56 protein-coding genes (1 of these 56 only partly in view) are annotated in these 57671 nt (G+C 39.0%); 5 read left to right on the top strand and 51 right to left on the bottom strand.

Features of this window, described 5'->3' with window-relative positions:
* Window positions 1-25 precede the first annotated feature (25 nt).
* A complete protein-coding gene (locus DEU42_RS14585) occupies window positions 26-3442 on the top strand; it encodes a hypothetical protein (RefSeq protein ID WP_114759045.1) in 3417 nt (1138 codons plus the stop codon).
* Here the strand turns inward: DEU42_RS14585 and DEU42_RS14580 are convergent.
* The 31 genes from DEU42_RS14580 to hutH all read right to left on the bottom strand — a co-directional run bounded on the left by DEU42_RS14580 (window position 3439) and on the right by hutH (window position 33364).
* Window positions 3439-4734, bottom strand: a complete 1296-nt coding sequence (locus DEU42_RS14580; protein WP_114759044.1) for a phenylacetate--CoA ligase family protein — start codon at window positions 4732-4734, stop codon at window positions 3439-3441. The genes DEU42_RS14585 and DEU42_RS14580 overlap by 4 nt on opposite strands.
* A 1-nt stretch (window position 4735) precedes the next feature.
* Window positions 4736-6403, bottom strand: a complete 1668-nt coding sequence (locus DEU42_RS14575; RefSeq protein WP_114759043.1) for a C45 family autoproteolytic acyltransferase/hydolase — start codon at window positions 6401-6403, stop codon at window positions 4736-4738.
* 1 nt (window position 6404) lies between these two features.
* Window positions 6405-7928 (bottom strand): phytoene desaturase family protein, encoded by a 1524-nt coding sequence (locus DEU42_RS14570; protein WP_114759042.1) that lies wholly within the window; start codon window positions 7926-7928, stop codon window positions 6405-6407.
* A 4-nt stretch (window positions 7929-7932) separates the two neighbouring features.
* Window positions 7933-11604 (bottom strand): MMPL family transporter, encoded by a 3672-nt coding sequence (locus tag DEU42_RS14565; protein ID WP_114759041.1) that lies wholly within the window; start codon window positions 11602-11604, stop codon window positions 7933-7935.
* The gene (locus DEU42_RS14560) at window positions 11597-12778 is read right to left on the bottom strand and encodes a DUF2062 domain-containing protein (protein ID WP_114759040.1); all 1182 of its coding nucleotides are present in this window, start codon (window positions 12776-12778) and stop codon (window positions 11597-11599) included. Before DEU42_RS14560 ends, DEU42_RS14565 begins: the two co-directional genes overlap by 8 nt.
* Before the next feature lie 84 nt (window positions 12779-12862).
* Window positions 12863-13348, bottom strand: coding sequence for a hypothetical protein (locus DEU42_RS14555; protein ID WP_114759039.1), 486 nt, complete (start codon window positions 13346-13348; stop codon window positions 12863-12865).
* A gap of 50 nt (window positions 13349-13398) precedes the next feature.
* Complete coding sequence (locus DEU42_RS14550) at window positions 13399-13770, bottom strand: 3-hydroxyacyl-ACP dehydratase (RefSeq protein ID WP_114759038.1); 372 nt, start codon at window positions 13768-13770, stop codon at window positions 13399-13401.
* A gap of 53 nt (window positions 13771-13823) precedes the next feature.
* Window positions 13824-14435, bottom strand: coding sequence for an outer membrane beta-barrel protein (locus DEU42_RS14545; protein WP_114759037.1), 612 nt, complete (start codon window positions 14433-14435; stop codon window positions 13824-13826).
* 7 nt (window positions 14436-14442) lie between these two features.
* Window positions 14443-15066, bottom strand: a complete 624-nt coding sequence (locus tag DEU42_RS14540; RefSeq protein WP_114759036.1) for a hypothetical protein — start codon at window positions 15064-15066, stop codon at window positions 14443-14445.
* Window positions 15032-15661, bottom strand: coding sequence for an outer membrane lipoprotein carrier protein LolA (locus DEU42_RS14535; protein ID WP_233506700.1), 630 nt, complete (start codon window positions 15659-15661; stop codon window positions 15032-15034). The genes DEU42_RS14540 and DEU42_RS14535 overlap by 35 nt, the downstream gene beginning before the upstream one ends.
* The gene (locus DEU42_RS14530) at window positions 15651-16421 is read right to left on the bottom strand and encodes a polysaccharide deacetylase family protein (protein ID WP_114759035.1); all 771 of its coding nucleotides are present in this window, start codon (window positions 16419-16421) and stop codon (window positions 15651-15653) included. The genes DEU42_RS14535 and DEU42_RS14530 overlap by 11 nt, the downstream gene beginning before the upstream one ends.
* Window positions 16415-17479, bottom strand: coding sequence for a beta-ketoacyl synthase N-terminal-like domain-containing protein (locus tag DEU42_RS14525; RefSeq protein ID WP_114759034.1), 1065 nt, complete (start codon window positions 17477-17479; stop codon window positions 16415-16417). Before DEU42_RS14525 ends, DEU42_RS14530 begins: the two co-directional genes overlap by 7 nt.
* Window positions 17479-18675, bottom strand: coding sequence for a beta-ketoacyl-[acyl-carrier-protein] synthase family protein (locus DEU42_RS14520; protein WP_199509101.1), 1197 nt, complete (start codon window positions 18673-18675; stop codon window positions 17479-17481). The genes DEU42_RS14525 and DEU42_RS14520 overlap by 1 nt, the downstream gene beginning before the upstream one ends.
* Window positions 18676-18677: 2 nt before the next feature.
* On the bottom strand, window positions 18678-18935 hold the full coding sequence (locus DEU42_RS14515; RefSeq protein WP_114759032.1) for a phosphopantetheine-binding protein: 258 nt from the start codon (window positions 18933-18935) through the stop codon (window positions 18678-18680).
* 1 nt (window position 18936) lies between these two features.
* The gene (locus DEU42_RS14510; RefSeq protein ID WP_114759031.1) at window positions 18937-19548 is read right to left on the bottom strand and encodes a 3-oxoacyl-ACP synthase; all 612 of its coding nucleotides are present in this window, start codon (window positions 19546-19548) and stop codon (window positions 18937-18939) included.
* On the bottom strand, window positions 19538-20683 hold the full coding sequence (locus DEU42_RS14505) for a beta-ketoacyl-[acyl-carrier-protein] synthase family protein (RefSeq protein WP_114759030.1): 1146 nt from the start codon (window positions 20681-20683) through the stop codon (window positions 19538-19540). Before DEU42_RS14505 ends, DEU42_RS14510 begins: the two co-directional genes overlap by 11 nt.
* The gene (locus tag DEU42_RS14500; RefSeq protein ID WP_114759029.1) at window positions 20683-21132 is read right to left on the bottom strand and encodes an acyl-CoA thioesterase; all 450 of its coding nucleotides are present in this window, start codon (window positions 21130-21132) and stop codon (window positions 20683-20685) included. The genes DEU42_RS14505 and DEU42_RS14500 overlap by 1 nt, the downstream gene beginning before the upstream one ends.
* Complete coding sequence (locus DEU42_RS14495; RefSeq protein WP_114759028.1) at window positions 21107-22387, bottom strand: ABC transporter permease; 1281 nt, start codon at window positions 22385-22387, stop codon at window positions 21107-21109. The genes DEU42_RS14500 and DEU42_RS14495 overlap by 26 nt, the downstream gene beginning before the upstream one ends.
* The gene (locus DEU42_RS14490) at window positions 22380-23132 is read right to left on the bottom strand and encodes an ABC transporter ATP-binding protein (RefSeq protein WP_114759027.1); all 753 of its coding nucleotides are present in this window, start codon (window positions 23130-23132) and stop codon (window positions 22380-22382) included. The genes DEU42_RS14495 and DEU42_RS14490 overlap by 8 nt, the downstream gene beginning before the upstream one ends.
* A 3-nt stretch (window positions 23133-23135) precedes the next feature.
* On the bottom strand, window positions 23136-24131 hold the full coding sequence (locus DEU42_RS14485; RefSeq protein ID WP_114759026.1) for a BtrH N-terminal domain-containing protein: 996 nt from the start codon (window positions 24129-24131) through the stop codon (window positions 23136-23138).
* A gap of 4 nt (window positions 24132-24135) precedes the next feature.
* Window positions 24136-24537 (bottom strand): hypothetical protein, encoded by a 402-nt coding sequence (locus DEU42_RS14480; protein ID WP_114759025.1) that lies wholly within the window; start codon window positions 24535-24537, stop codon window positions 24136-24138.
* Window positions 24534-24983: an ABC transporter permease gene (locus tag DEU42_RS14475; protein ID WP_114759024.1), complete on the bottom strand. Its 450-nt coding sequence runs from the start codon at window positions 24981-24983 to the stop codon at window positions 24534-24536. Before DEU42_RS14475 ends, DEU42_RS14480 begins: the two co-directional genes overlap by 4 nt.
* Window positions 24984-24987: 4 nt before the next feature.
* A complete protein-coding gene (locus tag DEU42_RS14470; RefSeq protein ID WP_114759023.1) occupies window positions 24988-25419 on the bottom strand; it encodes a hypothetical protein in 432 nt (143 codons plus the stop codon).
* A complete protein-coding gene (locus DEU42_RS14465) occupies window positions 25413-26546 on the bottom strand; it encodes a beta-ketoacyl-ACP synthase III (RefSeq protein WP_114759022.1) in 1134 nt (377 codons plus the stop codon). The genes DEU42_RS14470 and DEU42_RS14465 overlap by 7 nt, the downstream gene beginning before the upstream one ends.
* 17 nt (window positions 26547-26563) lie before the next feature.
* Window positions 26564-27475, bottom strand: coding sequence for a hypothetical protein (locus tag DEU42_RS14460; protein WP_114759021.1), 912 nt, complete (start codon window positions 27473-27475; stop codon window positions 26564-26566).
* Window positions 27476-27596: 121 nt separating this feature from the next.
* Entirely contained in the window at window positions 27597-28478 is an 882-nt protein-coding gene (locus DEU42_RS14455; protein WP_114759020.1) for a lipid A biosynthesis acyltransferase, read from the bottom strand.
* Between the two features lies 1 nt (window position 28479).
* Complete coding sequence (locus DEU42_RS14450) at window positions 28480-28731, bottom strand: acyl carrier protein (RefSeq protein WP_114759019.1); 252 nt, start codon at window positions 28729-28731, stop codon at window positions 28480-28482.
* A gap of 1 nt (window position 28732) precedes the next feature.
* The gene (locus tag DEU42_RS14445; RefSeq protein ID WP_114759018.1) at window positions 28733-29950 is read right to left on the bottom strand and encodes a beta-ketoacyl-[acyl-carrier-protein] synthase family protein; all 1218 of its coding nucleotides are present in this window, start codon (window positions 29948-29950) and stop codon (window positions 28733-28735) included.
* Between the two features lie 25 nt (window positions 29951-29975).
* Complete coding sequence (gene fabG / locus DEU42_RS14440; RefSeq protein ID WP_114759017.1) at window positions 29976-30707, bottom strand: 3-oxoacyl-ACP reductase FabG; 732 nt, start codon at window positions 30705-30707, stop codon at window positions 29976-29978.
* 12 nt (window positions 30708-30719) lie between these two features.
* Window positions 30720-31823: a WG repeat-containing protein gene (locus DEU42_RS14435; protein WP_114759016.1), complete on the bottom strand. Its 1104-nt coding sequence runs from the start codon at window positions 31821-31823 to the stop codon at window positions 30720-30722.
* 23 nt (window positions 31824-31846) lie between these two features.
* The gene (gene hutH, locus DEU42_RS14430) at window positions 31847-33364 is read right to left on the bottom strand and encodes a histidine ammonia-lyase (RefSeq protein WP_114759015.1); all 1518 of its coding nucleotides are present in this window, start codon (window positions 33362-33364) and stop codon (window positions 31847-31849) included.
* A 130-nt stretch (window positions 33365-33494) separates the two neighbouring features.
* Here hutH and DEU42_RS14425 point away from each other — a divergent pair, with 130 nt between their 5' ends.
* The gene (locus DEU42_RS14425) at window positions 33495-34736 is read left to right on the top strand and encodes an NAD(P)/FAD-dependent oxidoreductase (RefSeq protein WP_114759014.1); all 1242 of its coding nucleotides are present in this window, start codon (window positions 33495-33497) and stop codon (window positions 34734-34736) included.
* A 27-nt stretch (window positions 34737-34763) separates the two neighbouring features.
* On the opposite strand, the gene DEU42_RS14420 is transcribed toward DEU42_RS14425, so the two are convergent.
* From DEU42_RS14420 to DEU42_RS14375, 10 genes are all read right to left on the bottom strand, one after another.
* Window positions 34764-35369, bottom strand: coding sequence for a hypothetical protein (locus tag DEU42_RS14420; protein ID WP_114759068.1), 606 nt, complete (start codon window positions 35367-35369; stop codon window positions 34764-34766).
* A gap of 143 nt (window positions 35370-35512) precedes the next feature.
* Complete coding sequence (locus DEU42_RS14415; protein ID WP_114759013.1) at window positions 35513-37666, bottom strand: T9SS type A sorting domain-containing protein; 2154 nt, start codon at window positions 37664-37666, stop codon at window positions 35513-35515.
* Window positions 37667-37700: 34 nt separating this feature from the next.
* The gene (locus DEU42_RS14410; RefSeq protein WP_114759012.1) at window positions 37701-38219 is read right to left on the bottom strand and encodes an ankyrin repeat domain-containing protein; all 519 of its coding nucleotides are present in this window, start codon (window positions 38217-38219) and stop codon (window positions 37701-37703) included.
* Window positions 38220-38226: 7 nt separating this feature from the next.
* Window positions 38227-38778 carry a YceI family protein gene (locus DEU42_RS14405; RefSeq protein ID WP_114759011.1) on the bottom strand — a complete coding sequence of 184 codons (552 nt, stop codon included), beginning with the start codon at window positions 38776-38778 and terminating at the stop codon, window positions 38227-38229.
* A 12-nt stretch (window positions 38779-38790) separates the two neighbouring features.
* Window positions 38791-39153, bottom strand: coding sequence for a cytochrome c (locus tag DEU42_RS14400; RefSeq protein ID WP_114759010.1), 363 nt, complete (start codon window positions 39151-39153; stop codon window positions 38791-38793).
* Between the two features lies 1 nt (window position 39154).
* Complete coding sequence (locus DEU42_RS14395; protein ID WP_199509100.1) at window positions 39155-40000, bottom strand: DUF5777 family beta-barrel protein; 846 nt, start codon at window positions 39998-40000, stop codon at window positions 39155-39157.
* 7 nt (window positions 40001-40007) lie between these two features.
* A complete protein-coding gene (locus tag DEU42_RS14390) occupies window positions 40008-40403 on the bottom strand; it encodes an OB-fold protein (RefSeq protein ID WP_114759008.1) in 396 nt (131 codons plus the stop codon).
* Between the two features lie 266 nt (window positions 40404-40669).
* Entirely contained in the window at window positions 40670-41719 is a 1050-nt protein-coding gene (locus DEU42_RS14385; protein WP_114759007.1) for a phytase, read from the bottom strand.
* A gap of 20 nt (window positions 41720-41739) precedes the next feature.
* Window positions 41740-44547: a TonB-dependent receptor gene (locus tag DEU42_RS14380; RefSeq protein WP_114759006.1), complete on the bottom strand. Its 2808-nt coding sequence runs from the start codon at window positions 44545-44547 to the stop codon at window positions 41740-41742.
* 121 nt (window positions 44548-44668) lie between these two features.
* A complete protein-coding gene (locus DEU42_RS14375) occupies window positions 44669-45073 on the bottom strand; it encodes a hypothetical protein (protein WP_114759005.1) in 405 nt (134 codons plus the stop codon).
* A 189-nt stretch (window positions 45074-45262) separates the two neighbouring features.
* Between DEU42_RS14375 and DEU42_RS14370 the strand changes: the two genes are divergently transcribed.
* The 3 genes from DEU42_RS14370 to DEU42_RS14360 all read left to right on the top strand — a co-directional run bounded on the left by DEU42_RS14370 (window position 45263) and on the right by DEU42_RS14360 (window position 50526).
* A complete protein-coding gene (locus DEU42_RS14370) occupies window positions 45263-48874 on the top strand; it encodes a PAS domain S-box protein (RefSeq protein ID WP_114759004.1) in 3612 nt (1203 codons plus the stop codon).
* Between the two features lie 12 nt (window positions 48875-48886).
* Entirely contained in the window at window positions 48887-49591 is a 705-nt protein-coding gene (locus tag DEU42_RS14365) for an Hpt domain-containing protein (protein WP_114759003.1), read from the top strand.
* 113 nt (window positions 49592-49704) lie between these two features.
* Complete coding sequence (locus tag DEU42_RS14360) at window positions 49705-50526, top strand: DUF5995 family protein (protein ID WP_114759002.1); 822 nt, start codon at window positions 49705-49707, stop codon at window positions 50524-50526.
* 16 nt (window positions 50527-50542) lie between these two features.
* Here the strand turns inward: DEU42_RS14360 and DEU42_RS14355 are convergent, their stop codons facing one another.
* The 10 genes from DEU42_RS14355 to DEU42_RS14310 form a co-directional block, all read right to left on the bottom strand.
* Window positions 50543-51160, bottom strand: coding sequence for a hypothetical protein (locus tag DEU42_RS14355; protein ID WP_114759001.1), 618 nt, complete (start codon window positions 51158-51160; stop codon window positions 50543-50545).
* 98 nt (window positions 51161-51258) lie between these two features.
* Window positions 51259-51828, bottom strand: coding sequence for a DUF4256 domain-containing protein (locus DEU42_RS14350; RefSeq protein ID WP_114759000.1), 570 nt, complete (start codon window positions 51826-51828; stop codon window positions 51259-51261).
* Window positions 51829-51838: 10 nt separating this feature from the next.
* Window positions 51839-52219 carry a DoxX family protein gene (locus tag DEU42_RS14345; protein ID WP_114758999.1) on the bottom strand — a complete coding sequence of 127 codons (381 nt, stop codon included), beginning with the start codon at window positions 52217-52219 and terminating at the stop codon, window positions 51839-51841.
* 6 nt (window positions 52220-52225) lie between these two features.
* Window positions 52226-52693 carry an SRPBCC domain-containing protein gene (locus DEU42_RS14340; RefSeq protein WP_114758998.1) on the bottom strand — a complete coding sequence of 156 codons (468 nt, stop codon included), beginning with the start codon at window positions 52691-52693 and terminating at the stop codon, window positions 52226-52228.
* A gap of 5 nt (window positions 52694-52698) precedes the next feature.
* On the bottom strand, window positions 52699-53025 hold the full coding sequence (locus tag DEU42_RS14335; protein ID WP_114758997.1) for an ArsR/SmtB family transcription factor: 327 nt from the start codon (window positions 53023-53025) through the stop codon (window positions 52699-52701).
* A 123-nt stretch (window positions 53026-53148) separates the two neighbouring features.
* Window positions 53149-54036, bottom strand: coding sequence for an SDR family oxidoreductase (locus DEU42_RS14330; RefSeq protein WP_114758996.1), 888 nt, complete (start codon window positions 54034-54036; stop codon window positions 53149-53151).
* A gap of 73 nt (window positions 54037-54109) precedes the next feature.
* Window positions 54110-54688, bottom strand: a complete 579-nt coding sequence (locus DEU42_RS14325) for a Crp/Fnr family transcriptional regulator (protein ID WP_114758995.1) — start codon at window positions 54686-54688, stop codon at window positions 54110-54112.
* A gap of 19 nt (window positions 54689-54707) precedes the next feature.
* On the bottom strand, window positions 54708-55664 hold the full coding sequence (gene rlmF / locus DEU42_RS14320) for a 23S rRNA (adenine(1618)-N(6))-methyltransferase RlmF (protein WP_114758994.1): 957 nt from the start codon (window positions 55662-55664) through the stop codon (window positions 54708-54710).
* Window positions 55665-55829: 165 nt separating this feature from the next.
* Entirely contained in the window at window positions 55830-57545 is a 1716-nt protein-coding gene (locus tag DEU42_RS14315; protein WP_114758993.1) for an ATP-binding protein, read from the bottom strand.
* Window positions 57545-57671: the 3' portion of a sensor protein KdpD gene (locus DEU42_RS14310; RefSeq protein ID WP_114758992.1), read on the bottom strand. Its footprint extends 1001 nt past the window's final position; 127 of the gene's 1128 nt are visible here — the last part of the coding sequence; its start codon lies beyond the right edge, outside the window; the stop codon is at window positions 57545-57547. The genes DEU42_RS14315 and DEU42_RS14310 overlap by 1 nt, the downstream gene beginning before the upstream one ends.

Below are 57671 nucleotides of genomic sequence, written 5' to 3'. Positions count from 1 at the left end.
GCTTTTTTGGAGTTTATAGTGTACTATGCTGAAAAAAGGGCTTTTACTGTTGTTTTTATGTTGCTTTTCTGCACTTTACGGGCAGGAGATCACTACGCCCTATAAAAACCGCAAGATTGCCGTTGCACAGGATACCATAAAAATAGACAGCGTTAGTATCAACAAGGCCTTTTTTAAGCTTCAGGATGCTGCCGGAACTGACATTGACACATCTTTTTATAAAGTAGATTTTAAAAAAAGTACGCTGGTTTTCCGCAATGGTTTTACTTCTCAGGATAGCCTGACCCTGCGTTACCTGTCCTATCCTGAATACCTTACTAAAAAATACAGCATTTATGACAAGAACAGAGTTGTGAGCAACGATGCAGGTATTACAGATCTTTATAAAGTTACCCGTGACCCGCTTACCAGCTATAAGCCTTTTGACGGACTTACCACTTCCGGAAGCATTACCCGTGGCATTACTGTAGGAAACAACCAGAATGCGGTAGTGAACTCTAACCTTGATCTCCAGATTACAGGAAAGATATCCGATAAGGTAAGCCTTCGTGCTTCGATACAGGACACAAACATTCCGCTTCAGGAAGGGGGGTACTCACAAAAACTGGATGAATTCGATCAGATTTTCATAGAGATGTTCAGCGACAAATGGGCTGTGCGTGCCGGCGACCTTTTTCTTGAAAACCGTCAGTCCCGTTTTCTTAACTTCAATAAAAAAGTCCAGGGCTTGTCTACTACTTTCAATTTTGGGAAGGAAGGCAATAAAACATCTGTTTTCGCAGCTGCTGCGTTAGTCCGTGGCCAATATGCCAGAAGTACCTTTACCGGTCAGGAGGGCAATCAGGGACCCTATAAATTGCGCGGCCCTAATGATGAGCTTTATGTACTTGTAATATCGGGATCGGAAAGGGTTTTTGTAAACGGTATATTGCTGGAACGCGGTGAAAACAATGACTATATCATCGATTACAATGCCGGTGAGATCATTTTCACCTCACTGTTCCCCATCACATCGGAAATGCGTATCAACATAGAATACCAGTATTCCGAACGTAGTTATACCCGCTTTGTAACCTATGGAGGAGTAACGCACGAAGCTGAAGACTGGAGCATTGGAGGATTTGTGTATTCTGAGAATGACGTTAAAAATCAGCAACTGCAACAAAATCTTTCCGGTGAGCAGGTAGAAATACTAAAACAAGCCGGTGATGACCCTCAAAAAATGACGGCACCATCAGCCTATGTAGACAGTTACTCCGAGAATAAGATACTCTACAAAAAAGTAACTATTAATGGCGTAGAAGCCTTTGAATATTCAAACAATCAGGAAGATGAGCTATACAATGTGCGCTTTAGCCTTGTTGGCAATAATCTCGGAAATTATATTCTGGCTAATGCCGCGGCTGTTGGGCGCATCTATCAGTATGTTGAACCCATAAACGGCATACCTCAGGGAAATTACGAGCCTGTCATACGTCTTACCCCGCCTACAAAAATTCAGATAGCAACGGTTTTGGGTAAATACAACCCAAGCGAAAAAACACTTGTAGATTTTGAAGCAGGGATAAGCAATAATGACCTTAACCTTTTCTCTCCGTTAGATGATGACAACAACAACGGCGTAGCAGGAAAATTAAATGCAAAACAGCGGCTGTATACCGGAAACTGGGAGCTTGATGCTTTTGCCAATTACCAGCTTATCCAGAAAGATTTCAGGACCATTGAGCGCCTATTCAATATCGAATTCAGCCGCGACTGGAACCTTACCAACATTGTTACTACAGAAGGTAACCAAAGCTATCTGATTGCAGGAACTAACTTCAGGCTACCTAAAAAGGGAGAAGTAAATTATCAGATTGAAAAGCTTGATTTCTCCAGTGCATTTACCGGAACGCGCCATGTTGTTGACGGCAGGCTAACCTTTAATAAATTATTGATTCAGGACAGGGGAAGCATCCTAAACAGTAACAGTGACTATTCTAGCTCAACATTTGTGCGTAATGAGGCACTGGCAAAATATCATTTTGGTAAAAACTGGGTGGGTGGTACTTCCCGAATAGAAGACAATCAGGAAAAACTGAAACCCTCTAAAGAATTCACCTCACTAAGCCAGCGATTTAACGAATTCGGCGCTTTTGTTGGCCGTGGCGACAGCACCAAGGTTTATGTAGAGCTGGGTTACCTGCAACGAACTAACGACAGCCTTGTAAACGGACTGATAAAAAAAGTAAACACTTCGAGTTCATACTACATGAAATCCCGACTGCTGCAAACCGAAAAAAGTGACCTTACCCTGTTTGTAAATTACCGTAGGCTTAAATTTGAGGACCCCGCCTTTAAAGACGAACCTTCACTTAACTCAAGGTTATTATACAACGACCGTTACTGGGATCAGTTGGTGCAGGTTAACACTGCCTATGAAAATACTTCGGGTACCATTGCGCAGCAGGAGTTTACCTATCTTGAGGTTGAGCCGGGACAAGGTACCTATACCTGGAACGACTACAACGGAAACGGCATTCAGGAGTTGCAGGAGTTTGAGATAGCCCCATTTCCTGACAAGGCTACTTTTGTGAGGGTATTTTTGCCCAATCAGGTGTTCTTAAGAACGCATCAGAATAAATTCTCTCAGTCGGTAACGCTTAATCCTGTTCAGTGGCAAAACGCAACGGGCTTTAAAAAGCTGCTTTCTTACTTTTACGATCAGGCATCGTTTCTCATCGACAGGAAGATTGAGCGCGATACTGATAACTTTGACCTCAACCCATTCTCAAACAGTGAGAAAAACCTGCTGGGGCTAAGCTCTGCCATTCGAAACAGTTTATTTTACAACCGTGGCAAACAGGATCATTCGGTTACATATACCTATCTAAAAAACCGCGCAAGAACATTACTTACGGCAGGCTCCCAGGAAAACAGCAATAGCAGCCATCAGTTGCAATATGCCCATTTAGTGCAAAAAACATGGTTATTTGGCATTTTAGGACAAACTATTAACTCCGCATCGTCTTCGGAAAATTACGGCAGTAAGAACTTTAAAATTGAAGGTTTCGGACTTGCGCCAAAGGTGTCGTATATTTTTTCCCGCAATGCCAGCTGGGATATTTTTTATGAATACAGAAATAAAGAAAACCAGATCGGCGACATGGAAGCCCTGGATCAGCAGCGTTTGGGAACGTCTTTTAGTTATGCTTCCGAAAAACAGTTTACCGCCAACGGCGAATTCTCTTTTTACAACAATGCTTTTACAGGTAATGAGCTTTCCCCTGCAGCCTACCAGATGCTCGAAGGACTTCAGGCAGGACAAAACCTTACCTGGAGACTATTACTGCAAAAGAACCTAACACAGTTTCTCGATGTTAATGTAAGCTATCAGGGAAGAAAGAGTGAAACCAGTAAGGCAATACATACCGGCAGCGTTCAGTTAAGGGCTTATTTTTAACAACCTCTTTTATCAATAAAGTTTATCGGTTTACGGCTCATCGGATTAAACATTACGTTATTTACCTCCTCTGCCGATACAAAAACAATTTTAGGGGTAACTCTCAGCTTAGCCCTGAAATGATCTTTTATCTCTGTCAGTAACGCATCAGTAGGACTAGCTGCTACCGCTTTTATAAGTATTTCATCGGTACCAAGGTCGTTTGTGCTTATCTCAATGAGATGATTTTGTATTTCAGGGAAAGACCTCAGCAAATCGATCATTGCAGGAGGATATAATGTCGTACCCTTGTATTTTATCATTTGCTGTTTCCTGCCCACAACAGGCCCTATACGCATACTGTTTCTTCCGCATTGGCAGGGCTCCTGGTGCAGCTGAACAATATCACCGGTTTTAAAACGAACAAGTGGCATAGCTTCTATCCCTAGTGTAGTCACGACAAGCTCGCCGGCGCTGCCATCGGTAACCGGATTATCATTTTCATCAAGCACCTCAGCGATGATCAGATCCGGATGATGATGCCCACCACACGAATATTCACATTCGGCAAAGGCAGTACTCATCTCGGTAGAGGCATAGGTAGAAAATAATTTAATATCCCATTTATCCTTAATCTTTTTCGATAGGGTATTATTTGAAAAATCCTGATTTCTCAAAGGTTCACCAATACAAATGGCCCCTTTTATACCCAAATTCCTGTAATCTATATTATGAATTTCGGCATATTCTATAAGCTTAAGCAAAAAAGACGGTACCGTAATTAGGTAAGACGGATTATATTTAAGGATAGAATCCCATTGCAACTCAGGCACACCTGCCCCAACACGAATAACCCCGGCTTTTATTTTTCGAAGGCCTAAAAAATAAGCTAACCCAGCCATAAAACGCCTGTCTATCGTAGTCATAAGCTGTACGACGTCGCCTTCTTTAATTCCTGAACATATAAAAGATATTGCTTCATTATAAGCAAGCCTGTCGAGGTCTTTATCTGTCAACCCGAAAGTAACCGGTTTTCCCGATGTACCTGATGTTGTAGTGTAATCTATAATATGCGATTTGGGCACACATAAAAAATCGTCATTAAATTCCTGTAGCTGTTCCTTGGTGGTTACAGGAAGCTTTTGCAGGTCTTCAAGTGTGGTGATCCCTTTTATATCAATATTACCGCTATCAAAAAGCCTTTTATAATATGGCGAATTAGCTGCAACATATTGTAACGCTTCTATAAGCTTTTCTTCCTGATACGATTTGATTTCGGCCTTTGAAGCCATTTCTATAGAAGGGACGTTCATGCTAATTTAGTTTCTTACTTATTTTTTTAAGATATTCTTCCGTTTTCTCTTTATCCGGAAGGGTAGTAATTTCTTTTGTAAGGGCTTTTTCAAATTCCTTTTGGGCAGCGGTATAATAGCCTTTATTGTAAAAATATACCCCTGCTTTGTAATGCACCACCCAAAAATCAGGATTTAATGCCTGATATGCTCTCAATCGTGACGACTCAAGGTTAGTTTTATTCTTAATGGCTAAATCTACCTTATGGTCTTCTACCCTGTAAGCCTCATAATTTTTATATTCCTGCGAATTTACAAATTCATCCTGAGGTATTGCGAGGGAATCTATTCCAAGAGATATAATATTCCCGTTATGTTTTTGGCTAAATATTTCATCCAGATCATAAGCCACATACTCCCCTAACTGATAAGGATTAGCTGAAACCCACACCTGTCTTTCTTCCGGCCTGAATATAACAGAATGATGTGCCAGTAACTGATTTATCGCCTTTTCATTGCCATAACCCAAAATCATTTCGCTAAGCCCTTTTGTATTTCGCATAATTGCTGCAGCCTTTTCAGGGTTTATCTTATCCTGTTTCCCTAAAAGTTCAGTCATTCGTTCAAACCTGTATTCGGTATGGCTGTTTTTTATGGCATAATTATTTTTATGATCATCTTTATAAGCATCACTCTGAAAATGATTAGAACAAACCAGTTGCGATGTATTAGCTACTTCATAAACACCAAACTTATCGGGCGACACTTCTATCAAAGTGGTTTTATTATCATTGGCACTGCCTACCATAATGCTTTCCGAAACAAAAACTTCATGCTTTTTTGCAATAGCAATCGCTTCTTCAATGTTTTTAGCATACTGTAAAATCTGTCGGGTAAGCAATGATATGGGAGTTTTTGCCACCAAAGGCATATCAGACTTCCCGGAATTGATGGTAACCGTCAATCCCTCGGTATTCATCCCTGAGAGAACACCTATCATTCCTCCCCAACCTACCGACATAAAAGGATATCCCGTGGTTGGCTTTACAAACGACACCAACTTATTCTTTGCAAATTCGTCGCCTACATAAAAATCAAGATTACGGGCTATGAGCAGTGAACCATCTTCCGTTTTATCGCCCCATACTGCAAAAGATGTACATCCCACAAGCGATAAATCGGTTAAGGCATGCCCTATATCGTGAGCAGCATGCAAATAAAGTGATCTTAAATAGGCCGGAGCAACATAATCGTAGTCGTGGGACAGGTGTTGCGAAAGGCCGTATATTTCTGTTTTATACTCAGGCTCTACATGCAGGTACAGCTTTCGGTTATACCATTTTAAGAACTGACGCAGCATTTTTTGCTTAAACTTTGAAGGTACAATATCTTTAACCTTATTAAAAAAAGCCCCCTCCTGAAAATGGATAAGTTCCTCTGAAAGTGCTCCGGTTACCATACCTCGCTGTAGCGGATCCCCCTCTACATAAAGTTCCCAAAGCCCTTGTTTGTTTTTTAGCAAAAAGTTATTCCCGCTTTGTAAAGTACTGTCATTTTGCCTTTGCACAACCGGAACGGAAGCATCGTACCCCGTTGTTACCGGCTTATCATGAACAGAATTATATGTTCCGCACGAAACCAACAGCAAGGCTGTACTGACTAACGTAACAAAACACACAAGCTTTTTCATCTTATTGATTTAATTCGGCGTTAATTTTATTGATCAGATATTCTTTCCCTAAAATTTCGCTACAGGTAACAACAGCACCGATAGTAACCCCTAAAATTCCGTGCATATTAATACTCTGTCCTGTAAAATAAAAATTCTCAATTTTTGTTTTAGGCGATATAAAGGTCTTCATCGGATTATTGGCATCTTTAACATAACCATACATATTGCCATTGTGCACCCCTATATAATCCCTGTAAGACAACGGCGTTGAGGAATGAACCGATTTTATACATGCTCTTATTCCGGGAAACTTTTTCTCTATTTCTATAAGAAGCTGCTCTGTTTTATGTTCTTTAAAACGTGTGTAAGCCTCCCCCCTGTCAGATTCTTCAGCAGTAGTGTTGTGCGTGTCTGCCCAGGGTTGTACTTCTTTAAAATCCATGGCAGCGATAAGAGTCATGCTTTCGGCCCACTCATCCTGCTTTGCTGAAACGTTCATTGAAGCCATGTAGGATTCCGGCCAGGATTCCGGTGGTCCCTTTATGGCTTTCCACACTTTTGTACTATCCTTAAAATGATAGTAATTATAATTCCTGTATTTAAACGTTTCAGGCTTAAAGACTATATAAAGGCTAAAAGCAGAATATACACACTCTAGCTCCTGAATACGGTTGTAGTATAATTTCCTGAATCTGTCTTTGCCAATAAGGTTTAGCGTGGTTTTAGGTTCAATGTTAGAGATAAATATATCTCCAAAAACCTCTTCCCCCGTTTTGATCTTGGCTGAAACAGGTTTGTCGCCATCAAAACCAAATCCGTTTACTTCTTTATATTTATAGGTTTCTCCACCATATTTCTTTAGCTGTTTAATAAGCTGTTTGGTTATCTGGCTCCCCCCGTTTATGCATCGCCATGAGCTTTGCATATATGAGTTGATACACAGGGCATGTACATACAATGGCGATTTATCTTCAACGCCGGCATATAAAAAATTAGAACCTGCTAAAACAGCCCTGAGTTTTTCATTGGCGGTAACACTATCTATATATTGTTTGGCATTCTGCGAAATTACGGCCTCACTGTATCCTGCCTCTGCGTTCTTTAAATTATATAGTGGAAATGCATCACAGGTATCAATAAGCTTTTGACAGTACGCTTTCAGATTTTCTTCTTCTTCCGGAAAGAACTTTGCCAACTGCTTTACAAAGTTGTTATAACCCTGCGCATGGGGATATTCATTTTCATCATCATCAAACGAAATCATATCATAGGCATCCTCATCCATCTTTTTGAGCCTTAGCCCATCCATTATGCCTATATACTTAAAATAGCTATTCAGGTTTTCTCCTTCTCCCAAACCGCCAATATAGTGTACACCGGTATCAAAAATCGTCTTATCCCTTACAAAAGTCTGCAGATTTCCTCCAAACTGATTATTCTTTTCAAGTACGCACACGCTATAGCCTTCTTTAGCCAGTATGATTGCACATACCAGCCCTCCTAAGCCACTTCCTGTTATAACAACGTCATACTTTTTCTTCATCTGTCTATTCCTTCACCAAAATCACAAAACCTTCATCGGCCAACTCAAACCTGAAATTTTCAGGATACTCTTTATCAAAAGGCTTCATCAGCACCACTAACTCTGCCTTATCCAACAGAGCAAGAGGAACATTCATGTCACTGTCAATAATAACAACAGAGTAGTTTACATCCAAAACATCATCCAAAACATCAGGATATTTAATTTCCCGTTTCCTGTTAATGTAATTTGTTCGCGCAATATCCCGTTTTTCTTCCTCGGTTACATAAGCTGCAATTTTTCGTTGTGGCTCCTGTAATGCAAGCAACACTGCTGTTTCGCCATAATTGTCCGCTATATGCAAGATAGAACTTTTTGCTCCAATACAATTATCCAGCTGTTTATAGGCTTCCATCTTATCCATGAGATTTTGTTTTACCTCATTAACAATATCCGACTCCTTAAATGCGAAACTATGCATTAGCTTACTCATAAAATAACCCGCGGGCTCGCACTCATGGCGCATCAGTGAAAACTGTTCTTTAAAATAAGCGCTTATTTTTTTTGACCTTACGGCATATCCAGTACCAAACCTCACATCGTCCGGTGTAATTCTTTCCAGTATCTTCAGTGTCAGGCTGCCATCATAGATAATAAAATCGCCTTTAGGCAATACTTCAGAATTCCCATGTATCAGTATAGGTACTATATCCAGTTTAAATTCTTCCGCCAGATAAAATGCGCCTTTATGAAAACGCTGAATATGATTGCTCTTCGAGCGTGTACCCTCAGGAAATATAACCAACGAATAGCCTTCTTCTATCTTTTTACGCAGGTGTTCAACGCCACCTTCAATTCCCTGTGAAACCGGATAGAATCCGGCAAGCTTAACCCCAATTCCAAAGATTGGTGAATTATATACCCAATCACTAACCAGATAAATAATTTTAGGACTAAGCATACCTAAAGACAGTATATCCAGGAAAGAGGTATGGTTAGCAATAATGATGCAGGGCTTATCAAAAGTTTCGTTATACGGATTGAGTACTTTTTTCTTTACAAATGGATTAAGGTACAATACCGACTTCATGAACTTAGACATGGTATAGCGGAAAACCATGATCTTCCATTGTTTCTTCACAGGAAGAAGCCTGACAAATACCACACTGAATATTGAAAGTAAAAATGAGCCTATTCCGTAATACGCAAAAAGCAGGACAGACTGTAGTAACGTCCTCAGCTCAAAAGGAGCATTACCCTTATTTACCCTTTTGCTAAGTGCAAATCTGAAAAGTATAGGATAAAATATAAAAGTAATGATTAGCGCAGCAAATACCCCTATCAACGATACTGAAGAAATGGATTTTAAAGCCGGATGCCCCGCAAAAACAAGTGCACCTATACCAAGCACTGTTGTTAGCACTGCAAGCAGTATAGACGTCCTGTAAGTAGCCATTTCATTTTTCCCTGTACTGTATTCCTTCTGAAGCGCACTGGTCATGAAAATACTAAAGTCAACCCCATGCCCAAAAACCAGTGTGCAGACAATGGTACTGAATATATTAAGCTTTACATCAAATATTGCCATGATACCTGTAGTAACAATACCGGTAATAATTATTGGAATACAGCTTATGATAACAAGTTCAATCCTTCTAAAGAACACAAAAAGTATTAATACAACCGCAATAAACGAATAATTGATGAGTGCATTAAAATCGTCTTTTAAACCACCCAAAAAGGTTTCATTCATTTGCTGCCTGTCAATAACCATTACATTCTTTTTGCGCGAAAGCTCATTGACAATAGTTTCACGTTGCCCATCAGACATCTTAACAACCGAAGAAACCGTGTAAAAACCATCCTTTACCGTTATAAACTCATTAAGGAAAAGAGCCTTTACTTTTAGATATTCCTGCAGGGATATCGGTTTAAAATCGGCTGACAGCAGCCCATAAAAATCAGCATAGGCTTCCGGCTTGAATCCCAACTTATTCCCTTCGGCAACAAGCCCGGCCTGCACCTGTCTTTTACGTTCGGGAGTCCAGAAATCATTCCATCGTTTAATCTTTTCAAGTTGTTCTTTCTCAGAGAAAACAATACCTCCAACGGAGCTGTAACTTAATAACCTGTCCTTTTTCTTATCGCTCTCCAGTTGGGAATACAAGCTGTTATTATTCTGCAATACTTCCTCCACAGAATTGCCATAAGCCGCAACATACAATGATTTTGAAGTAACATTGGTAGATGCCTCAAGATGTTTTTCTGCCCGTTTTATATCATCAGGAACAAAGTTAAGCTGCGAAATGTCTTTATCATAAACTACCTTATTAAAGGTAAAAAAGCTTACAATGATAACAATTACACTTATAATGATGAGAGCTTTATTATTATGAAAAGAAAATTTAGCGATCTTATCTAAAACCGTAGTATGCTGTACATCTGCAGTCTCTTTAGGCTTATACAAATGCGGAATGATCAGTAATGAAAATAAGGCTGACACCATTACACTCACTGCTGCAAAAATGCCCAGATCCTGAAGTGCTCCCGAGTTTACAAACAACAGGCATAAAAAAGCCAAAGCTGTTGTTGTACTGCTCATAATTAGCGGTTTCGTTATATCCTTATACAGCACCTTTACATCACTATTGTGTTTGTAATGTGTCAGTATATGCAGCGCATAATCTATAGTCACCCCCAACAATATCGAACCGATACTTAACGATATTGCCGATATGGTTCCGCGTAAAAAGTATAGTAATGCCACCGCAAACAATACCCCAAACAGGGTAGGGATAATAATAATGAATGGTATAAGAATCTTACGGTAATACACCATCAGTATCAGCATAAGCAGGGAGATGGCAATCAGGGTTGTGGTTTGTATGTCGCTTTTAATCTGCTTCGCATTAGCTACCGCAATATTTGTGGCTCCAAAATATTCAACCGTTGCCGCCTTTTCAAATTTCCTGTTCAGCTCATTCTTTATAGCATCGAGCTTATCTACAAAAGCTGTGTTCTTTTTAGTCTCGTTACCCGGTAATTTCGGACTTATAAAAAGCAATAATTTTTGATTGTCCTTTGTGATCACATAGCCATCCTGTAGGTGGAATTCATCCCCCATACCCAACTGACGAAGCTTGTTAAGCCCAATGAACGAAATCCCAAAAGGGTCCTTAAGTATAAAATCTTTAGTAACTAAACCCGATGGTGAAATTATAGACCTGTAATTAGTGTTAACCGTTGCTGCTATACTGTCCGAACTAAGTTTCTGTTCAATTTTCCTGTAATCAGATTCATCAAGAAACAAAGAAACATTGTTGTAAACAAAATCAAAAGTCTCTATAATATTCTCATCTTCAACCTTACCCTGAATTCCATTTACATATTCATCATACTGCTTATATCCCTTAAGACTGTCTAAAAAGGCTGCCGCTACTTCAGTAAGTTCTTCCGGGGCAACTCCCTTTTTAGCATTGACAATAACAGTTATCTTATCGGAGAAATTAAGCTGTCCTAAAACCTTGGCTGCTTCATCTGATTTTTCGTTTTTAGGAATAAGCCTGGTTATGTCTTCCTCAAACGAAATTTTAGAAGCAAAATAGCCAAACAATAATAAAAAGGCGAAGGCTATAACAATGGATAAAATCCTGTTACGGGTCACAAAAAAATGTATGCCTATAAAGAATTTATGCATTGGTCTGAATTTTATTTTTGCTAAAAAAAGTAAGCACAATATATCCCGCCATACCGAAAAGGAAAGCCATTAGTGAAGCCAGCAAAATACTTCCAACTAGATATTGCGCTAAGTTTTGCTTAATGGCATCAAAAATGGTAGCTCCCTGGGCAACTACACTATTTGGAACAAACAACGATCCCATTTTTAAAGAAAAATAGATAATAACAGGGAATGCCGGCGGAATACTTACGTTTGAAAATGCAAACGCAATTAGTTTGTTCAGACGAAGCACATAAGCCAGAAAGAGTACTGTAACAGTCTGTAGCCCCCATAGCGGGGCAATACCTATAAAAACACCCAAGGCTATAGACAATGCCTTTTTTGCATTACTATCGCCACTTTCAAGTACATTTTCTAAAAAGAATTGCTTAAAACTTTTTTTTTTAAAGCTCATGAAAAAATCACGCGGCTTTATATACAAAAGACTGATAACCACCAATACCGTATTTAAAATACTGATACGTGTAAAGTCTGTAAACGGGCGAAAGTGTGTTACCCTTTCGTTCATGTCATAAAGTACTTTTACAGGAACATTTTTTACCATTATCCCTTTCCATGCAGATCGTACTATTACTTCTATCTCAAATTCGAATTTGGGCGTAAAAAATCGTTTTGGCATCCTGTCAAGCGGATACAGCCTGAATCCGGACTGTGTGTCTTCCAGCTTTATACCTGTTTCAAACCAAAACCAAAAATTAGAAAATTTGTTTCCAAAACTGCTTTTTTTAGGCACTCCATCCTGAGCCATATTACGGCTACCTATAAGAAGTACATCTCCTTCGGTCTGAACAGCATCAATAAAAACAGGTATATCGTCCGGAAAATGCTGTCCATCAGAGTCTATTGTTATAGCATATCTGTAACCGGCTATACGTGCAGCTGCAAAACCTGTACGCAAAGCCTTCCCTTTTCCCCTGTTTTTCGGAAGATGAATTTGGGTAATGTGAGTATATTCCTGAAGTATCGGTATGGTTGTGTCTGTAGACCCGTCATTAACAACAATAATATTTTCAGTATAGTTCAGTACACCGTCTAATACCCGTTTAAGGGTTTTGTGGTTATTATAGGTCGGAATAATAACACAACACTTTAGCTTGTCTATCGAACTATAATATTGTGGAGCTATGCTCATTGCAAATGATTGGTTTAAAATGGTAGGGCAAAGATACCTTTTTAATCTTTTTTGCCAAAAACCGCAATATTAATACTATGTTGCCTAATTGAACAGTGCTTTTTCTTCACTATTAAACGAAGTCGAAACTTTTACAAAGCCTTTAGTATATTCTTTAAGATCGGGCTTTTGAATTTTAAAATTCCTGACGAGAAAGGATTTATCTTCAGCAATTTTCTTATTGTATCCGGTAATCTTTGGTGCATTTTCCTGAATGCTCAGCCTGAGCAGTCTTGCTTCATAATTACTGGGATCCCTTTTAATTACGGCTTCCAAAAGTTTAGCCCCCTGTGTAAAAAGATCTTTCTTTTTAAGCAGTACTTTTTCGTGCTTAGCCATGAGTGTATATGCAGCAGCTTTATAGGCCACTAAAGTATTGTCAGAACTGTCATCTTTAACCGCTTTTACAGATTCGAAAAGTTCTTCAGTTACTTCCGGTGAGTTAGGAGCACCCAAATACTGTTTGCGAACCGTGGTTAGATCGGATAATAAAAACAATAAAGCCGTAAAGAAAACCGCCAGTAACTTCATGATATTCAGTTTAAAACTATAGTAAAATTGGTAAATATCTGTCCAAACAACTAATTTTTACGGTAAATACAACTTAATTTTAACGCTACCGTTTCATCAAAATAAGAGGTATTCTTCACTTTTATTGTGGCATCATCGGCGGTAACTATATCAAGCTCCAGCCTTAGCAAAGGATTTATCTCCGGATTGATAAGCGCCATAAATTTAATGTTACTGGCGCTTATCATTATCAACGGAGTATTTACTGCCTGCTGCGTAAGTTCTTTAATAATTTGCATCATGCATACTCCCGGTGTTACGGGATTACCAGGAAAATGACCTTTAAACACATCATGATCCTTATTGAGCATAATCGTTGCAACATATTTTTGGCCATCTGTACTTTCAAATGACTTTATGGTATAAAAATCTTTAAGCAGCATTGTATATATTAAAATGTATTCTGAAGTCTCGCCGCAAATATGCAGTTTATTTTTTATTTCGTTGTGCCTGTTACATCAAAACTATACGATACACCTACCGAAAAAACAAGGTTGTTAGCATAAAGATCATCGTTATAGTTGTAGTTGTCCTGAAAATAATAAGAATCTACAGGCTCAATAATACCTTTCTTAACGCGTGCTTCAATAGTAAGTCCCATTGGTAGTGTATAGCCTACACCTGCAGTAATGCCCAAATCAACATCATTATAAACATAGCGCCCTGAATTTGCTACAATGTCAAATGTAGGTCCTACATGGACATTGAACCTGTCATTAAATGTAAATTTACTTAAAGCGCTAAGTGAAATATATTGAATGCTTATATCAACATTTTGAGGAGAATAACTTCCATCAATATCATTATAAACAAGCGCATCACCTTTAGCCCCCTGTCGCGAATAGGTAATTTCAGGCTGAAGGGTATAAAACCTTGAAAGCTTTAGAGCTCCAAAACCACCTACATAGAAATCTGTTTTTCCATCAAGATTAGTATCGGTGATTCTTGAAAAGTTAACACCTGCCCTTAAGCCCGGCTTAAAAGTAACCTGAGCCTCTGCAGCAAACGCAGCAAAAACCAGCATAGAGAATAACAAAAGTTTTTTCATAGTAATTTTATTGTATATAGTTAAGTGAAATCTTAAGTCTGATATTTTTATGGTCAATTACAATTTTTTTGGCTAATATATTATTTTCTTCGCTGAATTTTATTACAATTTTTTCTTTTGATTTTGTGGCGTTTACGATTTTAAAAAGCCTGCCACTGGCTTTGTCTGTAAATAGGTAATTGTAGCGTCCTCTATCCCCCGATTTATACACAATATTATTTTCATTTTCATATTGTCCGCTTATATTGTGGTTTGCTTTTAGCAATAACGTAAAATCGCGTTTTAGCGTATTTACAATTATTCCCTTATCTAGTTCTTCAAGTATGTAATTTACCTTAAAACTATTGTCAGTAATTTCAAAATCAAATAGCTTGTTACCAAACTCCGTGGTAAAGGCAGCCCTATAAAGAGTATCATTTATCTTTTTAGCAATAAATATCCCCCCAAAGTCTTTTCCGTAAACAGAAATGTGGGCTTTATAAACATAATCCGTTTCGGGATTGGAAAAATAGGTGGTAGTATACGTCGTGGCCTGAGGTGTTTTTTCCTCCAGCCCTTTTACCGTCTGTACAGCACAGGACGTAAGCAGGCAACTGCTAATTAGTAAAAACAGAATCAGAAACCTGCGCATTGGCAACTTTGTTTTTAAATACAATTGTAGTATAATCGCCCGAAGGTTCTATCATTTTTACCTGAGAAACCATATTCGCCTTTTTATCGAAATAAAGTTCCATTTGCTTTATGTACTTTTTTAAAGCGGCATCCTTTGGCAATAGTTTGGTAATGGTATGTTCTGCCGATTTAAAATAAGAAATCGTAAATTCATTCTCGTCAAACATATCGCCGCTAACACTGCCTACAATGAGTTTGTTAAGCTTTGCAAACATCTTACTGTTGCCCACATTCATTTCGCTTTTCTTTCCTGCATCGTTTATGGCAATCTTATTGTTTTTAAAAATCACACTATACTGATAAGGCTTTGTATATTGCCATAACAGCATACCGGGAGTCTTAAAAGCCATCCTGCCTGATGTTTCTATATCTTTCGAAAGAAAATCCATGTGTTTGTACTGAACAAAGTCCGTGGTCAGGCTTTTAGTATTTTTAGCAACAGTATTTACAGCATTTTTAAAAGCGGTTATTTCTGCTGTACTCATTTTTTGTTCCTGAGCCACCCCAAAGGCAGTAGAAATCAAAAACAAAAAATAAAAAACACTATTCTTCATAAGCAGGTATGTTTAGTAATTCATTTACGGCAACAGCCTTTAAATTTTGCTGCTTCAAAAGTATCAATAATTGTTCCAACACATTTACCGTTTTTTGCGAAGTATCATGAAGCAATATAATACTTCCCGGAGCTAAACGTGTTGTTATACGTTTAAGAATATGGTTCTCGTCGTTTATTACAGTATCAAGCGAGCGAATATTCCAGCCTACAACAGCATGTCCTGTTCGCTTTAGAGCTTTTGCCATATTAGGATTGGTAACTCCATATGGTGGCCTGAAAAGTTTTAGTTGCAAGCCATTTCTGCTTACAAGCTCATCTGTCTTAACAATCTCAGTAAGTATTTTGTCCGTTGAATAAAATCCCATTTCAGGCAAATGATTAAATGTATGATTGCCCACAGTATGGCCTCCATCCATTATTTGCTTAAAAATATCTGGGTGTTTCTCTATTTGTTTACCAATGCAAAAAAAAGTAGCCTTTACATCATATTTGCTCAGCAGTTCAAGAACTTTTATGGTTTCAGAAGTTGGCCCGTCATCAAATGTAATGGCAATTTTATTACCCGACTTTTCTCCTCTGTTTAATGTCTTAACATAATATCCCCACTGAACAAATGCAGATCCTAATCCTGTTATAATAAACCATAAAGCTAACGGGATTAAATAAACCCACCAGGATAGCGGATTAAAAACGGAATAAGCAACCAGAAAAGCAATTACAGCGAGAAAAAATCCTGTATTTACTTTATGGGTTAGCATTGAGACACTAATGTAAAACTATGATCTTTGCCCCTGTACTGATTGTAAAGCAATATATTCTTATATCCGGCAGCCTTGACATCGTTCACACTTAGGACCTCCGGAGCTTCTTGTAATTTTACAACATGCGAAGCCACCCAAAGCCCAAAAGCTGAAGCCGTATTAAATTCTCCGCTCAGATGTTTATAATACAGTTGTTGTGTGTTTTTTAAAACACCATCTGCCAGTATCGTATAATAGCCATCATACAAAGTATCACCGTTATACCCTAACACCACAGCATCGATATCATTTACTGAGAGCCCGTTACCTTTAAGAAACGATTCAAGTTTTGCCTCCACTTCCTCTTTTTCAAGGGTATTGTATATGGTCACATCATTAAGTTCGGCATAGGTAGTTTCCTTTTTGTCATCTTCAAGCACAAAAAACACTGCCCCCTCTGAAAATACTGCTCCAGTGGTATCAGAATCCAGAACACTATAAGATGACTGTTCTTTGGGTTTTATAATGCCTGTAAGCTGTAAAAAATTAGTTGTCGCCTCGGCATTCTCCTCTACTCCGCCAACTAATATCGTTGCGGCCTCTTCTTCATCAAGCTGCATTTTTGCATCAATAAGCGAAGATTCAAACGAAACTGCCCCATTTACATACGTAAAATTATATGCTTTGCATTCCAGCCCCAAAGCAATTTGTCCACCTACGGTATTGTGCGTTGACTGAATGAATGAAGTGGGAGTCAGAAACTCTTCTTTATTATCAATAAGTGCCTTTAAGAACTTCTCAGAATCTATACAGCATCCCATTCCTGTACCTGTAATGATTGCATCTAAATTATGGACACCGGCTTCTTTCATCGCCCAATGCGAAGCAACAATACCATTTTTCACACCTTTGGCCATTCTTCTTGCAGCCGCCGGCGGAATCACTTCTTTATAATCCGGTACTGATAATTCAAGTACGTTTTCATTCTCGTTTACAATGATATCCTGCAAAAAAGCCGTGTTAATGGTTTTTTGCGACGAAACGCATCCTGTACCGTTGATATAACACTTTTTCATTAGCTCTTTGAAAACAAAAGGGTTGAACAGTTACCACCAAATCCAAATGAATTTGACAGCACATGATTGATCTCTTTTTCTTTAAGCTCCGTTTGCGGAACAATATCAAATTCTTCCATCGGTGTCTTAAAATTAAGGTTAGGATATACTACACCATTTTGAAGCGCTAAAACACTATATACAGCTTCTATAGCCGCTGCCGCTGCAAGGGTATGACCCGTAAACGGCTTGGTAGAACTAAATTCCGGTACATTATTGCCAAAAGCCCTGATTATTGCCCTGCCCTCAGAAAGATCGTTATTAGGTGTAGCAGTACCATGAGCATTGATATAATCAATATCCGAAGGGGCTAATCCTGATATCTTAAATGCTTTTTCCATTGAAAGGAAAGCACCATCACCATTTTCCGAAGATGCTGTTTGGTGGTAAGCATCATTTGCATTACCATAACCCGAAAGGTAGGCCAGTACTTTTTTGTTCTGTTGCTTTACCACTGCATCACTTTCCAGCACTAAAAAAGCTGCCGCTTCACCTAAATTCAAACCTTTCCTGTCATTATCAAAAGGAGTATTATAGGTATCCGAAAGTATCATCAGGGTCTTAAAACCATTTATGGTAAATTTTGATAAGGCATCCGTTCCGCCAACAATAACTCGGTCCAGCTTACCATTTTTTATAAGCCTTGCGCCAAGCATAATAGCATTTGCTGCCGACGAACAGGCTGTACTAATTGTAGTAACCAAACCCTTAAGCCCTAATTGATCGGCAATTTTATGGGCTACATCACCGGCATCGTGAGACAGGATATACCTTCTGTGCTCATCACTTTCGGCATAATCATAAAAAAACCTTTCGGTCATGTCCATACCTCCTACACTGGTGGCAGAGATAAGTCCTGTATTAAATTCGTTAATATCTGTAATCCCGGCATTATTAACTGCCTGTTTTGCAGCAATAGCACCAAGCATTGCGGTTCGAGAATAGTTATTATCAGCAGCAAGGCCAAGCTCGGCAGCAAGTTGTCCGTTGGTCTTTTTTATTTCGCCAACCTTAATAACGTTCTTATGAACCGTTGTTATGTTTTCTATTACCGTAATACCCGGTTTGCTTTGAATCAGGGCATTAAAATTTTCTTCGACAGAATTACCTATCGAAGAAATAATTCCCATACCGGTTATGGCAACTCCCCTGCTCATTATTATTTTGTACGGTTTTCAGAGATATATTTTGCCATAGTCTCTATAGACTGGAATATAGCTTTACCTTCCTTAGGATCGGCAAGTTTAATTCCGTAATCTTTATCAAGCATTACTATAAGCTCAAGCGCATCGATAGAATCAAGTCCAAGACCATCGCCAAAAAGCGGATCATTATCATTCACATCCTCTACAGCAATGTCTTCAAGGTTAAGAACATCGATGATTTTTTCTTTTAATTCCTGTTTTAATGCTTCCATCTTAATTGTTATATAATGTTTGTATGTTTTCTTTTGTATGAGCTGTACCCTGTTCTTTAGACACCAGGTACATAAAAGCTTTATAATCGTCTTTCAAAAAATCTACCCATCCGCACAGCACCCTATCAGCTTTAGCCGTATCCAGTAAAGCTTGAGCATACGCCGCAAAAAATTCCGGATTGAAAGCCTCAAATATAAAGAAACTATTTTCAGTATAAAGCTTATGTTTTATACTTATCTCCCCCATGCAAATGTTAGGCAAAGTATATACAAATACCGCAGGGCTCGGAAAATAGTCGTCTTTGTCGGCAATAGAATCATTGTATTTAACATCCGTATCAAGGCTCGATGACGAGTTGGCAAATAATAATGCTGTATTGTTCGAACCGTCGGCAATATACTCCTTAAGCAGTATATCGGCTGCCAGAAAAGATAATTTGCTCAGATTATCCATCTTAAAGAATTTGGCATAATCTGTATTCAGGTGTTTATAGGCTTGTTTGGCAAAGTCAGGAAACGCTGCTTCAGGCATAGCAAAAACTTCCTGCCCGTTATGCAAAACCTTTCCCTTTTCTATGATACAGTGATCTGTTATAAAATAATTATTTGCCATTGTTTGCCTTTTCAAATATCACTGCCGTATTACAGCCTCCAAAACCTGAAGCCGTTTTAAGAAGGTAATTTATTTCCTTCTCTTCTGTTTTTTCAATCACATTTATAGCCTGAGATACCCCCGGTTCATCATAACCCATCGAAGCGAAGAGTTTGTTCTTATCCATTGCTTCGAGTGCGATAACTGTTTCCAGTAATCCCGAAGCGCCAAGTGTATGCCCGTAATATCCTTTTAAACTATTTACAGGAACTTCATTCAGCCCAAGCCTGTTAAAAGCTATAGCTTCCATCTCATCATTAAAAGGTGTCGCTGTTCCGTGAGCCGAAATATAATCGATCGCTCCGGCACTAATCCCCGATTCTTTCAGTGCACTTTCTATGCTTCTAACCAGTCCTTCTCCCGTACGCGACGGCCCGGATATATGGTTGGCATCGTTTATAGATCCGTCGCCAATCACTGTTGCTTTAGCATTAACCGACTCTTTTGTCACTAATACTGCCGCTGCTGCTTCACCCAGTGTAACTCCTGTCCTGTTGGCAGAATAAGGCTTGCATGGCTCTGCACTCATCGCCTGAAACGAATTGAATCCTGAAAGTACAAATTCAGAAACCTCATCTCCTGCAACCACAAAGGCATTATCATATATTCCTGCCTGTATAAGTCTTTTCGCTACCGATATTGCCATAATACCCGACACACAGGCGTTAGACACAACCACAGGTTCTGTAGTAAAGCCAAAGAAATTTGCAACATTGTTTGCCAATCCCTGAAGGTAAGCTTCGTCCGGTAAGTTATTGCCTTTTGAAAGCGAAGTAATATTTCCTTTAGTGGTTGAAAGCACTAAAGCCGTTTTGCTGTCCGGTTTTACTCCCGATTTCTGTAGTACCGGGTACAAAGCCAGTAATATCATTTTTTCCAATCGGGTATACGATTGATTATTACTTATTACAGCAAAAGCAGCCTCAAGCTTATCATTATTTACAACCCCTGCATAAAACGGTATGGGCAGCATACTGTTTTCCTGTTTGCTTATACCGGTAATACCATTAGCTATAGCCTCAATATTGCTATCTACATCAAAGCCAAGCGGGGTAATACAATTGGTATGGGTTATATATATATTCTTCAATTTCATTATTTATCCAGTCCCACTTTTTTTCTCCATTCTTCAAAAAAAGGAGGGTAATTTAACACCATCTGACCTTCATCGTTTACAAAAACCTGAATGGTTTCACCGGTACAGGCCAGATTTCCTTCACCGTTATATATTTTAAACCTGTAAATCATTTTTGCAGCCGGAGTATCAACAATAGTTGTTTCTATGGTAGCAACATCGCCATACTTTAATGGCAATTTATGCTCACAGCCTGATTTTACAATTGGCGTGGTATAACCATGTTCATGTACATCAAGATAGCCAATACCATGTTTGCGGCCAAATGCCTCACGCCCATCTTCAAAATAGGTAATATAATAGCCGTGCCATACAATACCAAGCGGATCGGTTTCGTTAAAACGAACCCTTATTTCCTGCTGAACTGTAAGCTCTGTAACTTCCCTATATTGCTCTTTTCTTCTCATCATAAATTATAGACAGGCCTATCATACCTATAAAAAACAAAAATAAAGCCAACAGTAGCGGCCATACTTCTGCTATTGAATTATTTCGTAAAAGCACATCATAAAAGGCTTCAAGCCCCCAGTTCATGGGTGATGCCTTAGCCACATACTGCATTATTTCGGGCATTGCAAAAACAGGTACCCATACTCCGCCTACAGCAGCAAGTATAACTACGGACGTCGCACCAAATGGCGCCGACTGCTCCTGCGTTTTAGCAACAGTTCCAAGCAATATCCCAAAACCTATCGCTGCCAAACCGCTAAACAATGCAACAAGGCTCATCATAAAAAAGGTACCGTTCAGCTCAAGGATCGGCAGTCCAATTTTAGGGAAGATAAACATTCCTGTAGCAAGCATCAGGAAAAACTGCAGCATACAAATAATCAGATAGGTTACCGTTTTTCCTCCAATAACTGTAGCATATGATACAGGGTTTGTCCTTAGCCTAACCTGAGTGCCCTGGTTTTTCTCTTTTACCAGGTTTATTGACAATGGCACTACAATAAAGAACATGGCAAACAATGTCCATGCAGGCACATTATGCTGTGTAGAGTTAGGCACCTGCTCTTTGTTATCGAACATGGGCACTATCTCTTTAAAGCTTATATAACTTTCCTGCTTAAATGCAGCGGTACTTTCTTCCCCTAACTGTTCACTGAAAGCATCATATATCGACTTTGTCTCAATCTGCGAGATCATTTTGTCTACCGTACTTTTCACAGCTGTTTTAAAAGCTGTTTGCGAGGCAGGATCAAAATATAAACGAACCTCTTTTGGCGTTATTTTTTGGGGTTTAGCTGCCGTAACAGAGTCCGTTGCACCCAATCCCTCCATTATCTTAGCCACATTCTCCTCCACTTTGGTTTTTAAGCCCGAACTTAATCCTTCAGGAATAATAATTGCCAATTGATAATCGCCATCAAACACTTTTTCTTTGGCGAATGCTTCATCTATATTCTTGCCGTTGCTTTGGGTAATAACACTAAAAGAATCATTTCCTGCAAGGTTTTTCTGCACCATCTTAGATACTTCACCCTTATCATTATCTACCAGTAATATGGGTATCTTGCTTTGGGTTGCAGTCTTAAAAGTACTGTCCTGAATAAGCGTTATGGTAATAACAAGACACAGCGGCATGATAAATAATATAACAAGCCCTCCCATGTCGCGTTTCAGCAGCAGCATTTCCTTGTATATAGATATTAGCAGCTTATTCATCTCTTAGTTCATTACCGGTTAATGATAAAAACACATCTTCGAGAGAATGTGCATTTTTTGTTACCTCTATAATCTCTTCAGGAGCACCTTTTATAATTACTTTACCGGTATCTATTATGGCAATTGTGCTGCATAAATCCTGTGCCTCGGCAAGGTGATGTGAGGTATAAATAATAGTAGTTCCTCTTTGGTTTATCTGCTTAAGGTATTCTATGATCACGTTTCGCGACTGTACATCTACACCCACAGTAGGCTCGTCCAGAAACAAAACTGCCGGCTCATGAAGCAATCCGGCAATAAGATTTACTCTTCGTTTCATACCCCCCGAAAAGGTTTCTATTTGTTTGTCAGCAAACTTAAGCAAACCGAGAAAATCAAGAGAATCATTAATTCTTTGTTTCAGGTCTTTGCCTTTAAGCCCATACATACTGCCAAAGTACATCAGATTCTCATAAGCTGTAAGCGTAGGATACAATGCATATTCCTGAGGCACGACCCCAATAATCTTCTTGATCGCTTTTGCATCGTTTTTATAGGACAGCCCATCAATTGTAAAACTTCCTGATGTGGGCTTTATCAAACCACATAACATCGAAATAAGTGTAGTCTTTCCTGCTCCGTTAGGACCAAGTAATCCAAATATTTCACCTTTCTTAACCGATAATGACAAATCATCCACCGAAAAGAAATCGGCGTCTTTGTATTTTTTAGAAAGCGATTGTATTTCAATGATGGTGCTGCTCATTTTTTATACCGCTTTTCTTAGTTTTTTAAAGAATTCTTCTTCCCTGCCTGCTATTTCGAGTAGCCTGTCGGCCAACAGGTTATACACATCCTGCTGAGCGCTTCTCTTTTTGTATACGCGCGATGCCTCAAGGGCAAAGTCACGCCACATATCACCAATTTCGGTCATTTCAAACGAAAGTGTTTTTAATGCTTCGCTCTCCATAATTACCGATGCTTCCTGTAAAAATGCCGCATATATAAATCGGAAACCTCCGCCACCGGTACCTATCTCTTCCTGCATACGCACTATTTGTGCGAGATAATGATTGGCTTTTCGAACTCCGTGTTTTGCGGGCCACTTGCGAATTTGTTTCGAAACATAACGCATTCCCGCAACACCAATAATTGGCATAGGAGCCAGCATATCGCGACAGGTAGCTTTAATAGCTTTGGTGATTGCTTTCTTAAAGTCTATCTCTTCAGGGATATAAACAGGATAATAAATTTGTCCTTTAGGAGCGAAAGCCCCTTTGGCAAAACGCACCCTGTCAAGCTCTTCAGCAGTAAGGGTTGTTACGGTCTCCATAACCGGATCACTAATCAGGTAATTGTTTTCTTCTTTACCATACACCACAAGATTGTGTGCATTAAAGTGAAAACGATAATCATCCGGAAAATAGGTAAGGTTATACACCCCTACCTGCAGTCCTGATGGTATGTTTTTTTTCAGGTTATCTTCAAGTGCCTTCTCTGCAGCCTGAGAGCCCGAAAATTTTTGCCTTTTTATCTTTATGCCAAGCCTTTTCGCCAGCCTGCTGAAGATTATTCCCGGCAATGGCCTGTAGCTAAAAGCCGGTGCATGATTTACCTTTATAAACGGAAGATATACAAAAAACAAACCTGAACCGATACCAAAAACCATTGGTTCGCTTATGTTTAGCCCATTATGCTTTAATAAGTTGGAAGCAACACCATTCTCGCAGTGCGCTGACTGGTGATGCGTAAAATCAGTCTTCATTATATCAGCCCTTAAAATTTCTTAATTCATTGACGGTAATCAAAAAAGCATCCGCATATTTTTGAAGTACCTTATCACTAAGTCCGGCAAACACTTTTGGTTTAAAATGCCTTTTTATACGCCATTGCCATAAACCGGTATATCCGGCAAGAATGCCCACATCCATTTTACTGAACTCCATAAAATACAGTATTGGGCTTGTCTCACCGTTTGCCACCTTTTGCCTTGCCTCTTCTGTTCGTTCCTTGATATCATCGATGGCATTGCTAAGGGCAATGGTTTTAGGCTCCCAGCCGGAACTTAAAGCTGTGGTATAGTTACCGTTCTCATCGGTCGCATAACATAGTTCGCGCATGTTTACCGACTCTATATTACTCTTGTCCTGTGGTACTTCACTCTTTTTCATCGCTCCTGTATAAATAGGTTAATCTCGCCTTCTAATAGCAGCTCATCGTTGCAATAGCTTTTACAGTTTACCATACAGGTAGTATAACCTCCTGTATCATATCTTGATATAAGATCTGCAACTGTAGTAATTGTACTCCCCAGCCTGGGCAGTGCATGTATCTTAACTGTTCGTATAGAACTTATAAACCCAATAACATCTACATTTGGGATATCTTTTGCCTGATCATCTACCAAATAGGATTTACCTACTATAGACGAACAGGTTTGTGCCGCATTCTCTATGAGTCCTGCTTCACAAAAGACCCCATTATCCACAAAAACATTATCCTCTTTAATTGTAAAAACGGTCTCTGCCTTTTGAGCAGTTATATCAACAATAAAATCAACCATAAGCATCGGTGCACGATGCGGCAGATAATTATGTATATCTATAGCCTTTTGCATATTGTTACTGTGCTAATACCGTTTTCATCTGCCCGGAAGCTATCTTTATATTATTTCTTTTTGTTACAATATCCACAAGGGTTACTCCCATAAACTCATGTAAAACATTTACTTCGGTAACAATATCTTCTCCAGGAAGCGGAAGCTCCAGTATAACAACATCTTTAACCGAGCCTATATAACCTGTAGGCGCAGGTTCATTCTTAAGGTAAAACTGGTATCCGGTATACAAAGCTACCGACTGAGCCATATGCTCTACAATACCCGACTCGTTAAACCTGCCATTTTCTACAAAAATATTATCCACAGCTACGGTAAGTCCTGCTGTTATGGTATTTTCTCCAAAAGCCAGCATCTTGTCTATCATTACAAAAGGTGCCTTTTGAGGAATCAGATCCTGAACGAGTTGTCCTGAAATTATCGGTTCCATTAGCATACCGTTAGATAAGCTATCGAATAGGTAAACCTGCCACTCTCCGGAACCACAAGCAGTAGCTTCTCCCCTTTTTTAAGCTTTCCTGAATTCATCAGTTCCTCTACCATAAGATAAATTGAAGCAGCTCCTACATTACCCACCCTGCTAAGGTTTAAAAACCATTTCTCCTCAGGAATATCAACACCATTAGCCAGTAAAGCCTGATATAACTTACCCCCAAAGAAATTAGAAGAAACGTGCGGTAATAAATAATCAACATCAGCCGGATTTACTCCGTGCTTATCCAGTGCATTTTTAGTACTTAAAGACCCCAGTCTCATTACATGCTCGTCAAGCAGCTTTACATCCTGCTTTACCGAGAATATAGATTGTTTTAACCACTCTTCCGCATCATAATCCTGCCACGGCTTTAATGATCCGTCTTCAAGCTTATCGCCACCTGCATACATACAGGCTTCATATTCATGTGCGTAAGAGTACGACTCCATCCACTCTATCTTAAGCGATATCTCTCCTCTTGGCTTATCTTCAAGAAGCAATGCGCCTGCACCATCCGAAAGCATCCATCTCAAAAACTCTTTTTTAAATGCAATTACAGGCTGCTCTTCCAGACTCTTAAGATTAATGATCTCGTTATTGAATTTATTGGCCAGCATCCAGGTAGCCGATCTTTCAGAACCTGTACATACTGCATTTTTAGTATTGCCCGAGCGCACACTTAAAAAACCGTATTTAAGAGCATTCATTCCCGCACAACAAACACCTGATGACGCATTAAGCTCAATGGGCCTGTTATCCATCAGTCCATGCACCATTGCGGCATGTGAAGGAAAAAGATTATCAGGAGATGCTGTACCGCATGAAAGCAGTTCTACATCATTTTTTGTAAAATCTTCATCATAAAGCTCTTTTATCGCATTATGAGTCAGCTGAGCATTATTGTGGGTTATATTACCTTGTTTATCAACAGCATAATAACGATTTGTAATACCATTATTGCGAAGAACAATCCTTCGGGCCTTTGATGTGGTTTCATTTATCAGCCCTAATATGCCTTCCATATCATCGTTGGAAACCGGTTCGTTAGGCAAATATTTTCCCGCTCTTGTTATATATACATCAAACATAGTATCCTAAACTCCTTTTATGCGCTTTCAACGCCTTTATAATATTGTACAGTTTTTTTGTGTGCCCTTATTTTAAAAGGATACGTAAGCATGTGCAAGATATACACAATTGGCGATATAACCCAAATTGCAAGCACCAAATAAATCACAAAAATCCTGAGTAACTTCTTACGTTTATCAGGTCTTTTAGTTATAATTTTCGTCCATTTGCTAAAAACATAATTCCCCTTTTTATCTACAGCAACGAGGTAAGGACTCACCTTAACAGCCTCCTGATCAAGCAATCTTAGCTGCAGGCTATCAAAATCGTTACTTTTTAAAGCTGTGTTTATTGTATTTCCAAATTTCACAGCATCATCAATATCATTTTGCGACACTCCCGGTAACGGAAATACCCCCAGATGTTTTTCCTTTTTTCCGCTAAACATCCACTCCACAATAGTAATAACGCTAATAAGGTTTCCTGCTCTGTCTACAAGAGCAATATTGCCTTTTAGCAAAGCTCCATTTTGCTTTAGCAATGCTTTTACTTTTTCCTGTGCCAAAAACCACATATTACGACTTCCACTAATAGTTACTACAGGCGTATTATTAAGCAGTTGTTTTGCTTCAGGACTTTTTAAAAATGAATTTACCGGAATAGAGGGAGATAAAAACCACACCTGATAATGAAACAGTATCAAATCATATTTAATATCAAGTACAGCCTGAGGAACAGGCTTTAACTTAGCAGGAATTTGCATGAATGATTCGGGAAAAGCATCAAAAAATGATTCTTTATTCCATGGAAAGGGAAATGGCGTTTCCATTTCAATGTTATAAAACACAACATTTACCTCAGGATCATCAATCAGGGGGTTCGCAATATTATCTGCAATTTCTTTCAATTGCCCCGATTGCGAAAAGTATATTACAAGAACATTTCTCATTTAAATCTTTTATCTAAAAAGTTTGTCTTTTTTCTTACAAACCCTGTTTTTCTCATCGCTCCAACAGGCGTTAAAGATAGAAAAGATGGTCTACATAACTATGAGACCTTTAAAGATTTATCTATTTTTTAAAGGATTGCCAAAAATCAAAGTAATTGAACCATTGCAAAGGATATTTTTTAAGCATCCCTTCAAGATTTTCAACATAAGCCGCAAGCAGTCCCTTTTCGTCACGATGCTTAACCACAGCTTCTCTGGCATATAAGTGATAATGAAGTTTCTTTTCTTTCATTACATACACAAAAACCACCGGTACCCTAAGGCGCGATGCAATTAGAAAAGGGCCTGAAGGAAAATTAGCTTCTTCACCTAAAAGCGGATAGGTAATATGTTTTACCCCCTCCATATAACGATCTCCTGTAAGGCATATGAGTTCATTATTGGCAAGGGCATTGTTTATTTCATAAATGTGCGAAAGATCATCCTTAATGATAATAAACTTAACCGAAGATTTAGATGCAATGCTTTCCAAATACTGTTTTATGGCGCGATGCTCCATATCGGTAGTCAATAAATTAATCTGGAATTTATCGTCAAGATCAGATAAAAAATATTCAGCAATCTCAAAGTTCCCGATATGGGCACTTATAAGCACTCCGCCCTTTTTATCAGCCAGAAGGCTTCTCAATCGTTCGATACCGTCAAACTCATAGGTAAAACTATTGCGCATTCCGGCAGAAATAGCTGTTTTATCTATTAGTGTTTGTCCAAATGTGTAGTAACTCATAAAAACCATTTTCCGGGCACGAACCCTAGAATAACCCAGGCGGTTATGAAAATAGTAAAAAGTTACCCTGTTGGTTTTTTTAAGAAAAAGAAAATAATAAGACGCAACAAAATATAAAACCGCATAAGACGGCCTTATCCCAAAGTTCCTGATACAAAATACAAATATTTTATACCCAAGGAGATTACCCTTGGACTTACCGTCCCATTCGCTCATACTATTGCAGTACTTTCAGCTTATTCTCTATAAGGTCGTAAAAATTCTGGAATGTAGCAATTCCAACAAAATCAGCCTCTCCCAACTTTACCCCAAAGTTAGCCTCTACAGCCACTACAAGATCTACATAATCAAGACTGTCAAGCCCTAAAGTATCTTTCAGGTTAGCATCAGGTGTTATTGTATCGGCATCAACCTCAAACTCATCAGCCAAAAAATCATTTATCTTACCTATAATAACGGCTTTGTCCATTTTAGTACTTTTTTACAATTAATGCTGAATTGGTTCCCCCGAATCCAAAAGAATTCGACAAAAATATATTAAATTCTTTATTTATTGTAGCAGTGGCTAAATTTAATTTAGCCGAATCTTCATCCGGTGTTTTAAGGTTAATGTTGGGTGCAATAAATGAGTTTTGCATCATGAGTATCGAATAGATAACTTCACTGGCACCTGCCATCCAGCACTCGTGGCCCGTCATCGATTTGGTAGAACTTACATAAGGCTTCTCTCCAAAAATTTCAAAAATTGCTTTTGCCTCATTGCTATCGCCCACTGGAGTAGAAGTAGCATGTGCATTTATATAATCAACATCGGCAGCAGTTATCCCTGCCTGATCTAAAGCTTTTTGCATGGCACTTGCCGGCCCTTCAACGTTTGGTGTAGATATGTGCCCTCCGTTAGACGAGAACCCGTAGCCTATAACTTCGGCCAGTATCGGCGCTCCTCTTTTAACAGCCGACTCATAACTTTCTAATATCAGTGTTGCTCCGCCACCACTTGGAACAAGACCGTTGCGGGAAACATCAAACGGACGGGATGCTTTGGCCGGTTCTGCTTCATCAGGAGAAAATACGCCAAGCCCGTCAAAACTTCCCATCGCATATTTATTGATTTCCTGAGCTCCACCACAAATTATGGTATCCTGAAGCCCACTCTTAATCAAATAATATCCCATCCCTAAAGAATGTGATCCGCTTGCACAAGCAGCACTTACCGTTAAATTGATACCTCTTAGCTTAAAGATAGTAGAAAGGTTCATGGTAACAGTAGAGTTCATCGATTTAAAGATCGCTCCGGAACCTATTAAGGCCGTATCTCTCTTTTCGCGTATAATATCGGTAGCATCAATAATAGCTTTAGAAACACTATCGTTTCCATACATGATACCTACTTCATTCTTTTCAAGAAAGTCTTCATCAATCCCGGCTTGCTTTAACGCCTGCACAGTAGCCATATAAGCATATTCGGTTTCTTCACCAATGCTCATACGCTGCCTCCTGTTTAGCATATCTTTCAGTTCCGGCCTGGGAACCATTCCGGTTAGAGACGATCTAAATCCAAAATCTCTTCTATCCTCATCAATCACTATCCCCGATTTCCCGTTGTATAATGACTCTTTAACTTCTTCAAGAGATGTGCCAATACAGGAATAGATTCCCATACCGGTAATTACCACTCTTCTTTCCATCTTTTCTACTTTTGGATTTGTTTATTTATGAATAAATCCCCCCGTTAATATTAATCACTTCTCCGGTAATGTATCCCGCTTTTTTTGAAGCCAGGAAACTCACCAAGTCTGCTACTTCTTCTGCCTCTCCAAATCGATTCGCGGGAACCATTTTTACAAGTTCCTTCTCGTCAAGATCGCCGGTCATATCTGTTTTTATAAAACCCGGAGCTACGGCATTTACAGTAATATTACGTTTTGCCACTTCCTGGGCTAATGCCTTGGTTGCAGCTACAACAGCACCCTTAGCCGCAGAATAGTTAGTTTGTCCCGGAGTACCTTTTACCCCCGAAACCGACACCATGTTTATTATCCTGCCATATTTGTTTCTAAGCAATTTCTGAATGAAGAAATTCGTAACATTATAGAACCCGTTAAGACTGGTGTTTATAACACTCGACCAGTCTTCCTGCGACATCCACATAAAAAGACCATCTCTTGTAATGCCCGCATTATTTACTATAACCTCAACTATTGCATCAGGATTGTTTTCCTGCCATTGCCCCAGTGCATCCTTAACCTCATCGGCATTAGCCACATCAAATTTGATAAGCTCGCCTGTGGCTCCGTTTTCAATAACTTTTTTCAGGGTTTCTTCCGCAGCGGCAGCATTCGACTGATAGTTAATCAATATGTGATAATTGCTGTCTGCCGCAAGTTTTTGGCAAATTGCACTGCCAATTCCTCTCGATCCACCTGTTACTAATGCACACTTCATTCGTTACCTGTCTTAATTAAATAATTCTGCATTCTCATACCACTGATTCCCCAGCAGCATGCCTTTGGTATCCAGGAATCCCCATTTACCATTATTTTTCACTCTGGCTACACCTTTAACAAACCCTTTTGCATCAGAACTTAAAAAACTGAAAGCAATGCTAATGGAGTAATTTGTTGGTATTACCATTTTTCCTTTTACATCAATAAAACCCCAGTCTTTTTCTTTAACCGGAGCAAGGCCATCGTTACTAAAAACTTCAGCATCATTATAAACAGGCTCAATAACTGTTTTTCCCTGAATATTTACATATCCCCATTTGCTACCTATACATACAGGGGCAAGATCTTTATTAAAAGCTCTGGCCTTATCAAATTTAGGTTCAATAATCCAGTTGCCTTTAGTATCGATAAAACCTACCTTTCCGCCTTTACGGGCATACGTATTATCCTGATTTTCAAAATCCCATATTTTATCGACTCCTTCCACAACCTTAAACTGCCCTCCAATAATCAGTCCAAACTCTTTACCCCTTCTTGCCCAGGTAACCCCTTTAAAGTAATTACCTATCTCTTCATATAAAGGCTCTACAATTTGCTTTCCTGTTTTATCGATAATCCCCCAACGGTCATTATTCTTTACGCGGGCATAATTACCTTCAAACTCTTTTATAATATCATATTTAGGTTCCAGCACTACCTCTCCTTTCGGATTGATAAGTCCCACTTTTTTAGCCTGCCTGAAGAAAGCCACTCCTCCCTGAAAGCTAAAATACTTATCGGTTGCCGGCGATTTTACAGTTTCCCCTTTTTTATTGATATAAAAACGCTGCTTATCTTTTTGAACAACACAAAGTCCGCTGTTAAAGTCTTCCGCATCATCAAAGGTAGCAGGAATAACCCATTTTCCTTTAGCATCGATAAATCCCCATTTAGACTGGTCTTTTACCGCAGCAAGTCCATCCGAAAAGCTTCTTGCCGTGCCATAAGCAGGTTTGATAACCATAGTACCGGTCTTATCGATATAACCTATATTACCATTTTGTTTGACAAGCGCCAATTCCTGGGCAAATGATAACTGAATACATAAAATTAGAAAGAATAGAATTTTTTTCATGATTGTATTGGTTGATTGATTGATTACTTCATCAGGTAGTCTTTAATCTCCTGCACATAAGGATACATTGGTTTGTCTTCAGAGAAGACAGGTAATATTGCCCTTACCTCATCATATATTTTTCGGGTAGCAGGAGAAACTTCATTTTTATAATCAAGCGCATCTATCGCCTGAACAATGGCCATTATCTCTATAGCAAGAACTTCAAAGGCATTCTCAATAACCTTAGCCGTAAGGACGGCTGAATTAGTCCCCATACTTACTATGTCCTGATTATCGTTGTTGTTTGGAATACTATGTACATACATAGAGTTGGAAAGCATCTGATTTTCCGCTGTTGTAGAAACCGCTGTAAACTGAACACCCTGTAACCCAAAATTAAACCCAAGCTTACCCAAATTCGTAAAAGGAGGCAACAGCTCGTTAATTTTAGCATTCATCAGGTAGTTTAGCTGACGCTCGGCAAGCATTGATAGTTTAGTTACCACAAGACGAAGCTTATCCATTTCAAGTGAAATATAATCGCCATGGAAATTACCGCCATGATATACCTGCCTGTTCTTAACATCAACAATAGGATTATCGTTGGCAGAATTGATTTCGTTCTCCAGTACCTTAGCCGTTTCATTAATAGTATCCAGCACAGGCCCCAATATTTGAGGAACACAACGCAGCGAATAATACTCCTGAACCTTTTCCTTAAAAATGGTTTCCTGATTTTCTCCTGTGTATAAATGATCCGCTCTTTTACGGATAAGTTTGCTTCCCTCTACATGATTTCTCATGCGCTCTGCAATTTCCTGCTGACCTTTATGCAGTTTAGTACTATTCAGTTCTGCCGACAAGTGGTCGTCATATACTCTTACCACTTCATTTATGGCTGCCGAAAACTTCAGGGAAAGCTCCGTAAGCTTCTTAGCATTAACAAGATTAACTATACCAATACCCGTCATTACCGATGTACCGTTCATAAGAGCCAAACCTTCTCTTATCTCAACATTTATAGGGCTTAAGTTTTCTGCTTTAAAAACCTCTGCGGTCTTTTTTCGTTCGCCTTTATAAAACACCTCTCCTTCTCCTATAAGCACTAAAGCCAAATGTGCAAGCTGAACCAGGTCGCCACTCGCCCCTACACCTCCGTGCTCAAAAATCAGTGGTGTAATATCCCTGTTTATGAATTCTTTCATGAGGTGGATTACCGACTCATGAACTCCTGAATTACCAAGGGACAAGGTATTAAGCCTGGCAAGCATTGCCGACTTTACAAAAACAGGAGATAACGGCCTGCCTGTTCCAGACGCATGGCTTCTTATCAAATTATATTGCAGCTGATTTCTGTCTTTATCTTCAACCCGGTATTGTGCCATAGGCCCAAACCCGGTATTAACACCATAGATAATTTTGTTTTCGGAAAATAATTTCAAAAAATCAAAACTTTCCCTCACTCGCTTAAGCACATCATCACTAACCTCTACCTTACTGCCTCCAAATACAATAAATTCAAATTCTTTAAGGCTTAAATATTGGTTTATACTGCTCATTCTGTCATTAATTAGGTTACTTGGCTTTCTGTAAAAATATAATTTCCAAGATATGCAAAATTCTCATATTTTTACAGGGTTACAAATGTAGAGTTTTTTAAGAAAACATTATGACAAATCCAACCTGTAAATGTTAAAAGAGAACACAGAAGTACTAGTTATTGGAGCAGGGCCATCGGGATGTGTTGCCGCATCTTATCTCCATAACAATGGCGTAAAGGTAAAAATTGTTGAACGTTCTAAATTTCCACGATTTGTAATCGGCGAAAGCCTTATCCCAAGGGTGATGGACCATTTTGAGGAAGCCGGACTGCTTGACGCCCTTATCGCAAAAGATTTTGAGAAAAAATTTGGTGCACGCTTCATTAGAGGCGAAGAACTTTGTGTGTTTGATTTCAGCATAAAATTTGGTGACGGATGGGATTGGACCTGGCAGGTGCCTCGTGCCGATTTTGACAATACCCTTGCGGAAGAAGTTGTTAGAAAAGGTATCGATCTTGAATTTGAAACAGAAGTGCTTGATGTCGTCTTTAACGGAACTGACTCGGTTACAACAGTTAGAAACAAAGAAGGTGTTACCCGCGAAATACATGCTAAATTCATTATTGACTCCAGCGGTTACGGGCGTGTATTGCCACGAATATTAAAACTTGATACTCCATCGTCTATACCCGAAAACTCTTCGATGTTTACCCATGTAAAAGACATCAAAAGACCTGTAGGAGTTGAAGGCACCCAAATTACTTTTGACATTCTTGAAACAAAAGTATGGCTATGGGTCATTCCGTTTTCAAATGGCAACACCAGCATAGGCGTTGTAGGACCTACAAGTTATATAAATGCTATTGGCGGAGCCAATAACACAGAGGCTCTTAAAAAAATAATCGCGCAATCTGATTTTTATCGTGATCGCTTTGAAGGGGTCGACTTTTTATTTGAACCTCATAAAATAGAAAACTATTCCTGTTCGGTAACGCAACTATATGGGCCTGGCTATACGCTTACCGGAAACAGTTCAGAATTCCTTGATCCAGTATTTTCATCAGGCGTATGTTTTGCAACCGAGTCCGGAATGCTGTCGGCAAAACTATTCCTTAAAGAACGAAACGGCGAAAAGGTAGACTGGGAAACAGAATATTCAGATTATATGAGACGCGGGGTAAATGTGTTTGCCACCTACGTAAAAGAATGGTACACCGGAAACCTCCAGACATTATTCTTCCACCAACCTGAAAATCCTGATGTAAAACAAAAAATATGTTCGGTACTTGCAGGTTATGTTTGGGATGAAGAAAATCCTTTTGTAAAAAAACACGACCGGGTAATAAAATCCATGGCATATATGCTACAAAACGAAAAAAGCGCCGAATAAGGCGCTTTTTATTATTTCACAAACTGCTTATTTTAACTTTTTAACGATCATCTTACCAATTGTTTTGGCAGTTTTGGCAAAACCTTCACCAATTCTTGATTCGTTACTAAAGTTACTGCCCCATTGGTCGCCTGGAGCTTCTTCAGTTTCAATTTCCATTATAACATTGCTTTTATTTGATGTTTCAACAAAGCGAAGCACTGTCGAAACTTTTGCCGGCTGTTTCATTATAGCTGCGTCCCATCCCGGATAAATCCATACAGCATCTACAATAAGCGTGTATTTAGCAGTGGCAAGACCTTCTTCAATAGTAACATCTTTTTCTTTACCGTAGGTTTTAGTCAAAAGCTCTAAAAACTTCGGATTCCATATCATCTGAGGTGCAGCAACCCATTTCTTTTTCCAGATGTTGCCGTTACCTTTATCTTTTTCATTAAGGTCGTTTACCCTTTTCTCTACATATTGAGCCTCTGTAAGATTTTCCTTCATCAGCTTCAGGTGACTGTAATCAAATTCAACATTAAGCTCCTTTTGATCTTTTAAGAAACTGAAGTCACCTTTTTTAATCTTAACATCCTGAGCAAAGCCCGTTACCGAAGCAAATAACAATGCTGCAAATAAAAATTTTTTCATGGTTATAGTATGATTTAAGTGCGCCAAAAGTACATTTTTATTTGAGTATAAAGCAATAATGATTGTCAGCAAACTTTTGTGTTTTTTTAAATAAAAAAGCCTCTGCTTTCGCAGAGGCCTCTCGAATAAACCAATCAGATTCATTACTTAACTACTTTTATCGAAGCAATTCCCTGAGCTGTAGCGACCCTTAGGATATAACTTCCGTTTTGCAGTTTTTCTGTATTAAGTTCAACTTTATCAGTATTCACTTTTTTAGACATTACTACCTGTCCAAGCATATTTATAACTGAAATCTCAGTGATAGGCTCACTGTAAGATATTGTAAGCTTATCAACAACAGGGTTTGGATACACTACAAGATTTTTAAGGGTAAATGTAGGTGATCCAAGAACCTGTTCAACGGTAATAGCTAATGGCTCACTCTCACATCCTTCAATTGTTTGTGTCACATAGTAAGTAACACCATCCTGAAGTAAATGATCCGATCCTATTTCTTCAAGTTCATCTCCATCCATTACATACCATTGTATTTCTGCTCCTACAGCAACAGTAATTTCTAAATCGCTAACCGTAGCACCAGCTTCAAACTCCTGAACTGCATTACCTCCCGGAATACTCGGTGCCGGAAGAATAGTCACGTTTACCTCTTTAGCACCGCTTGTGCATCCGTTAAGTGTTTGTTTCACATAATATGTTCCAGCTTCTACAACAGCTTCTTCATCAAGAGCAGGACCATCAGGAGTTGTATGCCAAGTAAGCACTGCCCCCGCAAGACCTTCTGCCTCAATATCTTCAACTTCAGAACCTGCACATATTGACTGGTTTTCCTCAGCAACCGGAATAGGAAGCTCATCAATATTTATAATTACTTTTCGGCGTCCACTTACACACTCTCCAACAGTTTGGGTAACATAGTAATCTTCACCATCTACTAAAACAGTAGAAGTTGGAATAGCATTTCCTCCCGTTTCATTTTCATACCAGGTAAATGTAGCACCTGATAATCCTGTAACCGTAAGTGAAGTAATCGTCGAACCTGTACATGTAGTAGCTGTCTCGCTAGGCACACTTGGTGCATCCAGAGTTGTAAAACTAACTACAATATGCTTTCTTTCGCTCACACACGAGCCTACAGTTTGCGACACATAATAGTCTCCTGCTACCAGTAAAGTTGTACCTGCAAGAGGAGTACCGCCAGTAGCCACATCATACCAACTTATAGTAGAACCGGCTTGTCCGGTAGCCACAAGGTCTGACACATGACTCTCTGAGCAGAATGACTGAGACTCACTGGCTGTTGGCATTGGCACAGGAACAAACTGAGGCGTAATCATTAGCCTTGCACTTGTACATCCGTTTACTGTTTGCGATACATAATAATTTGTACCGCCTGCCAGTGCAGTAGTTGTTGGCAAAACTGTTCCGCCACTTGGCTCATTATACCATGTAAATGTAGCTCCAGCCTGACCTGTCACTGTTAGATTTGCAATAGTGGAAGCTGAACAAAAATCTGGCGTAGTATCTGCCGTCTGTGGCAAAGGCACTGTAGTTACAGTAACCGCAACAGCAGTTCTTGTACTTTCACACTCACCCACTGTTTGCGATACATAATAAGTAGTACCAGTAGTTAGTACAGCTGTTGAAGCTAATGCCGTACCTCCTGTGGCTGCTGCATACCATTTAAAAGTTGCACCGGCTTCGCCTGTAGCGACAAGGTTTGCTACCGTTGCACCGGCACAGAAAGTTTGTGCTGTTGCCGTTGGAGCCGATGGAGCAATACAGTTGTAAGCATTATTAAGGCTATATCCACGGCTTGTTCCGTGACTGATAAGTGTATTTGTTGCCGAACTACCTTTTGCCCAGGCAAAATCTACATTGATATCTGAATACACAAACGTAAAATCATCAGAACTACCGGTATTAAAGGCCCTTGTAGCAATAATGGTTCTGGTTGTACCCGATACTGAGTTCGTGCTTGTCCAGTCGTTTGTTGCATCGGCACTTGGAGCAGATCCAAGTCCGTTTTGATTTCCATCTACAAGAGTAGTTCCGTTCCAGTACACCACATCAGTTCCGTTTTGCATACCGCCACTATTAGTAAAAGAACCTATCTGAAGAGCGAACCATCGGTCTGACGGCCCTGTAAATGTAAGGGTTGCCGTGTTGGTAGTATTATTCAGCTCCAGTTTCGCAGTCATCCCCGAGGTGAGAGTAACCACATTAGTTGCCTTACTCTGAGCATATGCCCCTGCCGCCCCGGCGAGTAAAGCTGTAAGTAGTAATAGTTTTTTCATTGCTTAATTTTTATTTTATATTGGTTTTATGTTTCTATTTAAGCATATCTATGATTTCCTGATTCTTATTGAAAACAGCAAAATCCATAGCCGATTTACCGTCGTTGTTTGTAAGCTTTTTATCAGCCTTATATTTTAACAATAGCTGAATCATTTCTTTATTCTCAAACTGCGAAGCATATAAAAGTGCCGTCATACCTGTGCCATCGGCAACATCAGGGTTAGCTTTATTATCAAGCAATACCTTAACGATAGCGGTATTGCCCTTTACTGCAGAAGCAGCAAGGGCACTGCCGCTCGGACTATTGTAGTTTATGTCCTTTACGTTTTTAGCTAAATACTCTGCCACGGCATTATTCCCTCTGTAACAAGCGAGTATCAGCGGAGAAAAACCGCTTTGGTTAATCGCATTTATAGTGTCCTTCTTTATTTTTACCAACGCCTTCATTTCTTCAACACTACCCGAACGGGCAACATCAAATACATCTTTGGTTTTGGTCTGTGCACTGCAAAATGCAGATACAAGCAACAGTAAAAAAGCTAGTTTTTTCATAATTCTTTTATTTGGCTAAAGCCAGGTTATATGTTATTTCTACTTTATCAGAAATCTTACCGCTTACCAGTTTGGGTATTTCTATATTAAATTCCGCAGGCTTTACGGTAAAGGTCCCCACTATTACAATCTTGTCTCCATTCTTACTGATTTTCGCATTATCAGTAATCTTTTTTGTTTTGCCATGCAACGTAAGATCTCCCGAAATTGGATAGGTTTTAGGCTCTGATGTAAGTTTCGAAACATCCAGTCCTTCTACCTTTCCGGTAAAAGTAGCTTTAGGATATTTGTCAGACTCCACATAGTTTTCGTTAAAATGCTCTTCCATCAGAGCTACCTTAAAACGAAAGCCTTTCATTAGTGCTAATACAGCAAGATCACCCTTAGTAGGCTCTAAAACAGCCGATGCCGTTTTGTTCTCGGCTGCCACTTCTTCAAATGACGGCATAGATGCCTCAAACTTCAAATTACCGCTTCGGGTACTGTATTTTTGTCCGTAGATAACTGCCGAAAGAAGCAGGCAGGCGATACATATCATTATTTCTAAATATCTGTTCATAGCATTTTATATTTAGTTTTCAAGCAAACCATCCTGGTTCCACTGTAGTATTACATCTATTTTTGCCTGAGACATCCTGCCTGTTTGTGGCATAACACCCGGCTCGGCATCCTGCAACTGTATCCTCTCAAGCAGTCCACCGTTTTCTACCGCATTCTTTACCTCATTGTAATTAGTAAGCAGTCTGAAAGCAGCTACATTTCCGTTGCTATGGCAGCTTACACAGTTAGCATCTATTATCGATTTTACATTAGCATTGTAGGTAACATCCTCTTCAATCACTATCTCTTCGCTGATCTCTTCATACGTATGCGAATCGCAACTGAACAAAGCCATTGCTAAAAATGCCGTACTTAAAATTATTTTCGCTTTCATATTAAAAAACCCTGTATAAGTTAAACCCAAAGAAAAAATCACCTTTACCCCAATCTCCCGTACCATTGGTTACATAACCACTTTCGGTCATTGATTGCGAGTTTGTAAACAGTAACTGAAATACGTGTCCACCCGTTTCTATATCCAGTCCAACAGATAGCGGATTTACATAAAAATCAGGCTTATCAAAATTGTACATATACTCCATGTTTAGTGAAAGCCTCTTGGTTAGTTTCATTCGTCCGCCTGCACCCAGGGAAAACTGATTATCATTTTCCAGTTCCGGATTATATAGGTTTTTATGAATGTATGAAGGCACTATTTCAAGCGATAATCTGTCGGTCACTTTCCTTGACACCAAAAGCTGTGTTATATAAGACATCCTGTCGGCAAATTCCAGTTTCGGATAATCATCTTCTTCAAGAGCTGAATTGATATCGATGGTATTATACCCTACGATATCAACAGGAAAATCGGCACTTTGTCTTGCCAGCCTGTATTTTACACCTGTTTCATATACTTTTGAAAGTGTATGACGTGAAGCACTTACCGAAAGCCAGTCGGTAATACCATAAATACCTCCAATTTTTGTTGTTGCCTGGTCTAAACCAAAAAATTCAGAAATACCATCTTCAACGCTTCCAAAACGGTGAGAGACCACAAAATAAAATTCATTCTTAGCTGCCATCTTGGTGGTTTGCAGAGTTACAATCTGCAAAGCTTTAAATGGAGCCGTAGCATAGGTATCGGCTACCTGTGTAGAGTCAAGTTCAGACAGAAGGTCTTCCTGAGCATGGGCTGTTGCCATACCTAAAAAACAAACTGCAGTTACAAAAAATCGCTTCATGTGTTAGTTATTGTTTAATCGTGCACTGATCGAGTTTCACTTCGCCAAAAAGCTCGTCAAACCCAATACATCTTCCTTTTATGGTAATATCTTTATTTACATCGGCATTCATGGGCATTGCATCAAACCCACATACTATTTTATCATTAAGTATTATTAATGAATCTCTTACTTCGGTTATTTTTCCTTTAATTTCTATAGTCTGGTTAAGATAATTTCCATCTGCTTTGCCGCTGTCTGAGGTATATTCTACCGCTAGCCTGTGAGCTGGCATCACAAAAGCTGATTTTTCGGCTTCAATATTTCTTACCGGCTTATATAAAAACCCATAGTAGCCATATAGCAGGCCTGAAACCAGAACCAGCAAAATAACTACACCTATTCCTAATTTTCTCTTATTCATCTTTATTGAGAAATGTTAACTAAATAAAATACCATTTCCTTTTTAACAAAAAAAGAAAACAATAACTACATCGCACTTATTAATAACCCGAAATTAGTTATAAATCCTACCTGCTTTTTTAACAAATTAGAATTCGCAACATGTGACCGAGAATTAGGACATTATGACCGAGGATATACTTTTGGCTTTGCCATAAAACAAAAAACCCCCTTCTCAAATAAGAGAAGAGGATTTTTTTCCTAAACTAAACCTACTAAACTAACATATTATCTTTTGCCTGCATCAATAAGAGGCTGTATATCGTCCCAACTGTAATAGTGAAAAGTCATTCCGTTGCTCATGGCTACAAACATACCGTTACCAAATCGGCCACCCAGATTTAAGCTGGTAACATCGGCACCATCGCATTCAACTGTAGATACAGGAATTTCGGCTAACAATGTATGCTCATTCGGGTTACCACCTGAACCTTCTCTCGCATACACCATAAAAGTATTAGACTGCTGGTTAGACACCAGTATATAACCTGTTGTTGCTGTTTTTTTATAGATGGCAATACCTTCATGATCTGCCTTAAAATCTTTCATCCCAAAAAAGGCAAGCTGCGTATCGTCTTTTGCTGCCGGATCGGCAAGATATTTACGTATACCTGCCTGTTCATCGCAATAGTAAATATAACCAAGCTCGTTATCAACCGCTATAGCTTCTATCTCTTTCTTACCACTAAACTGGCCAAACTTACGAACCACATTTCCGGTTACATATCCACTTTTTCCGGAAAGCTCATATTGCCATAAGTAAGTTCCTGCAGGTCCTGTCTTTCTTCCAACGATGGCAAATATTGCTTTATCCGAAGGACGGGTATAAAGTGCCACCCCCATAGGGTCACGCAATTCCTCACCTGTAAAAACCTCTATACCTCCGTTGTCAATCGGCTCAAGATCAGGCAGGCTGAATATCCTTATTTTGTTTGTTAGTCTTTCCGTAGTAACCGCTACATCTGTTTTTTTACCATTTATCATAAGCCCATAAGCTATATCAACATTATTAGGCCTTAAAAGAGGTATCGATTTTTTTACGATCTTACCATTAAGATCAAACAGGTATAAACCTCCATCAGTATCTTTATCTGTACCTACTACAAGACTTTTTGTTGCATCCTGCGGATTGATCCAAATAGCAGGATCATCGGTATCGTGCAATGTTTGTTGGGTAACTACTGTGGGTTTTATAGCATCTTCCCTTACTGCTGCAAGCTTACTGCTGCATGAAAAGTAAAAGGCTGTGCATATAAAAAGTGCTATAATTTTTTTCATATTCAATATTTAGTCAAAAACTACAGGTCGAACTTAAGACCTAAATTAAATCTTGCCTGATAATATTCAAGCTGCATTACTCTTGCCGACACTCCCTGATAGTAGCGTAACGGCTGATTTGTAAGGTTCTTAGCCTCTGCAAAAATGCGCAGGTTTTTAGTAACCTTTAGTGACGCATTAATATCCAGGAACAATTGTTTGTCGTAATAGCTATCGTTAAACTCATCCGAACCTAACTCATCAAGGTAATCAGATGTAAAGTTAACCGATGTCCTTCCTGAAAAACGTCCATGCTCCCATGACAATGAACCATTAAACATGTGTGGTGCCGTTCTTGGAAGGCTCACATCTTTACGCTCGTTACCATCCTCATCGGCAATACCTTTAGCTTTAGAATCAGTATAAGTATAGTTAGCATAAATACCAAAGTATTTCATAAAGCCAGGAAGGAAGTCAAGCTGACGCTGAAAAGCCACCTCAAAACCGTAAACATCTACATTATCACCATTTCTTTGCTGAACAAGTGTCCACTGCTCACCGGCCGGAACCGGGTTTGACTGCCCAGGGAAATCAGTAGCAAAATCAGCAGCAGAATACTGATTGTTGCTGTAAGTATAGATAAAATCTTTAAGATTCTTGTAGAAAAACCCTCCCGAAACAAGACCTACAGATTTGAAATAGTTTTCAGCCATAAGGTCAAAGTTATATGCATACGTTGCTTTCAGGTTCGGGTTACCTGCGATAATCTCAGTATCTGAAGCGATATTGTTAATATATGGCGCAAGCGCATAATAATCAGGCCTTGCTAATGAGGTAGTAAATGCAGTTCTTAAAATAAAGTCCTGAGTAGAATTATATTTAAACGAAAGGCTTGGCAATACATTGGTATAAGTATTGGTGTTTTCTATAACTCCTTCAAGCTCTTCTTCGTCAAGTACCCTGTTACCTGTATAATCAATATGAGTAGTTTCAACACGTGCTCCTACTATCATCGATAGTTTATCGTTGAAATCCTGATCCCAACGCACATAACCGGCATAAATATTTTCTTTTGCCTTATAGTTTACGGCAAGATATTCAGACGGATCGGCTTCTTTATCATAAAGTGATGCATTGTTAAGATCTAAACCACCCAGGTATGTTGCTGTTGCAAAGTTACCGGGCACATACTTTTCTCCCGGATTGAAGTTTTTACCGCTGTAGTATACATTAGGAACATCGGCAAGCGTAAGATCTCCGGCAGTAGGCTCATAAGAGTAAAAACTGTTATTTCTTTGTTTATCTTTTATCCTTGCACGAAGACCTGTTCTTAAACGTCCTTTTTGCCCTTCGATAACCGATAATGGAAAACGGAAGTTAACTTTTGCTCCAAGTTCGCTCTCATCAGTATCATCAGTACTCTGAGTAAGCTCCGAAAGCGCAAATGAAGAAAGATCTTCACCTGTAGTTGTTACTAAGGGCTTACGATAATCGTTTAAATTTTGAGTCATTTCAAGATCTTCCTGTTCAAACTCTATATAACGCTCGTTCGGTTTATACTCGCTAGCCGTAGCATAATTAACCGACCAGTCCATATCTACTTTAGGGCTCAACAAGTGCTCTCCACGAAGTGAGTAATTTTGCACCTTTTGTTCCTCCAGCCTTCTGCTTTTGCCACGGTCGCTGTCTATACCACCTTTGTTCTCGCGTTTTACCTTACCTGTAAAACCTGCTATTGTCTCACCGTTATAAATCGGCTCCATGTCATCATAAGTAAGCGCATACCTGTTTTCGCGATCATCTCTCCAGTTATAGATGGCATTAGCATAAATTGTATTGTTTTCGTTAAATTTAAAATCTGCCGCAAGCGACACACTTCTCCTTATACGCTGAACATTATAGTAACGTATAGCCTGTTGCTCTACATAAGTATTCCCAAAATCATCCTGAACCCATGTTGCCTCGATGTTATCAGACCCAAAGTCGTTATCGTTGTATGATCCACTCGCAACAACTCCAAGTTTATTGTTCATAAAGCGGTTACCGTATACAAAGGCAGCAGTATAAATAGGTTTTTGTCTTATCGGGCTATATCCTCCGGCAAGAGTAGCCGAGATACGCTCACCGTTTGGAGTAGCGCGCGTAACAAGGTTAACCGAACCACCAATCGCATCAGCATCCATATCAGGAGTAAGGGTTTTATTTACCTGAATAGTTGAGATCATATCTGACGGAATAAGGTCCATCTGTACATTACGGTTATCTCCCTCTGCCGATGGTATCCTGTCACCATTAAGAGTAACAGAGTTTAATGATGGTGCAAGACCACGTATGATTATATTACGTGCCTCACCCTGGTCATTTTGCATTGTAATACCCGGTACACGCTTAAGCGCATCACCTACATTAGAATCCGGGAAACGGCCAACCTGATCAGAAGATATCACGTTAGTAATGTTACTGTTGTTTTTTTGTTGGTTAAGCGCCCTTGCCTGTCCTCGCAAAGCTTCTCCTACAACCACAACCTCATTAAGTGTTGATGAACCGCTCGCTAATACAAAGTTTATCACGGCGTGTTTTCCTTCTTCAACATTTACCTGTTGCGACTGTGTCTGATATCCAAGGTAAAGTACCTCAACCTGATAAGTTCCGGCAGGAATATTAAGAAATTCGAAATCGCCCGTTTGGTTAGAAACCGTATAGCGGTTGCTTTCCGCAATTCTTACTGTTGCTCCGGGCAGAGAGAAGTTTCCTTCTTTATCAGTAATTTTTCCGGAAATCACGCCGTTCTTCTGGGCAAAAACCGACAATCCTGTTACTAAAAAGAGTAATGCAAGTAGTTTTTTCATCTATAGTGATTTGCTTTTTGTGTTAATGCCGCGAAACTATAGCACACATGTAAAGCAAACATTAGCATGAGATTACCCTTACTTAATCTAAACAACAAGATTATGTTACCAAGCGAAGCAATCAGGCCGACAATTGTGGGTTTCCACTCCCCAGATTTTGTGGAAAATCAGATATATCATTATAGTCGATTGTGACAAGCTGAAAATTATCATCGGCATCAATAAGCAATTCGCTATTTCCTACTTTAATAATATCATCCGCTTTTTGAAGTATAAGCTCATGATTTTTAATATCCTGTTTTTCCATCATGAGATAAAAAACAAAATAACTAGAAAATTCTTTGTTGGTTACATAATCCCGCAATTCTTCCGCTCCGCCGGTATCTGTCCTCACGGAGACGATTTGAGCCTGTTTTTCGTTCAGCGCACGGGAAGTTTTTTCCCAAAAATGGTGGGGGCTTACGCCGTCTATAAATTTATGGCCACAATTATCCGGCAATCTGAGTATTACAAAATAAACCTCCATAACAATCTATTTTACTCAAAATTAAATACTTAATGTTTTTCAGCCGAATGTTTTAAAGGATGATTAACATTTTTAATCGACGAACTGCACCTACCAGACAGTTTTCTCGTATTTATTATAATTAATTTGTTTTTAAGTTTGCATTGTATTATTTTTAAATCAACTCCATTATCCTGAGATTTTTTTAATATGTCACACATACTCAAGGCCGAATTCCAAAATTTACTTAAAGAAAATCCCGAATTATTCAACTGGTTGGTTGAAGATTCGCATCATGGGCTTTGGTTTCTCGATCCCGAACAACCAAATGAAATCTGGATAAATGGTGCTTTCTGGAAAATTCTTGGTTACAACAGCGAGAATCCTACTGTACCCTTTGCCTTCTATCTAAGCAAATTTTCAGGATTGGTTGATGAACTTAAAAAATCTTTAGATACAAGTGAAGAAGATTTTAATAATGTCCTGAACTTTATAGATGATTCAGGGCAAACAATTATATTACATACTTCGGGCAAGTTTTTCGTGAATAACCACGGCGAACCACGAATGATTGTAAAATTCAGCAGTATAGAACGCGTTGAAACCGATTTTCTTCTCGATCAGATTAAAGAATTAAAGAATCAGAACGAAATTTACAATGCTACCAATCAACTGTCAAAGGTTGGCGGCTGGAAATATGATGTTATCAATGATGTATCGACGTGGACCAGTGTAATCTATGATATCCTGGAACTGGACTATACTTATAACCCAAGTAATCCGAACAGGAAACGATTTAGTTTTTATAAAGAAGGCTGGAGCAGGCAAACTATGGAAAAGCTTTTTAACGAGGCAGTGTTAGAAGGTAAACCATTTGATGCCGAAGTTAAGATTATTTCCGACAAGGGTAATGAAAAATGGGTCCGCGCTTTTGGAACCCCTCATATGGAAAACGGTATATGTGTAAAACTCCATGGCGCTTTACAGGATATTACAGATAAAAAAGAACAGGAATTTAAATACAAGTTAAGTAAAGAACGCTTTGAAACTATTTATCATAATTCTTCTATAGGAATTGTACTTATAGAGGCCGAAACCGGCACACTGCTCATGGCAAACCCTGCTGTACTTTCGATATTCGGATTTACAGATGAAGACCGAAAAATCATGAGTAACATGACTTACAGAGATCTTATTCACCCGGAAGATATTGAAAAGGCAGACAGCAATCGTGAACTGATGGTTTCGGGGCTGATGCCTCATTATACTATGGAGAGCCGTTTTTACACCAAACACGGTGCGCTTATATGGTGCAGGGTAAATACTTCAATGGTACGTGGTGCCGTGCCGTCAGAAGATCTTATCATTACGCAGATTGAAGACATTACGGTGAGCAAACGAATGGAAGAGATTTCATCTGAAAACTCAAGCCGTTTCATTAGTGCATTCGAATATTCACCAAACGGGATGGCTCTTGTGGGGCTTGATGGTTCGTGGCTAATGGTTAACCAGGCTCTTTCACAAATATTAGGTTATACACCAGAAGAACTTCCTTCGCTAACATTTCAGGATTTAACACATCCCGATGATCTTGATGCCGATCTACAATTACTACAACAAACCCTCGAAAATAAAATAAAAACATACAGTATCGAAAAACGATACATTCATAAAAAAGGTAATATTGTTTACGGGTTGCTTAATGTTTCCCTTATTAAGGATACTGAAGGCAATCCTTTATATTTTATCTCACAGATAAACGATATTACCGAAAGGGTATTGACTGAACAAGAGCTTCAAAAAAGCTTAAATGAAATGGAAACCTTTATGAAAGCTACAACACAGGTAGCTATCATACAGGTCGATACTACCGGAACAATTATTAAGTACAACAAAGGAGCCGAAAACCTTTTAGGCTATAAAGCCGAAGAGCTTATAGGCAAACATAATGTTGGGATATTTCACATTCATGAGGAAGTAGATAAAAGAGGCGCCGAACTTGAGGCTAAATATGGCAGACCGTTTAGCGGATTTGAAGTATTTACCTACAGGCCAAGGCAAGGTAAACATGAAGCCAGTGAATGGACCTATAAAAGAAAGGATGGAAGTCTTTTTCCGGTACACCTAGTAATTACGGCCGTACGTAATCAGGAAGGAGAAATTACAGGTTTCCTTGGTATGGCTACTGATATTACCAACCTTAAACAACTGGAAATATCATTGATGCAGGAACGCGATAAGGCAGAAGCGGCCAGCAGATCAAAATCGGAATTCCTTGCGAATATGAGCCACGAAATCAGAACTCCTCTAAATGGGGTAATAGGATTTTCCGATTTATTGATGAAATCAGAACTGAACGAAAGCCAGAAAAAATACATGCAAATGGTAAATACCTCGGCTCATTCGTTACTTGATATCATAAACGACATTCTGGATTTCTCTAAAATCGAAGCCGGTAAGCTTGAACTTAGCGAAGAAAAGACAGATATCATTAATCTTTGCAGCCAGTCAATTGATATTGTAAAACACCAGGCACACGCCAAAGCACTGGAAATACTTTTAGACATTGCCCCGGAAGTAAACAGGTTTGTATATGCCGACCCTGTAAGACTCAGACAGGTACTTGTAAATCTGTTAGGGAATGCTGTAAAATTCACAAACCATGGAGAGATAGAGCTAAAAGTACGCTCTACTCCGGAAAAAGATAGCGATCAGATGCTGTTCTCGTTCTCCATCAGGGATACGGGTATAGGCATCGCACCACAGAATATAGACAAGATATTTAATGCCTTCGATCAGGAAGATGCCTCTACAACCCGCAGATATGGAGGAACCGGCTTAGGAATAACCATAAGCAACAAGCTTCTTGCTCTTATGGGCAGTAACCTTGAGGTAAAGAGCGAAGTTGGAAAAGGAAGTACTTTTTCTTTCAGGGTGCGTTTTAAAACCGAAAAAGGTAACTCACCTATGAGTACTGCTAAGCTTAAGGTTAAAAATGTATTGCTTGTAGATGACAACGCTAACAATCTTCTTATCTTAAAGGAGATGCTTGCGGTTGCCAAAATAAAGACAACCCTGGCTTCTAATGGCATTGAAGCTTTAGAAATTCTGGAAAACAATACCGATTTTGATTTAGCAATTGTAGATTACAATATGCCTTATCTAACAGGTACCGACTTGGTTAAACAAATTAGGGAAACATTGCAGCTTGGCCCCGACAAATTGCCGGTAATGCTGCTGCATAGTTCTATTGATGACGAAAAACTGATCCAGGCGTGTATTGACCTTGAGATATTCTTTAATGTTACCAAGCCAATAGTTTCTGACGAGTTATTTAAACTTCTCGATAATATTCATGCCAACGACGATGCCATGAAAAGAGATATCCTTGACGAAGCTACAGCAGGTTTTGATGTACCGTACAATGTACTGATTGCTGAGGACAATCCGGTAAACCAAATGTTGGCTAAGACCATAATACAGAAGATTGTTCCTAATGCAAACATCATTCTTGCCGAAAATGGCCTCGAAGCTGTAAAAGCATACCAGGAAAATTCTGTAGACATGGTTTTTATGGACATACAAATGCCTGAGATGAGTGGGTTTGAAGCAACCGAAAAACTACGCTTAATAGAAAGTGAAACACCTGGACTGCACACTCCTATTGTAGCACTTACAGCAAGAGCACTACTGGGTGAAAGAGAAGAATGTTTAAAACTGGGTATGGACGATTATATTACTAAGCCTATTGACTATGAAGCTTTAAAAAATGTTGTAAAAAAGTATCTTATAAAGCCGTATATTGAAAAACAAGCCCAATAAATAATTACGACGATGAGCATGAACACTATATTACTGGTTGAAAGCAACCCCGCCGAAAGAGAAAACTTCATTAAGCTGGCTCAAAGAGAAAACCTGACAACTGAAGTAGTTGGAAGCAGCTATGAAGCTATACAATGGTTAAAAAAGAATGATCATGCACTTGCTATCGTAATCGCTGAAGATGCCACGCCACTTAATGCATATCAAACTTTTGATTATATAAGACAGGAACTTAAAAGTAACCTGCCTGTTGTAATAAGTAAATTGGGTGAAGGAAAACCAAAAGAAGGCAACCACAATTATATCGATAAGCCTTTTACATCTATAGCTTTAAAAGGCCTCAGCAACTCATTGGTGCCTAACACATCATCGGCATCAGGATTAAAAGTATATTCATTAGAATATCTTGAAACCATCACGGTAGGCAATCACGATTTTATGATTGACCTGCTTCAGACCTTTATGACATCGGTTAATGAAAAGATGAAAGAATTAAAAACCGCAGTAGAAGAATCTGACTATAAAACCGTAGGTGCCATCGCTCATAACATCAAGCCTTCGTTTGAAATGCTGGAAAATGAAAAAGCTAAGAACATTTGCAACAAACTAACCTATGAAGCAGAAACATCAGATGTTCCTGCATTAGCCAACGAGCTGAATGACGAATTCAGAGCGATTGAACAAGCCCTGAAAAACGACTTCGAAGAGTTAAAGTAAAAATCATATCAATATAAGCTGCCGGAAAGTAAAATCTCCGGCAGCTTTTTTATAGCTCGATGCTGTTGTTTAAATTGAGTATATTTAACAATCAACTATTTAAAACCCACCCAATGACAGCGCAAGCTACTGCTACAACAATAGAAGATGTACTTATACAGCTTGAAGAAATAATAACCACAGCTGAAAAAGAAAAGGAGAGTATAGGATATTTTGCTGCCCTATACCATCGCGTAACCCTAAAGGTAAAAGAAGATCTTGACGCCGGTTTATTTAAGAATGGTTCCCGACTGGCTAATCTCGATGTACTATTCGCTAACAGGTATATTTTTGCCGCCCGGGAATGGAAAAAAAACCCAAATAGCCTTCTAATTTCAAAATCCTGGAAGATTGCTTTTGAAAATCTTTCAGGCTCTTCAAACCTGGTACTGCACCACCTGCTTTTAGGAATGAATGCCCACATTAATTTTGACCTTGGCATTGCAGTTGTAGAAGCCGCAAAGAATGGCGGCAATATGAATGATTTTCGCAGGGATTACAATGCAATAAACAACATTCTGGCAGCACTTACATATAGTATATTCAATAAGCTTAACCTGATTTCTCCCTTTTTATCAGTTATCGGATTTACAGGAACCAAGTCAAATTCTATGCTGGTACAATTCAGCTTGGGAAATGCCCGTGACGGTGCCTGGGGATTTGCGACCGATCTGTACACCAAAAGCGGTGATGACTACCTTAACTTTATTACTGCAAGAGATAGCACCATTGAAGATTTGGGCAAACTAATCGTGCAACGTAAAGGTCTCATGAAGATAGGTATCTTTTTAATTCATCTTTTTGAATGGAAAAAACCGGACAGGATTATTGAGGTACTTTATGAGCACCGGAAGAAATATTATAAAAAAGAAGAATTGAATACGATTGCAGGCTAAGAACCTGCAATCGTATTTATAACATATTTATATTCTCTAATGTAAAATTAAAAGGCTGGGCATTTGGTCCCGAACCTCCTCCCGTCATTACAATATCTGCCGAAGCAATCCCGAAAAGATTTAATTCCGTATTAACCTGGGAAATAATTGCTGAATTCATAACTTCACCTTGGTTAACTTGTGAAACAACCCCTATCCAGATGGTAGGCTTAAATTCAAAAACCGCTCTCTGCTGTGGAGCCACATTTGTTTTTGTTGCTAAAAGTTTACCATTTTTATAAATATTAGCATTTATTGCTCCTTTAGAAAGATTATTCAGTAACTGTATTTCATGAATGCTTGTAGCTTGTCCTGCAAGTGATATTACATCACCCGATGCATTTAACGACATCTGAAACATCTGCCCCTGATTAGCCTGCAATTGCGGTGTAAAATTACCCCAGCTATCGGAAGCTCCAATCGTAGTTTGCATTGGATAAGTAAAAGGATGATTGTCTCCCTGCCCGCAATATTTTATTACCTGCCATGCAACTGCAAGTTCTTCAAAATCGCTGGCTACATTTTTTTGAAAAATAACCACAGAGCTGTTATTAGCATCGTTTGAGTTATTTATAAAGTTTAATTTAATATCCATTGAGTAAATAATTAATTGGTTACATCCCAAAATTAATTATCTATACCATTGAAAGTTCAGGTAAAAACACCCGATTTTTAAAAGCTGAATCCTAAAAACTATACTTTCAAAACAGCTCTGAACCCTCTTGCTGCATAGTAGGACTCTGCACCATTATGATACAGGAAAACGGTATTATACCTCCTGTCACAAAAAACGGCTCCTTTCAGTTTTCGTATTTCAGGCGGAGTCGCTACCCAGCTTGACGTTTTAGTATCAAATTCTCCTAAGGTCTGCAAAAAACGATATTCCGCTTCCGTAAGTATTTCGACACCCATATCGGCTGCCATATCCATCGCTGTATTTTCAGGTTTGTGTTCTTTTCGTGATTCCCATGCCGCACGGTCGTAACAAACGCTCCTGCGCCCCTTAGGACTCTCTGCTGAACAATCATAAAAAAGGTATTCTCCTGTTTTTTCATCCTGTCCTACTACATCAGGTTCACCTCCAGTTTCTTCCATAGCATCCAGCGCCATGAGTTTTACAGGATTCGTTTTTAACCTGCCGAATACATCTTCCCATTTAATTGTTTTATGGCGGGACATATTCTTTTCAAAACGGTTTTTAAGAACATTTATAAGTCCATCAGCCTGTTCGGCATATAACTCTTTTTTATTTATAACTGTCATAATATATCGTTTAAGAATTTAAAGAAATTTTTCTGTTGACAGGCCTGAAATACCACGACACGACAGTAAGCACCAATAGCAGTGCCGGACCAAAAAGCTCACCTGCGGGATCCTGTACTGCCAAATGCGAAACGATTGCCCCGCTCATGGCAAAGAAAAATCCGGCATAAGCCCATTCTTTTACTAAGGTAAATTTAGGGATTAATACAGCGATTACACCTAAAATCTTCCACACTCCTAACAAAGTCAGTACATAAGCAGGATAGCCAAGTCGTTCCATACTTTTAGTTTCTTCTTCTAATTGCATTAGCTGAACAATACCTGTAGCTGTCATTCCTAACGAGAGCCATAAAGTAGCGATCCAATAGATGATCTTATTTCTTTTTTCCATGATGTGTTATCTTAATTTACCAACAATTTCTTCCAGTCGGTCATGCGCCATATTAATACCCCAGGCAAATGGCAGTTTTAGGTTTGCATCCCTTAATTCTCCCGATTTATAGACCACATGCGTCACAAGTCTGCTACTATTCTCTGTTAACGCTTCGAATTCTAAAAACTCGATCTGTACACCAAAGCCCGCATTTTCCATTTCAAAAGTACGCACGATCCTTTCGTTTGGCACAACATCATGAAATGTTCCGTTAGCGCTGAACACTACATCTCCATTTGGACCTTTAGTTTGAAACTGGTAGCTCCCATGTTTTTGGGCATCATATTTAAGGGCTTTTGTTCCCATCCATTGCTCTACTATTTCGGGCTTCTCATAAGCCATAAACAGCAGTGCTACCGGGAGATCAAATTCCCGCATTATTATAAGGTCGCGTTTGCCTTCTTCGGCATTTACCTTCGTTTTACGTTCCATAATTATTATTTGTTGGTTGGTTTATAATTTTTCATGATTTCCTCAAGCTTATTGAACCTGTCTTCCCATATCATTCGGAAAGGCTCAATAAAATCGGCGATCTCTTTCATTTTCTGACCATTTAAACTGTAATGGACTTCCCTCCCATTTTGCTCCTGTTTCAACAGCTCGCATTCGGTAAGTATCTGAAGATGTTTAGAAACCGTAGGCCTTGCAGTATCAAAGTTGGCCGCTATAGCGCCTGCAGTCATAGATTGCGAAGCCAGCAGCAAAAGTATTGCTCTTCGGGTTGGATCGGCTATAGCCTGAAAAGGGTCACGTCTTAAATTCATTGCGTAGTCATTTGACGACAAATATATATGAAGCCATTTAACTACACAATAATTATACAGAATTTTTAACAAAAAAAAATAAGCCCCAGCTTTCGCTGAGGCTCATTTTAGAAGACCTAATTATTAAAAATAATTCTCCTTCATATCGTTTAACAGATCGATATGTTCAGGCTTCCATTCTAAAATTGCTTTGGTTTTTTCACTAGAGGCAGCGCAGTTAAACGTTGCAAAATGACTGAACCATGTAAAATGTTTATCCGCCTCATCAGCATTAAGACTAACAGTAGATAGATTCAGGCCATTGCCTATTGCTTCTGCAATAGTTTTAAACGGTATGCCTTCTTCGGCAACTGCGTTAAAAACCTGCTGTTCCGGTTTTTTCTCAACAATGAGCCTGTACAGTTTAGCAGCATCAAACCTGTGTACCGCCGACCAGCGATTATGCCCCTCACCGATGTAGGCCGATTTCCTATTGTTTTTGGCTAAGCCAATGATAATAGGAACAAAACCATGATCTCCGGCACCATGCACTGTAGGTGGCAGGCGCACTATATAGGCTTTTACTCCCTTACTTCTCGCAACGGCAGCAGCTTCTTCACTTGCAGCCCTCGGGATAACATCAGAACCAAAAGGCAAAACATCATCTTCGGTAATAAGATTTTCAGAGCGCAACAAACCTATACCTGAGGTAATAACCAATGGCTTTTCGGTTCCTGCCAAAACATCACCAAAGCATTCGATAACCTTTCTATCGTCTTCACAGTTTTCTTTATACTTTGAGAAATCATGATTAAAAGCTGTATGGATTATCGCATCACAACTTTGTGCACCCTGTTTCAGCATTTCCGGATCGTTTACATCTCCCAAAAGCCCTTCTGCACCTGATGCCAATAAGTTTTGAAGCGCACTTTCAGAACGCACCAATCCTAAAACCTGAATTCCTGATGCAATTAATTCCTTAACTATGGCTGAGCCTACAAAACCTGAGGCTCCGGTAACAAATACACGCATATCTAATAAATTTAAGTTGTACAAAGCAACCTAAAACTTACCTTAAAAACTTGGTCATTTGACCATAATTCAATTAGCGATTAAGTTGGGAATGGCGAATCCTTGTAAGTGTTTTAAGAGAAATACCCATATAGGCAGCAATCATATGTAGTGGCAAACGTGAGAGTAGATTGGGGTATCTGGTGACAAAATCTTCATACTTCTCTTCGGGAGTAGCACTAAGGGTTGTTGCGACACGATGGCGGTTTTGGTAAATGCTTCTTGAAATGAGAATTTCAGAAAACTGTTTGAGTATAGGGAAATCAATACGCAGCTTTTCAAAATCACTCTTTGTCCAGAGCAACACAACCGAAGGTTCAATTGCTGCAATATTGGTAGTGGCAGGAATTTGATTATCATAACTTTCCACATCAAGTGTCCAGCTATTCTCGGGGCAAAACTGCAATATATGTTCATTGCCATTACCTCCGGTAACATAACAACGCAGTAAGCCTTTAGCTATAAACACTTTGTAACGACATACATCGCCGGCCTGAAGCAACGATTCATTACGTTTAAGCGTTTTTACTATAGCCAAATCGTACATCGCTTTTATTACCTCTTCAGGAAAATCAGCATTCTTCTTAAGATATGATTCAAATTCAGGTAGCATACTGTAAAACAGCCTTTACTTATTTAAACCTGCTTTCCTTCCAGGCTTTCTGTTCCTCTCTGGAAAGGAAAGACCAGGCGACAATACGGGTAGATTTATTACCAGTACCCATATTGATGGTTTTTATCTGCTCAGCCCCTACTTTTTCAAGTGTTTTATAAATCCCTTTAAGGTTAGATTGTTTTGATACTAACGTAGAAAACCAGAAACAGCTTTTCCCAAATCTTCGGCTTTCAAAAACCATATCATTTATGAATTTAGATTCACCACCTTCGGTAATCAGTTCATTGCTAACTCCCGAAAAATTAAGTTCAGTAGCACCTTTTTTTCCGGAAAGGTTTTTATTTTTTCGTTCCGTTCCACTTCTTGCATCATCGGCAGAAGCATGAAACGGTGGATTACAGAACGTAAGATCAAACTTTTCATCTGTAACTATTACATCTTCAAAAAAATGCCTTGGATTATTCTGAAGCCAGCATTTAACCTTACCCGAAAGTTCAGGATTTTTGTCAACGATAGCTTTCGCCGATTCAACAGATTTTTTATCAATATCGACAGCTTTAAAATTCCATCCATATTCTACCACTCCCAATATCGGATAAATGCAGCTTGCCCCTACTCCAATATCAAGACAGTGTATCTTTTCCCCTGCAGGCAATCTCCCGAAATTACTTTCCTTTAGCAAATCGGCCATATAATGAATATAGTCTGCCCTGCCCGGTATTGGCGGAGACAGATTCTCATCAGGAAATTCCCAATTTGCGATGCCATAATAATGTTTCAGCAACGCTTTATTTAAAAGTTTAACCGCAACAGGATTAGCAAAATCTACAGAATCATCACCAAATTTATTAGGCTTAACATAGTTACCCAGTTCAGGAACAGCCACTATAAGTGAAGTTAGGTCATAACGTTCCCTGTTTTTATTACGGGAATGAAGTGTTGTTTTTTCCTGAGATTTATTTTCTGATGACATTGTAATGGATTTTCAGCAAATTTAAGCAAATAAAAAGGGACAAAGCAGTATTCTGTTTTGTCCTTTTTAGAGAAGGTATGATTCTGTCTTATACTATAAAATTAAACACATTCATTATAAACTAATATATAAATCATCCGATTAAAATAATATGTTGGTAAACAATCACGCTTCAATTCTAAAACCCGCAATAAACACACTCCCGGTCCCTATCTCACTACTCATCTTTAGATATCCACCCATAGCATTTATAAATTCTTTGCTAATGCTTAAACCTAATCCGGTACCCTCTTTTTCATTACCCGGAACCCTGAAATATTTTTCAAAAACTTTATCATGGTATTCTTCCGCTATACCAATACCACTATCCTGTACAGCAATCTCAACGTGAGTAGGGGTTAAGGAAACCTTTATTCCCACTTCCGAATTATCGTATGAATATCTTATGGCGTTTGACAGAAGATTTGACAATATCCATTCCGATTTTACTCTGTCTGCCATTACATTAGGCAATGCTCCCGGTTCAGATAAAACAAGTCGTATCTCCTTGCGCTCGGCAAGCTTTTCGTTCGAATGTAATGCTTTGTTAAGAATTGGTACAATATCAAAATCTTCTATCATGAACTGTGCTTTACCGGTTTCAACCTGGGTTATGTTCAACAACTCTCCTGTAGTACGCAATAATCTTTCCGTGTCGTCCCGAAGACCTTCTAATAGGCTAAGCTGCTCTTCATTAAGAGAACCTGTTTTTTCATTTTCTAAAAGCTGCAAGCTCATTTTCATAGAAGCAATTGGCGTCTTGAATTCATGAGAGACAGTTGCTATAAAGTTAGTTTTTGCTGTATCCAGTTCCTTATATGCTGTAATATTCCGCAGAATAAGAAAAGTCCCTATGCGCTTTTTATCAGATTCACCTGTTGGTATTATGTTAATGGGCACCATTAATTGCTCAAAATGACTTTCCTTATTATTAGCATAAATTTTTAGGTTTTCACTAATTGCATTTTCATCTAACATTTTTTGAAGCAGTGTGCGCAGAAGATCATTTTTTAAAGCCAAACTTTCGGCCTGTTGCCCAATAATATCCTGGTTACCGAGACCTGTGATTTGCAAAGCCTGTTCGTTTATAAAAAGCACCTTATTAGTATCATCAAGCCCAATTATAGGATCTGAGAGGTTATTAATTAATGTTTCTATACGCTTTTTTTCTATCATTAATTTTGCCAGATCGGAGCTGCTGTATTCTTCGAGTTTCTCAGCCATAGTATTGAATGATTTAGCAAGGGTAGAAAACTCATCATTGCCTTTGTTATGAACTCTCTGCGAATAATTTTTTGCCGCAATCTGTTTAATGCTTTCTGTTAATTCATGGATTGGATTTGCTATATAGCCCGGTAAATTAACCAATAATGTAAACCCTATTATAAGACAAAATGAACTCGCAAAAGAAAGCCACAATATTGAATGCTCAGCAGTAGCTTCAGCCCTTAAGCTTTTTCTTTTTATCGCATCCATGTTTAACTTCATAATGCTATTAAGATCACCTCTTATTTCAACCGCTTTTTGTGGTGTGGGTTCAAGGAGATAAGCCTCAAAATCCTCTTTTAATTCAATTGTAAATTCCTGTTCACCAACTTCAGTAAGGTTATTTAGTTGCTTATTAAGAAAACCTCTGAATTTTTCCTTATTAAAATCAGCTCCCCCTTCATCAAGTACCTTATACATATTACGGGAATAATCTAAAGAATTATAATTAGCCACCAATATATTACCCGTATCAGAAGCCATTTGCCTAAGCTGCCAGATCCCAAGCCCTGCCAGAGTAATGGTAAGCGCAAAAATTAAACTCAGGGATAAAATCAGTTTTGTTTTTATTTTCATTAGGAAAGTATAATTAGGTCAATTTCGCTCTTAGAAAGCTTGTTGAGCAGTGAATTGAATATGTTAGTAGATAAAATTATCTTTACAAGGTTTAGATGTGGTTTACCAATACATATTGTGGTTGCT

This window comes from Flavobacterium sp. AG291 (genome assembly GCF_003350375.1).
GTDB lineage: Bacteria > Bacteroidota > Bacteroidia > Flavobacteriales > Flavobacteriaceae > Flavobacterium > Flavobacterium suzhouense.
The sequence above is the reverse complement of the archived record's forward strand: the minus strand, read 5'-3'. Positions and strand labels throughout refer to the sequence as shown.

What these genes read in the sequence shown, in the direction of transcription:
- DEU42_RS14585 (WP_114759045.1), top strand. Translation starts at nt 26, where the DNA reads ATGCTGAAAAAAGGGCTTTTACTGTTGTTTTTATGTTGCTTTTCTGCA.
- DEU42_RS14580 (WP_114759044.1), bottom strand. Translation starts at nt 4,734, where the DNA reads ATGAACGTCCCTTCTATAGAAATGGCTTCAAAGGCCGAAATCAAATCG.
- DEU42_RS14575 (WP_114759043.1), bottom strand. Translation starts at nt 6,403, where the DNA reads ATGAAAAAGCTTGTGTGTTTTGTTACGTTAGTCAGTACAGCCTTGCTG.
- DEU42_RS14570 (WP_114759042.1), bottom strand. Translation starts at nt 7,928, where the DNA reads ATGAAGAAAAAGTATGACGTTGTTATAACAGGAAGTGGCTTAGGAGGG.
- DEU42_RS14565 (WP_114759041.1), bottom strand. Translation starts at nt 11,604, where the DNA reads ATGCATAAATTCTTTATAGGCATACATTTTTTTGTGACCCGTAACAGG.
- DEU42_RS14560 (WP_114759040.1), bottom strand. Translation starts at nt 12,778, where the DNA reads ATGAGCATAGCTCCACAATATTATAGTTCGATAGACAAGCTAAAGTGT.
- DEU42_RS14555 (WP_114759039.1), bottom strand. Translation starts at nt 13,348, where the DNA reads ATGAAGTTACTGGCGGTTTTCTTTACGGCTTTATTGTTTTTATTATCC.
- DEU42_RS14550 (WP_114759038.1), bottom strand. Translation starts at nt 13,770, where the DNA reads ATGCTGCTTAAAGATTTTTATACCATAAAGTCATTTGAAAGTACAGAT.
- DEU42_RS14545 (WP_114759037.1), bottom strand. Translation starts at nt 14,435, where the DNA reads ATGAAAAAACTTTTGTTATTCTCTATGCTGGTTTTTGCTGCGTTTGCT.
- DEU42_RS14540 (WP_114759036.1), bottom strand. Translation starts at nt 15,066, where the DNA reads ATGCGCAGGTTTCTGATTCTGTTTTTACTAATTAGCAGTTGCCTGCTT.
- DEU42_RS14535 (WP_233506700.1), bottom strand. Translation starts at nt 15,661, where the DNA reads ATGAAGAATAGTGTTTTTTATTTTTTGTTTTTGATTTCTACTGCCTTT.
- DEU42_RS14530 (WP_114759035.1), bottom strand. Translation starts at nt 16,421, where the DNA reads ATGCTAACCCATAAAGTAAATACAGGATTTTTTCTCGCTGTAATTGCT.
- DEU42_RS14525 (WP_114759034.1), bottom strand. Translation starts at nt 17,479, where the DNA reads ATGAAAAAGTGTTATATCAACGGTACAGGATGCGTTTCGTCGCAAAAA.
- DEU42_RS14520 (WP_199509101.1), bottom strand. Translation starts at nt 18,675, where the DNA reads ATGAGCAGGGGAGTTGCCATAACCGGTATGGGAATTATTTCTTCGATA.
- DEU42_RS14515 (WP_114759032.1), bottom strand. Translation starts at nt 18,935, where the DNA reads ATGGAAGCATTAAAACAGGAATTAAAAGAAAAAATCATCGATGTTCTT.
- DEU42_RS14510 (WP_114759031.1), bottom strand. Translation starts at nt 19,548, where the DNA reads ATGGCAAATAATTATTTTATAACAGATCACTGTATCATAGAAAAGGGA.
- DEU42_RS14505 (WP_114759030.1), bottom strand. Translation starts at nt 20,683, where the DNA reads ATGAAATTGAAGAATATATATATAACCCATACCAATTGTATTACCCCG.
- DEU42_RS14500 (WP_114759029.1), bottom strand. Translation starts at nt 21,132, where the DNA reads ATGATGAGAAGAAAAGAGCAATATAGGGAAGTTACAGAGCTTACAGTT.
- DEU42_RS14495 (WP_114759028.1), bottom strand. Translation starts at nt 22,387, where the DNA reads ATGAATAAGCTGCTAATATCTATATACAAGGAAATGCTGCTGCTGAAA.
- DEU42_RS14490 (WP_114759027.1), bottom strand. Translation starts at nt 23,132, where the DNA reads ATGAGCAGCACCATCATTGAAATACAATCGCTTTCTAAAAAATACAAA.
- DEU42_RS14485 (WP_114759026.1), bottom strand. Translation starts at nt 24,131, where the DNA reads ATGAAGACTGATTTTACGCATCACCAGTCAGCGCACTGCGAGAATGGT.
- DEU42_RS14480 (WP_114759025.1), bottom strand. Translation starts at nt 24,537, where the DNA reads ATGAAAAAGAGTGAAGTACCACAGGACAAGAGTAATATAGAGTCGGTA.
- DEU42_RS14475 (WP_114759024.1), bottom strand. Translation starts at nt 24,983, where the DNA reads ATGCAAAAGGCTATAGATATACATAATTATCTGCCGCATCGTGCACCG.
- DEU42_RS14470 (WP_114759023.1), bottom strand. Translation starts at nt 25,419, where the DNA reads ATGCTAATGGAACCGATAATTTCAGGACAACTCGTTCAGGATCTGATT.
- DEU42_RS14465 (WP_114759022.1), bottom strand. Translation starts at nt 26,546, where the DNA reads ATGTTTGATGTATATATAACAAGAGCGGGAAAATATTTGCCTAACGAA.
- DEU42_RS14460 (WP_114759021.1), bottom strand. Translation starts at nt 27,475, where the DNA reads ATGAGAAATGTTCTTGTAATATACTTTTCGCAATCGGGGCAATTGAAA.
- DEU42_RS14455 (WP_114759020.1), bottom strand. Translation starts at nt 28,478, where the DNA reads ATGAGCGAATGGGACGGTAAGTCCAAGGGTAATCTCCTTGGGTATAAA.
- DEU42_RS14450 (WP_114759019.1), bottom strand. Translation starts at nt 28,731, where the DNA reads ATGGACAAAGCCGTTATTATAGGTAAGATAAATGATTTTTTGGCTGAT.
- DEU42_RS14445 (WP_114759018.1), bottom strand. Translation starts at nt 29,950, where the DNA reads ATGGAAAGAAGAGTGGTAATTACCGGTATGGGAATCTATTCCTGTATT.
- fabG (WP_114759017.1), bottom strand. Translation starts at nt 30,707, where the DNA reads ATGAAGTGTGCATTAGTAACAGGTGGATCGAGAGGAATTGGCAGTGCA.
- DEU42_RS14435 (WP_114759016.1), bottom strand. Translation starts at nt 31,823, where the DNA reads ATGAAAAAAATTCTATTCTTTCTAATTTTATGTATTCAGTTATCATTT.
- hutH (WP_114759015.1), bottom strand. Translation starts at nt 33,364, where the DNA reads ATGAGCAGTATAAACCAATATTTAAGCCTTAAAGAATTTGAATTTATT.
- DEU42_RS14425 (WP_114759014.1), top strand. Translation starts at nt 33,495, where the DNA reads ATGTTAAAAGAGAACACAGAAGTACTAGTTATTGGAGCAGGGCCATCG.
- DEU42_RS14420 (WP_114759068.1), bottom strand. Translation starts at nt 35,369, where the DNA reads ATGAAAAAATTTTTATTTGCAGCATTGTTATTTGCTTCGGTAACGGGC.
- DEU42_RS14415 (WP_114759013.1), bottom strand. Translation starts at nt 37,666, where the DNA reads ATGAAAAAACTATTACTACTTACAGCTTTACTCGCCGGGGCGGCAGGG.
- DEU42_RS14410 (WP_114759012.1), bottom strand. Translation starts at nt 38,219, where the DNA reads ATGAAAAAACTAGCTTTTTTACTGTTGCTTGTATCTGCATTTTGCAGT.
- DEU42_RS14405 (WP_114759011.1), bottom strand. Translation starts at nt 38,778, where the DNA reads ATGAACAGATATTTAGAAATAATGATATGTATCGCCTGCCTGCTTCTT.
- DEU42_RS14400 (WP_114759010.1), bottom strand. Translation starts at nt 39,153, where the DNA reads ATGAAAGCGAAAATAATTTTAAGTACGGCATTTTTAGCAATGGCTTTG.
- DEU42_RS14395 (WP_199509100.1), bottom strand. Translation starts at nt 40,000, where the DNA reads ATGAAGCGATTTTTTGTAACTGCAGTTTGTTTTTTAGGTATGGCAACA.
- DEU42_RS14390 (WP_114759008.1), bottom strand. Translation starts at nt 40,403, where the DNA reads ATGAATAAGAGAAAATTAGGAATAGGTGTAGTTATTTTGCTGGTTCTG.
- DEU42_RS14385 (WP_114759007.1), bottom strand. Translation starts at nt 41,719, where the DNA reads ATGAAAAAAATTATAGCACTTTTTATATGCACAGCCTTTTACTTTTCA.
- DEU42_RS14380 (WP_114759006.1), bottom strand. Translation starts at nt 44,547, where the DNA reads ATGAAAAAACTACTTGCATTACTCTTTTTAGTAACAGGATTGTCGGTT.
- DEU42_RS14375 (WP_114759005.1), bottom strand. Translation starts at nt 45,073, where the DNA reads ATGGAGGTTTATTTTGTAATACTCAGATTGCCGGATAATTGTGGCCAT.
- DEU42_RS14370 (WP_114759004.1), top strand. Translation starts at nt 45,263, where the DNA reads ATGTCACACATACTCAAGGCCGAATTCCAAAATTTACTTAAAGAAAAT.
- DEU42_RS14365 (WP_114759003.1), top strand. Translation starts at nt 48,887, where the DNA reads ATGAGCATGAACACTATATTACTGGTTGAAAGCAACCCCGCCGAAAGA.
- DEU42_RS14360 (WP_114759002.1), top strand. Translation starts at nt 49,705, where the DNA reads ATGACAGCGCAAGCTACTGCTACAACAATAGAAGATGTACTTATACAG.
- DEU42_RS14355 (WP_114759001.1), bottom strand. Translation starts at nt 51,160, where the DNA reads ATGGATATTAAATTAAACTTTATAAATAACTCAAACGATGCTAATAAC.
- DEU42_RS14350 (WP_114759000.1), bottom strand. Translation starts at nt 51,828, where the DNA reads ATGACAGTTATAAATAAAAAAGAGTTATATGCCGAACAGGCTGATGGA.
- DEU42_RS14345 (WP_114758999.1), bottom strand. Translation starts at nt 52,219, where the DNA reads ATGGAAAAAAGAAATAAGATCATCTATTGGATCGCTACTTTATGGCTC.
- DEU42_RS14340 (WP_114758998.1), bottom strand. Translation starts at nt 52,693, where the DNA reads ATGGAACGTAAAACGAAGGTAAATGCCGAAGAAGGCAAACGCGACCTT.
- DEU42_RS14335 (WP_114758997.1), bottom strand. Translation starts at nt 53,025, where the DNA reads ATGAATTTAAGACGTGACCCTTTTCAGGCTATAGCCGATCCAACCCGA.
- DEU42_RS14330 (WP_114758996.1), bottom strand. Translation starts at nt 54,036, where the DNA reads ATGCGTGTATTTGTTACCGGAGCCTCAGGTTTTGTAGGCTCAGCCATA.
- DEU42_RS14325 (WP_114758995.1), bottom strand. Translation starts at nt 54,688, where the DNA reads ATGCTACCTGAATTTGAATCATATCTTAAGAAGAATGCTGATTTTCCT.
- rlmF (WP_114758994.1), bottom strand. Translation starts at nt 55,664, where the DNA reads ATGTCATCAGAAAATAAATCTCAGGAAAAAACAACACTTCATTCCCGT.
- DEU42_RS14315 (WP_114758993.1), bottom strand. Translation starts at nt 57,545, where the DNA reads ATGAAAATAAAAACAAAACTGATTTTATCCCTGAGTTTAATTTTTGCG.